Here is a 56,904-nt window from a genome sequence, read left to right as displayed (position 1 = left end):
AGGCCGCACGCCGCGAAACGTCATGCGATGCTGGACGCACGGGCCGAGCCTGACAATCGCGTCCATGTGGTCGCGTGTGCCGTAGCCCATGTGCCGGGAAAATCCGTAGCCCGGATAGCGTTTGGCGAGATGAATCATGAGCCGGTCCCGAAAGGTCTTGGCCAGGACCGAAGCCGCGGAAATGGCGGGCACCTTGCCGTCGCCACCGATCACGGACTCCTGGGCAATCTTCATGTTCAGGACATGGGAAGGGACGGTCTTGTTGCCGTCGATGCGCAGAAAGGAAGGGGAAACGCGAAGCGTGGCCACGGCACGCGACATGGCGCGAAACGTGGCCTGAAGAATGTTGATCTCGTCGATCTCCCGGGGCCAGGCAAGACCGAGGGACCAGGCGACCGCCTGTTCGCGGATCAGGGGGTACAGGAATTCCCGTTTGGCCGCAGTGAGCTGCTTGGAGTCGTTCAGGCCCGGCAGATCGTACTCCTCCGGCAGAATGCACGCCCCGGCCACCACGGGTCCGGCCAGACAGCCGCGCCCTGCCTCGTCCACGCCCGCGATCCTGTCCGGCGCGATGCGATCAGGGTCCACCAGAGTCAGTTGCGGCACGGCGCACTCCTCGGAAAGGGTCGGCAACAGGGGCGAGGAATCGATTCCCGCACTTCAGACACAAAAAAGCCCTCCGCAATTCCCTGTGGAATCAACGGAGCGGCCGGGAGGTCGCAAAACCCGGGGAACGTCCGAAGACGCTCCCCGGTCTTGGAAACCGTATTATTCCCAGATCTGCTTGGACTTGATGCGGGCAGCCTTGCCGCGCAGACCACGCAGGTAGTAGATGCGGCTCTGACGAACCTTGCCCTCGGAAACAACCTCGACACGGTCGATGAAGGGGCTGTTCATGGGGAAGATGCGCTCCACGCCGATGCCGTCGGAAATCTTCCGCACGGTGAAGCTGGAGTCGGTGGAGCCGTTGCGCACGCGCAGGACAGCGCCCTGGAAGACCTGAATGCGTTCCTTTTCGCCCTCGATGATGCGGTAATGCACCTTGACGGTGTCACCGGCCTTGAAGGCGGGCATGTCAATGCGAAGATGTTCGGCTTCGATTTTCTTGATGATGTCCATATCCATTCTCCTTTGAGGAAAATATTCTCTCAATACTCGTCCGCAAGAAGTCGATCCACGATGATCGCGACCGCACTGCGAACGGACAAGTGATTGTAGTCGTCCAGGTACCGCAAGGGGCGAAGCGCGCCTTCGGTCCTGCCAAGCACCTCTTCGGCCAGGCCGTGTCCGGTGCCGAAAACCAGCAGGACCGGCGAGGACTCAAGCCATTCCCGAACTTGCGGGAAGGTCAGCGCGGGCTTGGCCTTCCGATTTCTGTCAAGCCGCGCGGAAGTGGCTGCAAGCCGGGGACATTGCCCTGTTTGCGCCTCGATGTCAAGAAGAACCGCATCCAGATCGTGCTGAACACTGGTCAGGGAGAAAGCCTCCGCCCTGTCCGGGTTCGCCTTGCTGCCTCCCCCTGTCTTCCAGTAGTCCAGCAGGGTTCCGGCAAGCCGTTTCTGGTCTTCCAGCGGCGTCACGACATAGAACCCGCCCAATCCGAAGGTGCGGGAGATGCGTGACATATCGTGAACGTCAAGGTTTGTCAAAGAGACGGCAACCTTTTCACGAAATTTATTGAGCACCGGATAATGGATCAGCGCCACGTACAGATTGCGCCCCAGCCGGGTGCGCGAAACCGTGCGCAGAAAATCCACGTCCTCCACGGTCAGTTCGGCCTGCGGCAGGATGTCCGGCCTGTGCCGAAGCGTGGCCTCCAGTGCGCGTTCCCGCCGCCAATCCGCGACCTTGGCGTGATCTCCGCCGGTCAGCACATCGGGCACGGGCAGCCCCTCGAAACTCTCGGGGCGGGTGTAGTGCGGATATTCGAGCATTCCGGCGGAAAAGCTTTCCTCCTCCCCGGACTCCTCGTGCCCCATGAACTCGGGCAGCAGCCGCGACACGGACTCCACGATGCAGAGCGCGCCCGCCTCGCCACCGTTGAGCACGAAGTCGCCCACACTGACCAGCTCGATCGGATACAGGTCGAGCAACCGCTCGTCTATGCCCTCGTACCGTCCGCAGATCAGGGTCACGTCCTGTTCGCTGGCCAGTTCCCGGGCCAGAGACTGGTCCAGTTGCCTGCCACGCGGGGAAAGCATGAGGATGCGCCCGGGATTCCCGATGGAATCCAGAGCCGACTTGAGCGGGCCGCACATCATGACCATGCCCGGGCCGCCGCCATAGGGCCGATCGTCCACGCTGTTGTGGCGGTCCGTGGCAAATTTTCTCGGGTCCACGCAGTCGAACGACACGATGCCGTTGTCCACGCCCTTGCCCATCAGGGCCGAGGAAAGCGGCCCCTGAAAGAATTCCGGGAATATGCTGAGAAGATGAAAGCGCATGTGTCTACTTCCGGGGGGAACGTTTCGGGGCGGAAGGCTTTTTCGACCGCGACCTTTCCCGGGATGCAGCCCCGGATCGGGATTTCGGCCCGGCCTTGGTCACGGTGCGAGGCCGGGCTTGCGTCTCGTCCCGGGGGTCGGTCTGTTCCTCGGCATAGAGGTCCAGCAGACCTTCGGGCGGAGCGATCACGATGCGCCTTTCGTCCGGGTCGATGTCCAGCACGAACTCGGGCACGGCAGGCAGCAGGATTTCCCGGCCCTCGGTCGACCGGATGATCCAGACTTCCTGTCCACCGGCCTCGATGAAGCCCTGGAACTCGCCCACGGGCGATCCATCCTCGAGCAGGACCGCGCACCCGTCCAGTTCGTACAGGTACACACTCTCGTCGATTTCGGGCAGCACGGACTTGCGCACGAGCAATTCCATGCCGCGAAGCGCCTCGGCGCGGTCTCGATCGTCCACGCCGCGAAGCTTCAGCAGCACGCGGGAATTGTGTCTGCGCCAGGATTCCGTTTCGTATGCCCTTGGCCGGGCCTTGCCCGACCGCAAAAAGATGGTGTCAAGCCCGTCAAAAAAAGTCGGGGAGTCCGCATGGCAAAGGATGCAGAACTCCCCGCGAATTCCGTGCGGCTTGACCACCTCGCCGACGCAAATGAATGGGTCGGCGGCATGAGAGGCAGCCATTGCGTTCCTGTTCGCTACTCCAGAATTTCGAGCACGGCGCGTTTGCGCGCCTTGGTGGACGCGGCTCCGAGCAGGGTGCGCATGGCGCGGGCCGTACGGCCCTGTTTGCCGATCACCTTGCCCAGATCCTCTTTCGCCACCTTCAGTTCGATGACAGAAGTCTGTTCGCCCTCGACCTCGGAAACGTTCACTTCGTCCGGGTTGTCTACCAGGGACTTGGCAATGTACTCGATCATTTCTCTCAGCATCGCATGTACCTCCGCAGTTGGCGCTGTTATCGCGCCATGAACTTCAGCTGCCAAAATTTCCCGGACCGCAAGTGCAGCGTTGCCTACAGCCCGGCTTTCTTCAACAGGGAGCGAACGGTGTTGCTCGGCTGGGCGCCCTGTTTCAGCCACTTCTCGATCTTTTCGCTGTCGAGCTTGATTTCCGCAGGCTCCACCATAGGATTGTAGTGTCCAAGGTATTCGATGGGGCGTCCGTCACGGCGGGTGGCGCTGTCGAGAGCCACGACGCGGTAGAAGGGACGCTTCTTGGAACCCATCCGGGTGAGTCTGATTTTCATAGCCATGGTGTCTATACCCCCAATATTCGAGTTAATACGTTTTTGCCCATTGAAAGGCAAGTCTCTTCGGTTGTTTCAGGCATTATAATCTTTCGGGAACGACTCCCGTCGACCTGCTACTTCTTTTTCTTGCGGCGCTGCTTTTTGCCAAGCTTCTTTTTCTTGCGCTCCTTGAGCTGCTTCTTGGTCAATCCGCGCCGCGCCTGGGCGTCCTCACCGCCTTCCATTCCCGGCATCCCGGGCATTCCGGGCATCCCGGGCATTCCGCCCGCGCCGGGCATGGCATCCATGCCGGGCATGCCGCCGCCCAGACCGGGCAGCTTGGGAAGGCCGCCGAACAGCCCCTTCTTCTTTTTCTTGGCCTTGCCGCCGCCAAGCATCTGCTGCATGACGCCGCGCATCTGGCCGAAATTCTTGAGCAGTCCGTTCACGTCCTTGACCGTGACGCCCGAGCCGCGCGCAATGCGCTCCTTGCGGCTCTGGTTGATCACGTCCGGACGCCGCCGCTCGTGCATGGTCATGGAATTGATGATCGCCTCGGTGCGATTCATCTCGTCCTCGGGCAGGGACGCGTCCCCGAGCTGCTTCATGACCTGGCCCATGCCCGGGATCATCTTGAGCAACCCTTCCATGCTGCCCAGCTTCTTCAGCTTGCGCATCTGGGAGCGGAAGTCCTCGAGGTCGAATTCGGCCTTGGCCATCTTGTCGGCCATGTCCTTGGCCTCGTCCTCGTCGATGGCGGTCTGCGCCTTTTCGATGAGGGTGAGCATGTCGCCCATGCCGAGAATGCGGGAGGCAATGCGGTCCGGATGGAAGAGCTCCAGTTCGGACAACTTTTCGCCCATGCCCACGAACTTGACGGACTTGCCGGTCACGGACTTGATGGACAGGGCTGCGCCGCCTCGGGCGTCGCCGTCCATCTTGGTCAGAACCACGCCGGTCACGTCAAGCCGCTCGTTGAAGCTGTCGGCAACGGTCACGGCATCCTGACCGGTCATGGCATCGGCCACGAACAGAATTTCCTGAGGCGCGCACGCCTCCTTGATGTTGACCAGCTCATCCATGAGCGGCTGGTCGATGTGCAGACGACCCGCAGTGTCGAACAGAATCAGGTCGCACCCGCGTTCCTGCGCGTCCTGAAGCGCATTCCGGCAGATGTCCACGGGATTCATGTCCGGGGTGGACGGATACACGGGCACGTCGAGCTGACGGCCCAGGGTCTGCAACTGGTCGATGGCTGCGGGACGGTATACGTCCGCAGGGACCAGATACGGCTTCTTGCCGTTGTTCTTGCGCAGAAACAGGGCAAGCTTGCCCGACGTGGTGGTCTTGCCCGAGCCCTGCAAACCGACCATCATGATCTTCAGGGGATCAGCGGAAACGTCCACGCCGACCTGTTCGCCACCCAGAAGCTCGATCAGCTCCTCGTGAACGATCTTGACGACCTGCTGCCCGGGGTCCAGCCCCTTGAGCACGTCCTCGCCCAGGGCGCGATCCCTGATACCATCGGTAAACTGCTTGACAACCTTGAAATTGACGTCCGCCTCGAGCAGTGCGAGCCGCACTTCGCGCAAGCCTTCCTTGACGTTGTTTTCATCAAGGCGCTTCTGTCCCTTGAACTTGCTGAAGGCATTTGTCAGTCGATCCTGAAGGCTTTCGAACAACTCTGGTTACTCCCGGAATTTCCTCGTTTTCCACGCGCAATAAGCCCGTCCAACGCGGGCAAAGAAGGGGTCTGTTAAGCCAGATTCGCCTGATAGTCAAGGCTGTCGGTTTTGGCAAGCCCCTGTCCACGCCGCTTTCCCGGCCTTGATGCAAGGCCGATATCCGCGCCTGAATACACCGGTTCCACGCGCCCGGAAACCCCCTTTGTTCCGATTTTGCCCGGTCCGCTGCGTTGCCACGCGCCGGGATATGTGCCAATAAATCGGATTGATTGGGAGAACTCGCATGAAAACGCACCGCAATTCCTTCATCGACATCGCCTATACGCATTTTGTTCCCTGTTTTTTCACGGGACTTGTCACGCTCATGGTCTTCGTGGCCCCGCATTCCGGCTGGCTCGTTCACAAGCTCGGCGGCAGTCGTCTGCTTACCGAGGCGGTGCTCACCCCGTTCAACGGACTGGTCGTTGCCGGAATCGTCTGGCTGTTCCACCACCACCGCGACCGCAGACGACCCCTCGGACGCATCACGGCACCGGGACCGGATTCGATCTCGGCACGCCGCAAGGCCCTGCTGGTCGGTTTTCTGTGCGGCTCCCTGAACATCGTGCTGCTCATCAGCGACATCGGCATCCTGATCCTGACCGGCCTCGTGTCCATCGTGGTTCTCATCCACCTGCGCCAGTTCACCCGGGACGTGGCGCTCATGCTCCGGCCTCACCGCCGCGCCTCGTGGTCCGAGGTGGCCGAACTCCTGCGCATCCACATGATCATGCTCTGCGGCTTCACCCTGCTCAACGTGACCCTCGACATCCTGCATTCCACCCTCGGCCTGCCCGGCACGCCGTTCGGATTCGGCTCGCAGGGCGAAATGTTCATCAACGCAATCTATTACACCGTGGTCACCATGACCACGCTGGGCTATGGCGACCTCACGCCCCATACCCTCGACGCCAAGGTGCTCGCCAGCATCCAGTGCCTGCTCGGCTACGTGATGCTGGCCCTGACCGTGGGCGTGATCACCCGGGGCGTGGTGTCCGACACGCAACTGGACGACGCGGACGAATAATTCGGAGGCCCCATGGACCCCATCGTCATCACCCTTGCCTTCGGCCTCGGCTTTCTGGCCAGCCGTGTGGACCTGCCCCCGCTGGTCGGCTACCTCGTGGCCGGGCTGGCCCTGCATCTGCTGGGATTCGAACCCGGCCCCATGATCCAGACTCTTTCAGACATGGGCGTGACCCTGCTCCTGTTCACCATCGGCCTGAAACTCAAGGTTCGCAGTCTGCTCCGTCCCGAAGTCTGGGCCGGGGCCACCCTGCACATGGCCTTCACGGTCGCAATCTTCGGCGGCGCACTCTTCGCCCTCTCCACCACGGGCCTGACCCTGCTCTCCTCGCTCGACCTGCGCGCCGCCCTTGTCCTCGGTTTCGGACTCAGCTTTTCCAGCACGGTGTTCGCCGTGAAAATCCTCGAGGAAAGCAAACGCTCCGGCTCCCTGAACGGACGAACCGCCATCGGCGTGCTCATTGTTCAGGACATCGTGGCCGTGCTCTTTCTCACTGCGTCCACGGGCAAGCTCCCGTCCCTCTGGGCATTCGCCCTGCTCGCGGCCCTGCCCGTTGCCCGGCTGGTCTTCCTGCGACTGCTGGACCGCATGGGCCACGGTGAACTTCAGGTGCTGTTCGGCTTCTTCCTTGCGCTGGCAGCCGGAGCCGCCGCCTTTGACGCCGTGGGCCTCAAGCCCGATCTCGGCGCGCTGATCATGGGCATGCTCCTTGCTCCGCATCCCCGGGCCGGGGAAATGGCGGACTCGCTTCTGAACATCAAGGACCTGCTCCTTGTAGGCTTCTTTCTGGATATCGGCCTGTCCGGCCTGCCCGGCGCGTCCGGCTGGATCATGGCACTGGCTCTCGTCCTTGTCGTGCCGCTCAAGGCCGCGGGATTCCTCGCCCTGTTCACCCGCTTCCGGCTCAAGGCGCGCACCGCATTCATCACTTCGGCCAACCTCGCCAATTACAGCGAGTTCGGTCTGATCGTGTGCTCCCTGAGCGCCAGTGCGGGCTGGATCGACCGCGAATGGCTGGTCATCATGGCCATTGCCCTGTCTCTCTCCTTCATCACGGCCGCGCCCCTGAACCGCAATGCAGACCGTCTCTTTTCCGGTTGGCGCGACACGCTCAAACGGCTGGAAACCCGACAGCGCCATCCCGAAGAGGAAGCCTACGAGCGCGGCCCGTGGCAGATCGGCATCGTGGGCATGGGCCGCGTGGGCACCGGAGCCTACGACACCTTTCGCGAACGCTTCGGCGACATCATCCTCGGCATCGACTTCAGCGCAACCAAGGTGGATGCGCATCTGGAACAGGGCCGAAGCGTGATCGAGGCCGATGTTGCCGACCCGGATTTCTGGCGGCGGCTGCCCATGCCCGACGGCACGCTCAAGCTGCTCGTCCTGACCCTGCCCAGCCTCGAAGCCCAGCTCTTCATCGCACGACAGGCCCGGGAATTCGGCTATGCCGGAGAAATCGCAGCCGTGGCCTTTTTCGACGACGAGGTCGAAGCCCTGCGAGCCGCCGGGGTGGACACCGCCTTCAACATCTACGGCGAGGCCGGATCAGGGCTGGCCGCGCACGTCTGCGATACCGTGGAATTCTGCGTGGTTCCGGGAAGGCCTCCGGCGGCCTAAACCTTTTGAAAAAGGTTTAGGAATCCAAAACTTTTTGGTTCTACGCCGCCTGCAGGGAATGAGGGAGCTTGAAAGAATCATATGGCGGCGTAGTGACTCGCGGAACCGCAAGAAGCTGCCCTGTCGAAAAACGCATTTCAGGGGAAATGGACAAACAAGGAAACCGATTTCCTCTTTCGGACCACCCGTTTCAAGAATTTGGAGAGGCCGGATGCATGTCCCGACAGGGCATGTATCCGGCCTCTCCAAATTCTTGAAACAGAATGGGAATCCAAGGGGCCTTGCTCCTTGGCGGGTCTGGGCAGCGCCCAGCCCCCCGGGAGGGTCGCCGAAGGCATCCCTACTCGGCACAATGCACGCACAGCGCGGTTTCGGGCATGGCCATGAGCCGTGCCAACGGGATGGGCTCGCCGCAGTCTTCGCACAACCCGAAATCCGGATCATCCTCGGCCCGACGCACGGCCTCTTCAAGCCGCAGCAACCGCGTGCGCGCCTTGCCGAGCTGAACTTCGACCACGGACTGATTCACGATGGTGTCCATGCGCGACAGCCTGCCGATGGCATTGTCCGGTGCCACGGGCTTGAGCTGTTCCTTGAGTCTCGGGATTTCCTGCCGCAGATTTTCGATCTCGTTCAGGGCGCGGGCCTTGAACTCCTTGCGAGTATGCTTATCCACGATTCAACCTCCTCAGGTTGTCGCACGCCTGTTTCAGCACATCCATTTTCTTGGCAAAGCAGAACCGGGCCAGATGTTCGCCCTGACTTCCCTCGTAAAAGGCGTTTCCCGGCACGCAGGCCACGCCGGTGGTTTCCAGCAGATGCATGGCCCGGGCCTTGGCCGTGTCTCCGGGCAGGGAGGATATGTCGGCCAGCGTATAGTAGGCGCCCTGCGGCACATGCGGAGTCAACCCGATCTCGCACAGCACGGCGCAGAACAGATCACGCTTTTTCTGATGCTCGCGCGCCACGGACGCATAGTAGTCCGGCCCGAGTTCATTCAGTCCGGCAGCCGCGCCCATCTGGAGCGGAGCCGGGGCGCAGACGTAGACGAGATCGTTGAAATGGCCGATGGGCAACGCCCATTCCGGATCGCACACGGCATAGCCGAGCCGCCAGCCCGTAATGGCAAACACCTTGGAGAACCCGGAAATGGCAATGGTGCGCCGGGCCATGCCGGGCAGGGTTGCCGGGGCCACATGCTCGCGACCGTCATAAAGGAAATGCTCGTAGATTTCGTCCGTGAACACGAACAGATCGTGCGACTCGGCAAAATCCGCAATGAGTTCCAGTTCGGACCGGGTAAAGACCTTGCCGCAGGGATTGGCCGGTGTGTTCAGAATCAGGGCACGCGTGCGATCGGTCACGGCGTTTTCCAGATCGGACGCGGTAAAGGTCCAGTCCGGCTGGGCAAGGGGAACGAACACGGGCCGAATGCCGAGGGCGCGCATGGTCACGACGTGGTAGCCGTAATATGGCTCGAACACCACGACCTCGTCGCCGGGATCGAGCAGGGCAAGACATGCGCAGTAGAATGCGCCCGTAGCCCCTGCCGACACCACGATCTGGCCTTCCGGGTCGACGTCCATGCCGGAATCGCGGCGCACCTTGTCCGCAATGGCCCGGCGCAGGGGATGAAGTCCGTCGAATCGGGTATAGATGTTTCGGCCCTGATCCATGCCCTGTTTGGCCCCGTCCAGAACCGGACCGGGCACGGGCAGATCGCACACGCCCTGAGCCAGATTGATACCGCCGACGCGAGCACATTCAATGCTCATGGCCCGAATTTCCGACTGCGCCACCAAAGGTCGTCTGTCACTCACTCCAAGACTCATCGCGTTCCCTCTCCTTTCTCTCCATCTCCACAATCAACCGCAGAAAGCATGACAAAAAACCGGGACAATGCGCCTTGCATCGTCCCGGTCTCAAAATATTCTCTTGGAAGTGCGTTCGGCGTTCAGCTCGGAATCAGTCGTCCAGCTCCTGGGCGAGGGCCTCGATTTCCTCGCGAATGATCCGGGCAGCCTCGGCAGGCACGATCCGGGCGATCTCCTCGCGCAGCATGGATTCCAGCTCCGAAACCCGCGCCTCCAGGGACGCGACCTGCTCCCGCAGCTCCGCGACCTCGGCGGACGGTTCGCCAACCGATTCCCCGGGACACACATCGGCCAGCAGCCGATCCACATCCACATCGTCGGAAACGTCCACACCAACCTCCGGCGGCATGGACTCCTCATCAAGCAGCCCGGCAAGTTCGGCGTCCACCTCGTCCACCCCGGATTCCGGGACGGCCTCGGGCTCCTGTCCTTCCTCCATGAGATCGGACACATCGACTTCCACGTTGTCGAGCAGGCTGTCCATGTCATCCATGTCCTCGTCATCATCGAGCTTTTCCAGCCCGGCGAGTCCACCGATCTCGTCCTGCTCGACACCTTCGATGGCCGGACCAAGGTCGGGCCCGCCTTCATCGAACAGCCCGTCCGCATCCATGCCTTCGTCGACGTCCTGTTCCAGGAATGCATCCTCAAGCTCGATCTCGGCTTCGCCGATTTCCGCAGCTTCCGGTTCCGGCTCTTCCGCAGACTCGGGGGCCGTTTCGGGCTCGACAACCTCACCGGGTTCCACGGCCTGTTCCGCCATGAGCGTTTCCATGGCCAGATCATCCATTGCGTCCGCAACGTCTCCGGCCTCGGCAACAGCAGATTCCCCGGCAGCGGATTCGACCGATGCGGGCTCCTCGACAGGGGCTTCGGCCTCTTCCGGCACAACAGCGGAAACTTCCTCCACTTCCAGAGTCTCGAGTTCCTCGATGCTTTCAAGGTCCTCGAGGTCGCCGAGATCATCCATGGAAAGCACAGGTTCCTCGGGCTGGTCAACCTCGATTGACTCCCCGGGTTCCTCGGCGGAAATTTCGATTTCAGGCATGGTCTCGGGTTGTTCCGGCTCTTGGGAATCAACCTCGGCCACGGGTTCCGGTTCCGGCTCGGATGCTGGCTCGGGCTCGGAAACGATTTCCGTCTGTTCCAGCAGATCGTCCAGACCGGCGTCGAGCTCGTCCGCCTCCGCGTCTTCGGCAGGGGCGACCTCTTCGAGCAAGTCGTCCAGAACAAGGGCGTCCTCGTCGGACTCGAGTTCCAGAGGTTCCTCGGATTCCGGCTCGGCAAGGTCCTCGACCAGTGCTTCGACCTCATCAAGGTCCGGGGCCGCCTGTTCTCCCACCTGATCCAGAGCCTCGTCAAGAATCAGGAGATCGTCCTCATCCCCTTCCTCGGCAGGCTGGACAGGTTCATCAAGCACAAACGGTTCCTCCGCGTCCTCTTCGGCCAACTCGTCCAGAACCAGCAGGTCCTCGCCATCATCGGCTTCGGCAGGCTCTTCGCCCGCCTCCTCGACCAGTTCATCCAGAACCAGCAGTTCCTCATCCCCGGATTCGCCGGACGCATCCATGTCCGCGTCCCCGAGAATCAGGTCGCCGTCCTCCACGTTTCCGTCCTCCTCCACGGTGACGAATTCGTCGAGCACTATGGGGTCTTGATCGGGCGCCGCGGCTTCCTCTTCCAGGTCCTCGGAAAAAAGGTCTTCCAATTCCTGCTCGAAATCCGCGTCGACAGCCTCGGCATCCACGTTTTCACCGAAAACGCCGTTCACATCGACCTTGTCGTCAGGAGTCATGGCAAACCTCCGAACCGGGAAAGGGGTGAGAGAAAAACGGGGGAGCCGATCGGATCAGCCCCCCCCCTTGCATTCATCCGAAGCACTATTTGTTCTTGGGATGGCATTCCTTGCAGGACTTGGGTCCCTTCTTCATCTTCTTGTGGCAAGCCACGCAGGAAGCATCACTCTTCTTGCTGTGGTAGGCAGCGTAGAAGGTGTTGGCTTCCTTCTTGCCGGGCTGATCGTGGCAGCCGGCAACGGCGCAACCCTTGATGTCGGCTTCCGACTTGGCCTTGTGATGGCAGGTCATACAGTCGATCTTGTACTCGGCGGAGTGCTTTCCGTGGGAAAACTGCACCGGGGTTTTCTTGGCCTTCATGCCCTCGGGGGCCTTCAGCACCATGTCAGCGGGAACCTCTTTGCCGGCCATCACGTTGGGCAGCGCGAAAGCGCAGACCAGAGCGGCCACCATGAGGCTGATCAGAAAAGACTTTTTCATGCTCCTCGTTCCTCCTGTTGCAAAAAAAGAATATCACACTCTCTACCATAGCGGGATAAATGAGTCACCCCGCCCTGTCAAGCTGGCATGCCAGCATGGAGAATTGGTTTTTACTCGAAATCCGCGCCTTTGCCAAGGGTCTTCTGGTGCATTTCACCACTACCGCGACAAATCGTATTTGGCGTGATACCCGCGCGGGGTAAGGATTTTTCCGCCAACAGCGCGGGTGGCCGAGTTGCCCACCACGAGCACGGTCAGCATGTCCACGCGCCCTGGATCGAGCGTGCCCAGCGTGCAGGAAAAAACCTCCTGTCCCTCGCGATACGCGTTGCGCACCACACCAACCGGCGTGTCCGGCCCGCGATGCTCCCGGATCGCGTTCAGCGCGGTTTCCAGATGGTCGGCCCGCTTCCGCGAACGCGGATTGTAGATGGCGATCACGAAATCCGCCTCGGCAGCAAGCCGAACGCGCTTCTCGATCACCTCCCACGGAGTGAGCAGGTCGCTCAGGCTCACGCAGGCGAAATCATGCATCAGGGGCGCACCGAGCAAAGCCGCCGCCGCATTGAACGCGGGAATGCCGGGCACCACCTCGAACGGCACGGAATCAAGCAGGTCCTCGGCTTCCAGAATCTCCAGAAGCAGTCCGGCCATGGCGTAGATGCCCGCGTCCCCGCTGCACACCACGGCCACGCGTCTGCCCTGCCGCGCATGCTCCACGGCCTTTTGCGAACGTTCCACCTCGCCCATCATGCCCGTGGAAAAGACCTCCTTTCCCTCAAGCAGTTCGGACGGCACCAGTTCAATGTATTTCCCGTATCCCACAATCACGTCGGCGCGCTCCAGCACGGTGCGCGCCAGAGGGGCGAGCAGGTCCGGACTTCCCGGCCCAAGGCTCACGGCACTCAGCATGTCCTTCTCCTTGCCACGGCCAGGGTGACGGTTCGGGTCTTGGTCTTTTCCACCAGCAGCTCCCGGCTCCCGGCAAGCAGCAGGGCCGAGGCCTCGGACACGGACCCCACGCCCATGTTGCGCATGACCGCGCCGGACGGATTCGGAGCCTGAACCGAGTCCAGTGTTTCCTTGTCGAAAAATGTCGGGGCAACGCCCATTTCGCGGGCGGCTTCCAGCAGTCCGGGCTCGTCGCGCTTGGCCTCGATGGACCCCAGCCCGGCCACGGATTGTTCGGCCAGCCCGGCCGCGTCCAGCACGTTGCGGATGTGCGCCAGAATGTCGGCCGCGGGCACATCCCTGCGGCATCCCACTCCGAGCATGAGTACGGGCGGGTACAGACGCAGCGCATCCGGGTCCGGGCAGCCGGTTTCCCACGACACCCACACCCCGGGTTCGCCCGCAGTCCATTCGAATCGGCGCACGCGACGGAAGAACCGCGCGTCGTCCGCGTCCAGACACCGTGCCGGGTCGAACACCTGCACGACCTTGCCGTCCAGCAGGGCACCATTCACGGCCTTGACCCGCCCCGGATTGCCGATGACCAGCCCGGCCTGTTTGGCGAGCATGTCCAGCGACGGCAGCCCCGCACTGTCCGTGGCCGTGGTGATCACGGCCTGCCCGTTCGTTGCCCGGGCGCAGGTCCCGGCCAGTTCGTTGGCTCCGCCCAGATGCCCGGAAATCAGGCTCACCGCGAACCTGCCGACCTGATCCATGACCACCACGGCCGGATCAACGTCCTTGGATTTGAGCAGCGGGGCAATGGTCCGCACCACGATGCCCGCAGCCGCAATGAACACATGCCCGTCGAACCGGGTGAAGTTGTCGGCCACGGCCCGGGCCAACGTGTCGAATCCGCGCACGGATTCCGAGGCCATGCGGCTTGGAGCAAACACCTCGACCTCGGCATTCAGTTCCGGGACGAGTCGCGCGGCAATGTCCAGCCCCTGCCGCGTCAGGGCGTAAATGGCAATACGTTCCATGATGGGGGGAAGGTACGGCAAAGCACCGGGTCAGGGCAAGCCGGACCTATGCAATCTCCGCGCGGGGCCTCGCCGGGCAACGACAAAGCAGGCGGTCGTCGAAATCGAACACCGCGTAGCTCACGCGAATGCGGTTGTCGGCAAAGGATTCCGCTGCGCCAATCGCCATGAGGGCAAGGCTGTCCAGCAGATTCGGCAGGGCCGGGTCCTGCTCCAGCATGGCCAGCACCTGCCGGGCCGTGTTTGCGCCCCGGATTTCCGGCAGCCGTTCCGGGGCGACACCGGCCTGCGCGCTCCATTCGGCCAGCCGATCGAAGTCCACGGGATAGGTGCGGGCGTGGGTGTAGGGCAATCCCTGCGCCTGCTTGACCAGCTTGCCAAAGAACACGGACCACGCAACCTCGGTGAATCCGCGCTCCAAGGCGGCCTGCATGGAAAAGGAAAAGAAGTCTGCCGCCTGAATCATGGCAAGGCCCGGGGTTTCGGGAAAGGTCGCCTGATACAACCGTTCGGACCGACGGCCCGTGGTGAACACGGCATGGTCCAGTCCCTGCGCCCGAGCCACGTCCAGCGCCTCGGCAATGGACGCCTTCCACGAGTCGTGGGAATACGGCTTCACAATGCCCTGCGTGCCCAGAATGGAAATGCCGCCCACAATGCCCAGACGCGGATTCAGCGTTCTGCGCGCAATGGCTTCGCCGTTCGGCACCTCCACCAGCACGAGAATGTGCCCGGTTTCCAGTCCTATTTCCCGTGCGCCCTGCGCCACGGTCTCCCGAATCTGTTGCAGGGGAACCGGGTTGATGGCGGCATCGCCCACGGCCACGGGCAGCCCCGGCAGCGTGGCCCGGCCCACGCCCCGGCCGCCGTCCACACGGATTTCCAGCGGCGCGCTTCCCGGTTCCACGGTCACCACGGCCTGAATGTCCGCGCCGTGCGTCGCATCCGGATCGTCGCCCCCGTCCTTGACCACGGTGGCGCGAACGCCTGCGCCGTCCGGCTCGCACCGGACAATCGGAATGTCCAGATGATCGCCTTGCGGCAGAGGCACGCGCAGGCTTTCCGGACAGTTTCCGGTCTGCAATTGCAGCAACGCGGCAAGCGCGGCGGCAGAGGCACAGGTTCCGGTGGTGTATCCGGTGCGAAGATCGGTCCGGTATTCAGCAGACATGGTCAGAAACAGGGTTGCGCTCCGGGCCGGACAGCACGGCACATCCCGTGGCTCGGGCCGCGCCCAGAAGCATGTTGCGAAAAATGTGGGAGTGCAGCGGTCTGACCGCAAACCAGTACAGAATTCCGGCAGGTCCGTCCGGCACGAATCCCGAGGTCAGGCACATCCGGGTTGCACTGTTTTCCCGGGACAGGGTGAAATGCATCCATGCCTCGCCCGGAAGCCGGGCCTCGGCCCGAAGCAGCAGAAATTCCGCAGGCCGCACCGCAACCACGCGCCAGAAGTCGACAGGGTCGCCGGGTTCCAGCTCTTCGGGATCGCGCCGTCCCGGCCGCATGCCCGGGCCGCCGAACAGCCTGTCCAGAGCAGCCCGGAACCGCCAGAGCCGATCCGCGTAATGCCAGCCGGTTTCCCCGCCGATGCGCACCACGGGCAGCCACGCCTTTTCCGGCTCGCAATCCACGGTCAGACAAAAGGTTTCCCGAAAGGACTTCACGACTTCCCGATGCGTTCCGGCGGCGAGTAGATGTGCGTGCCCGCGGCCTCGGAAATGTTCTTGAGCATGTTGCGAAACAGCAGGCAGTGAAACGGATACATGGCCCACCAGTAGGCCAGCCCCCACAGTCCGTGGGGCAGAAACCGCGCGGTCATGCGCACTTCAACTGCGTTTTCCCAGTGCGAATCCAGTTCGAATTCCAGCAGCGCCTCGCCGGGCAGTCGCATTTCGGCCAGCAGCAGAAGCCGCTCGCCCGGGGTCACTGCCAGAATGCGCCAGAAATCCAGCGCGTCGCCCACGTGCACGGAATCCTCGTGCTGAGGTCTGCCGCGCCTGAGTCCCGGCCCGGCCAGCAACTTGTCGATGAAGCCGCGAAGCCGCCAGAGAATGTCGCCGTAATACCAGCCCTGCCTGCCGCCAATGGTTTCCACGACCTTCCAGACCTTTTCCGGGTCGCCCTGAAGCCGGGCCTTGTACCCGAATTCGTACACGGTTCCACCCGCATAGCCCGGGTCGCCGGCCCCGGCCCATTCCGGCAGACAGGCCCCGCCCACGTCGAAACAGGTGGTGTCCACGGCATGGCGTTCAATCTTCTGCAAAGCCCGCCGGATCGCGCCCCGACAGGAAACCAGTTCCTGCGGCACAAGGTCGCGGATCGCGTCTTCCTGACACACCACCTCGTTGCGCAGTCCTTCGATCAGGGACCGGGCCAGATGCACGGGGATGGGCGTGACCAATCCGACCCAGTGGGAAGAGAGGCGCGGCGAGACAAACGGCACTGGCAGCAGAATGCGCCGCCGCAGTCCGGCCTCCTCGCCGTACATGTGGAACAGTTCGCGATAGGTGACCACGTCCGGTCCGCCGATGTCGAACGACCGACCTGCGGTCTCGGGATTTTCCAGACACCCGACCAGATAGCCGAGCACGTTGCGGATGGCGATGGGCTGGGCACGGGTGTTCAGCCATTTCGGAGTGATCATGATTGGAAGCCGATCAGCAAGGTAGCGGATGAGTTCGAACGAGGCCGAACCGGACCCGAGAATCTGGGCCGCACGCAGCATGGTCACCTGTGCGCTGCCCAGCCCCAGAATGCGCCCGACCTCGGCCCGGGAGCGCAGATGCTTGCTCAGGGGCACATCGTCCCGATCCTCGCCAAGGCCGCCGAGATAGATGACCCGCTCCACCCCCGTGGCGTTGACCGCGGACACCATGTTGTAGGCCGCATCGCGCTCCATTTCCGCAAAGTCGCGGGCAGGACCGGCCATGGAATGCACCAGATAGAACGCAGCGAAACACCCGTCACAGGCCCGGACCAGACTGTCCGGATCATGCATGTCCACGGCCACGGGCTGCACGCCCGGATGTTTTCCCCACGGACGCGCCCTGACCTTGTCCACGGACCGGCTGGCCGCACGGACCGTGAAGCCCTTTTCCAGAAGCAGCGGCACCAGTCTGCCGCCCACATAGCCCGTGGACCCGAGAACCAGTATGGGACGATCCTGCATGGCCTCCCCCGAAAAAGACGACGTGTTCGAAATCGTGGCCCTAGTTGCGGCGCTTGAGCGGAATGGTGGCGTCTCGCTCGTACCATCCCTTGGAGATCATGCACTCCTTGTAGCGCTGAATCTGCCGGGTGCGGTCCAAAGGAAATTCCTCGCCGGACACGCGCTCGCACTCGGTACTGTCCCGGTCGAACGACCGCTCCATGGCGGGTTTGTCGCCCCGGTACCGTTCATTGTACCACGGCTTGGAGCACGCGGCGAGGGCCAGAAGAAGACAGCAGAAGACGGCCAGTACCAGAGGCTTGAGCATGGGAACTCCGATGCGTTGCGGTTACTCGTCCTTGAGGCTGCGACCCATGAGGTCCATGACGGCACGGGCCGGGTCCTTGTCCTTGTACAATATCCTATACGCCTGCTCGGTAATGGGCAATTCCACATCCAGCTTTTTCGCGAGTTCGTACAGGGACCGGGTGGTTTTCACGCCCTCGGCCACGGCTCCCATCTCGTCCACGGCCTGCGAAAGGGACATGCCGCGCCCGAGCTTCAGCCCCACCTGCCGGTTGCGGGACAGGTCGCCGGTGCAGGTCAGGACAAGGTCGCCCATGCCGGAAAGGCCCATGAACGTGGACTGCTGCGCGCCCATGGCCTGACCAAGACGGCTCATCTCGGACAAGCCGCGCGTGATGAGCGCAGCCCGGGCGTCGTGCCCGAAGTCCAGACCGTCGGCAATCCCTGCGGCAATGGCAATGACGTTCTTGACTGCCCCGCCCAGTTCCACGCCCCGAAAATCCGGAGTGAAATACACGCGGAAACGATCTGCGGACAACTCGGCCTGAAGCCGATGCCCAAGTGCGTGATCCTCGCAGCCAAGGGAAACCGACGTGGGCAAACCGCGCGCCACTTCGGCGGCAAAGGACGGACCGGACAGCATGGCATAACGCGGATGCAGGCCGTCCAGAGCCTCGGCCACCACACGGGACATGGGGGCAAGGGATTCCAGCTCGATACCCTTGCTGGCGCACACCAGCACGGGGTTCTGGGGCAGAAATTCGCGGAACGACTCCAACGCACGACGCATGTGCTGGGTCGGAATCGCGCACAGTATCACGTCGCTCCCACTCAGGGAGACCTCGGGATCGGACTCGGCCCGCAGATCCGGACAGAGCGAAACGCCCGGCAGCCGGGACGTGTTTTCATGGTAGCGATTCACGCTTTCCACGGTTCGGGCATCGCGGCCCCAGAGCACGGTTTCCGTGCCCTTGCGGGCCAGCATGTCGGCAAGGGCGGTGCCCCATGCCCCTGCGCCCAGCACGCTGATTTTCATCAAGAACTCCTTTTCTGCAATTGACCCCGAAGCATAGCCGGGAGCATGGCGGGTGGCAAGCCCGCACGCACAGCAGATAATCACCCCGAAATATCTCGAAAGGATGAAAGGCAAAACCCCCAAAAGGAATCAAAACCAACGCGTATGCCCGATACACGAGAATTTTCCGTTTCCGCAGCAACACAGCAGATCGCCGTCCCACCTCCCGGGCTGGTTCGGGAGGGTGAGATGCAAGGCGCAAGGAAACGGCAGGATCGACGCGCATATTCAATACGCAAGAGTCTGCCGTTTCCGCAGCAACGCAGCAGATCGCCGTCCTACCTCCCGGGCTGGTTCGGGATGGTGAGATGCAAGGCGCAAGGAAACGGCAGGATCGACGCGTATATTCAATACGCGAGAGTCTGCCGTTTCCGCAGCAACACAGCAGATCGCCGTCCCACCTCCCGGGCTGGTTCGGGATGGGGAGATGCAAGGCGCAAGAAAACGGCAGGATCGACGCGCATATTCAATACGCGAGAGTCTGCCGTTTCCGCAGCAACGCAGCAGATCGCCGTCCCGAACCAGCCCGGGCGGTTGCGTATGGGGACGGGAGGGGGTAAAGAGCTTTTCCATGGCTATGCAATTCACCGAGACCGAATCGAACATTCTGGCCCTGGCCGGGGGTGATCTTCCGGATTCCCCCCATCCGTTCCGCGACATTGCCGAGTTGTGCGGCGTGGACGAGCAGACCGTGATCGACCTGATCCGGGGACTCAAGGACACGGGCGTGATCCGCAGGTTCGGCGCGACGCTCCGGCACCAGAAGGCGGGCTACGGCCACAACGCCATGGTGGCGTGGCGCGTTCCGGACGAACGGGCGAACGAGGTCGGCGAAATCTGCGCGGCCCGGCCCGAGGTGAGCCACTGCTACATCCGGCGCACCTATCCGGAGTGGACCTACAATCTGTACACCATGATCCACGGCGAGCATGAAACCCATGTCCGGGAAGTGGTGGCCGAACTGGAACGGGAAACCGGCATTTCGGATCACTGCACGTTGCGCTCCCTCAAGGAACTCAAGAAAACCTCAATGGTCTATTTCAAATACAAAGAGGATTAGCATGGATTCCAAGACCCTGTATGCCAAGGCACAGACCCTGATGCCCGGCGGCGTGAACAGCCCGCTCCGGGCCTGCCGCTACGTGAACAGCGACCCCGTCTTCATCGAACGCGCCCAGGGCGCGTACATCTGGGACGTGGAAGGCCGCAAATACATCGACTACGTCCTGAGCTGGGGGCCCCAGCTTCTGGGCCACTGCGAACCGAGCGTGAACGAGGCCGCGCACAAGGCCGTGGACCTCGGCTCCAGCTACGGCGCACCCTGCGCGGGCGAGGTCGAGCTGGCCGAACTCATTGCCGAGATCGTCCCGTCCATCGAGATGATGCGCATGGTCTCCTCGGGCACCGAGGCCACCATGTCGGCCCTGCGTCTGGCGCGCGGCTACACGGGCCGGGACAAGGTCGTCAAGTTCATCGGCAACTACCACGGCCACAATGACGCATTTCTGGCTGCCGCCGGTTCCGCTGCCCAGGCCGTGCCCGGCACCCCGGGCGTGCCCGAGGACATCGTGCGGCACACCCTACTGGCCCATTACAATGATTTGGACAAGGTGCGCGAGCACTTCGAAACCGTGGGCGACCAGATCGCCTGCGTGATCGTGGAGCCGGTGGCCGGCAACATGGGACTGGTTCTGCCCCAGCCCGGATTTCTGCAGGGATTGCGCGACCTGTGCACCCAGTACGGCGCCCTGCTGATCTTCGACGAGGTCATCACCGGCTTCCGCATGTCCCTTGGCGGCGCACAGGCACGGTTCGGCATCACCCCGGACCTGACCACCATGGGCAAGATCATCGGCGGCGGTTTCCCGGTGGGCTGCTACGGCGGCAAGCGGGAGATCATGGAACACATGGCCCCGTGCGGCGGCGTGTTCCAGGCCGGAACCCTGTCCGGCAATCCGGTGGCCATGGCTGCGGGCGTGGCCACGCTCAAGCGGCTCAAGGAATGCGACTACGACGCGCTGGAAGCCCGCACCACGAAGTTCACGGCCGAACTCTGCGACATCCTGCGGGGCAAGGGCCAGCCCATCACGCTCCAGCACATGGCCTCGGCCTTCACCATGTATTTCACGGACAGGCCGATCCGCAACATGAACGACACCAGCACCACGGATTGCGACGCCTACGCGAAATTCTGGAACCAGATGCGCGATCAGGGCATCAATCTGGCCCCGGCCGGATTCGAATGCACGTTCACGTCCTTTGCCCACTCGGACGAAGATCTGGAACGCACGCTGGATGCCGCGCGCAAGGTCACGTTCTAGCAGCGTGACGCATCACGGAATCAACAAGGGCCGCCGAGAAATCGACGGCCCTTTTTTTCGGAGGAACCATGATCGAATACGAGGAATACGGAGCCGAGGCACTGGATCGCATCCAGCCGTTATGGGAAATGCTGAATCGGCATCACGCCGAGAGGTCCACACGCTTTCGCGAACGCTTCGAACAATTGGCGTTTGCCACGCGCAGGCAACACCTCCTGAAGCAGGCGGGAAACGGGAAATTGCGTCTGTGGATGGCCCGCAACACGACAACCGGCCGGGATGAGGGCTATTGCGTGGTCGTACTCGGAAACGACGGCTCGGGCGAGGTGGCATCCCTGTTCGTGCATCCCGAAGCCCGAAAGCGCGGTCTGGGGCACGAACTCATGACCCGCGCCCTGAACTGGCTGGAGAAAGCCGGAGCCACGACGAAAAGCATCACCGTGGTTGCAGGCAACGAGGAAACGTTCGACTTCTATGCCCGGTACGGATTCTTCCCCAGCTGCACCTGTCTGCAACAGCAGAAGCCGCGCTAGAAATCCTCGCCGCATTCGATGCGGTAAAAGGTGCGACGCGCGTACCAGAAGGCCACGAAAGCCGAAGCCCAGACCACGATGGCAATGGACCACCACACGGCCAGCAGGCCGAATCCCAGCACCTTGGTAAAGAAGTAGAAAAGCAGGCCCGGCGCAATGATCTGGCGGGACACGCCCATCCAGATGGCGAACATGGGCCGCTTCATGCCCTGCAACGCGGATGTGGACACGAAAATGATCACGTAGGCATAGAGCACGAACGCGGCGATGCGCAGGTATTGCGCGCCGATGGCCGTGACCCGGGCACTGTCCGTGAACGTGGCCATGAGCGGTTCGGCCAGCAGGAACACGGGCAGGGCACAGGGCAGTAGCAGCCACGCCCCGTACTTGAGATTGGTGAAAAACAGCTCGCGCACGCGTTCCATGTGGCAGGCCCCGAAATTCTGGGCCGTGATGGTCAGGGCGGCCACGTTCAGGCCGATGGTGGGCAGGAGCACGATCTGCTCGATGCGCGTTGCCACGCCGTAGGCGGCCGAAGCCTCGGCCCCGAAATCGCTGATGAAGCGGAGAATCACGATCACGCCCAGCGCCATGGTGATGAAATTCAGGCTGGCCGGAAAGCCCTGTCGCGCAATCTCGGCATAGAGCCGGGGATGGGGAATCAGGTTGCGGCCCCTGTTCGTGCACAGCAGCCCGGTGCGACGCGCCTTGATCCCGAGATACACGCAGCCCACGGCCTGAATGAGCACCGTGGACCATGCCACGCCCGCAATGCCCATGGCCGGGAGTCCGAACCCGCCGTGAATGAACCACGGGTCCAGCGCCACGTTGAGCAATGCGCCGAGAATCAGCATGTTGCGAAAGCTCCTGGTGTCGCCACGGGACTGAAGCACGGCATTGAACAGATAGATGAACAGGATGGTGGCGCAGCAGGCGAACAAGGGATTCATGTAGGCCAGACAGGTTTCCAGATACTGGCCTTCGGCTCCGAGAAACCGGAAGATGTCCGGGGAAAAGGTCAGGCCGAGCCATGCCAGCAGAACGCTGGTCACCAGCCCGAAACTCATGGTCTGCACGGCCACGAGCGAAGCCTGCTCCCTGTCCTTCGCGCCGAGAGCCGTGCCCATGAGCGCGGTGGAGCCGGTGGCAATGCCGCTGCCCACGGACGTGATCATGAAGATCACGGGCAGGGCCAATGCCAGCGCGGCCACGGCTTCGGTGTGAATCCGCCCGGCCCACCAGGTATCCACCACATTGTACATGGTGTGAAAAAAATATCCCACGCTGGCCGGAAGTGCCACCTGCCGGACCAGTTCGGGAATGGGACGCGCGGTCAGATCGGTTCTGTCTTCCGCGGAAACTGCTTGCATATTTTTCGACATGAGGGAAGCAACATATCCTTATCCGCACACTTGCTCAACCGGAGATGCGGACCTGAAATCCTCCCTTGCGCTTTCAAGTCAAACCCTGGAATGGTTTGACACGCCTTGGCTGCGGGACTAGTACGGACGTGCAGAAACAGGGCGGATACCTGTTCATGACACCATCAAACCGCTCCGGAGAGCTGGAATGACCATAAAAAACAAGGATCAGATCGCGCTCATGCGCGAAGCCGGCAAGCTGCTGTGGGAAACCCATCAGGTTGCGCGGGAAATGGTCGAGCCGGGCGTGAGCACCGCGCAGATCAATCAGGCAGTGGAAGATTTCATCGAAGGACACAACGCGGAGCCGCTCTTCAAGGGCGTGCCAGGAGACATCACCCCGTTTCCGGCCGCGGTGTGCGCATCCGTGAACGAACAGATCGTGCACGGCATTCCCAATGACAGACCGCTGGAAAAGGGCGACCTCGTTTCCCTGGACATCGGGCTGCGGCTCAACGGCTGGTGCGCGGACTGCGCCTGCTCCCACGCCGTGGACGAAGTGGACGAGGAAAAGGCAAAGCTGCTCAAGGTGACCGAGGAATGCCTGCGCATCGCCATCCGGGAAATGAAGCCCGGTGTGATGTGGAGCACCATTGCCCGGAACATGGCTTCCCATGCCCGTCACAACGGATTCTCCGTGGTCGAGGAACTCGTGGGGCACGGCATCGGTACGGAAATGTGGGAAGAACCCGCCGTGCCCAACTACCATACCCGCGGCCTGCCCGACTTCCGCCTGCACGAAGGCATGGTTCTGGCCGTGGAACCCATGGTCAACGCGGGCAAGCGCAACATTGTGCGCCTGTCCGACCACTGGACCATCTGCACGCGCGACGGCAAGCCCTCCGCGCATTTCGAGCACGACATCGCCATCACGGCCAAAGGCTGCCGCGTGCTGTCCTGCGGTCCGCACGGCGAAGGCTGGGCCCTGTAGCCGCCTTTTGCCCAATGACGAAAAAACGGCCCTGCGCACCACTGCACAGGGCCGTTTTCCTTTTTCCTGCGGGGAAAGCTAGTCCGAAGGCGGCATGAGCGGAAGGGTCACTGTCACGGACGTTTCCCCCGGCACCGAGGTGTCCACGCCGATATCACCGCCGTGCGTTCTGGCGATGAGCCGGGCCGAATACGTGCCCAGCCCGATCCCGTGGGACCAGGGCGCACGGGAATACTTGTCGAAAAAGGTTTCGCGCAGGTCGGCAGGCACCTCGCCCTGATTGCGGATGGTGATGGCAATGTCGTCCCCCTGCGCCAGCTCCACGCTCAGGGTGCCGCCCTCGGGCGACGCAGTGAGCGCGTTGAGCATCAGGTTGGCAAGCATGGACCGAAACAGCCGCTCCTCGGCGATCACGGGAAAGGAATCGCCGCCCGTGACCACATCCATGCCCACGTTCACGCCCTTGGCGCGAATCACGGCCCGGTTCTCGTTCACGATGCGGTCCAGCACCCTGAGCGCATCCACTGGCGCGGGACGCAGCCCGTACGTGCCCCGTTCCATCTTGTAGAGATCGAGCGACCCGGTGATGAGCTGCATCATGTCCTGCCCGGCGCCCTCGATGGTGGCAAGCATGGCGTCCTGAGCCGCGCTCAGCGGACCTGCCTGCCGGATTTCCCCGGGCAGACCGAGCACTGCGCCGAGCGGGGCCTTGAGATCGTGCCGGGTGATGCGCTCCACGTCCTCACGCAGTTCCTCGGCCAGCTTGCGGTCGGTGATGTCCCGACTCACTCCCTGAACCCCCACGAGATCGCCGGACTCGTTGCGCAGGGCCACAACCCGGGTCTCCACCCAGACCGTGGCTCCGTCGCGACAGAGCATCTCCATGTCCAGAGTCCGCGCCGGAACGCGCCCGGACGGATGTGCAGCGGAAATATCCTCGAGCACGGCCCTGAACGCCCGGGCCGATACCGGGGCCATGAAGTCGAACACGGGCCTGCCCAGCACTTCGGAACGGACGAAGCCTCGCAGCTGCTCGTCGGACGGGCTGATGTAGGTGACGTTGAATTCCGGGTCCAGCCCCCAGATCACGTCCGTGATGTTCTCGGCAAGCATGCGGTACTGGCGGGCGCTGCTGCGCAGGGCCTCCTCCATGATCCGCCGGTCCGTGATGTCCGTACCCACGGAAAGCAGCTCCACCATGTTGCCGTCCGCATCGTTCACGGCCCGGTTGGCCCAGGCCACCCAGACAAGCTCCCCGTTCTTCCGGGTGCACAGGGTCTCGTTGAACGGATGGGCCGAAGGATTGCGAAGAAGCCGGTTGATGTACCGCTTCATGCTCTCCCCGTCCGGGGTCTTTTCCGGGATCAGGGTGCCGATGATGTGCCTGCCGATCAGCGAGCCATGCCTATGGCCGAAGAACTCCGAGGCGTATTCGTTGCAGAAGGTTATCCCCCCCTCCAGATCGATGCGCAGGATCACGCTCTTGGCGTTCTCCACCAGATACCGATACTCCTCGCGGACCTTGAGCCGTCCGCGCACAAAGAATATCGCGGCCCAGACAAGCCCGGTCATCAGCAGGGACACGAACAGCCCGACAATCAGGAAGACAGGCCGTTTCGCGGATGGACTCCAGCCGGTCCGGGGCACTGCGGCAAGCTGCCAAGAGCCGCCCGGTATGCGGATATTGGTCACCACCGGACTCATGCGGAACACGTCCTCGCCGGTCAGCAGCACGGTGTCGTCCGCGTCGTTGCCCGGCCCGCGCAACCCCAGAAGCAGCCCGGGAGAGGTGTCCATCAGCCCGGCCTGCCGAAACAGCGCCTTGTCATCGATGAGCACGGCGGCAAATCCCCAATGAGTCCGCAGTCCCGAGGCATCCCTTCCCGACAGCATGACCGGAGCCAGGGCAATGATGGCCGAACCGCCTTCGATCAGTCTGTACGGCGCGGTAATCCGCACCTGTCCTGCGTCCAGCGCCTTCCGAGCCGTGGCACGAAAAGGCTGGGGCAGGTCCTCGAACAGCCGAAGTCCGAGCACCATGTCGCGGTCGGTGTCCGGATACACATGCGAAATGCTGTTGTTTCTGGCCAGTTCCAGATATCGGACTCCGCTCGTGTCCGCGAGCAGGGCACGGCTCAGGGTCGCGAACTCGTCCTGCGTCAGTTCCGGATTGTTCGCTACATAGGCCTGAACGGCCTTGAGCAGCAGCACCTTGGAACTGATGGCGTTTTCCAGCCCGCTCTGCAGGGAGGACAGCGCATGATACACGGCGAGCCTTTGGCTCTGCCTGTCGCTCTGCTTCAGGATGTCGTCCGCACTGAACACCGCAAAGGCCAATGCCGCGGCAACAAGTACGGGGATGATGTAAACGTACCGTTTCACTCTGCAAAAAGTGTTGAGGTTGCGTACAGGCTGATCATGCTACAGCCTAGCAGAAAGAAACGGGAAAAAGAAAGGCTTTCGTGAATCAGGCGGGAATGGTCCGGATTTTCCCGGGATTGTCGGCTCTCGCCACGGGAAGCGTGGTCAGGCTCGACGGCGCAACAAACAGGTCGCCGCCATGCGCCCGGCTTCCGGCCATGCGCAGGACGCGCACACGCCGCAGGTTGCGACTGCCGATGGGATCAAAGGAAACGGCCGGGGAATTCTCGGGCGAGGAAAGCATGTCGAACACCACGTTGCGGGACAGGGCAAGCATGGCGTTCAGGGGCCGGGAGTCCGCGGACCACGGCAGAATGCGATCCGCCAGATCCAGAGAGGAGCCCCATGTCTTGCGGCTGAACAGCTTGAGGCTGCCCTTGACGATCTGCTTCTTGACCAGAAACGGCAGCTTGCGTCTGTCCATGGCCGTGAGCAGGGACCCGTCCGCAACCTTGTTGGATTTGCGGAACAGGGCCAGAGCGCGCTCGTGTTCGGTCTCGAACCGGCGGTCGGCCTGTGCCTCCACGTAGACATGGGAAATCCTGCCGCCGGAGGGCATGTGCCACAGGGCGTTGGGCACATAGTAGTTGTGGGCCACGACATCGGCGGCCAGATGGCTGAGGTAGCCATAGGCATAGGCTCGCACCAGCGGTGTGGACGCAGTGCGCAGGAGCTTGAACCCGGTGCACCAGTTGTGGCTGTGCCCGGGATGCACGCTGCACCCCTTGCCGATGAAGATGTCCGCGCTCAGGCAGCCGTACAGAAACGCGCTTCTGTTCCTGAGCAGCAGGCTCGCCACCAGCGGCGGCAGCGCCCCGGCTCCGGCGAGCACGGAATTGCCCAGCGCAAGATGCACGCCCGGCCCCCAGGCCAGGGCAAGGTCGGGCGCAAGCGCGAAAACAAGGGTGACGGCAAGGATGAATACAGCTTTCATGAACATCGGCTCCGAGGGAAACAAATAAGGACCGTGACGGGTTTGTCAACAAAAATCGAACCGGATTCCGTAGAACGCTTGACCCGGTGCCGGGTCCCGTGTGAAGTGGTAAATGCAGAAAATCCAGCAAGGAGAAATGGATGCCATTATCCAGAGAGACCCTGACCCGCCGCATCAGGTTGGCCAGAGGAATCGAACCGGCCGACCTGCTCATCACCGGAGCCAGAGTGGTCAATGTCATTTCCGGGGAAATCCACGCGACCGATGTGGCCGTGGCGGACGGCGTGTTTCTCGGATTCGGAAACTACGAGGCCAGACGCACCCTGAACGCCGAGGGCAGATACCTCTGCCCGGGGCTGATCGACGGGCACATCCACATTGAATCGTCCCTGCTCTCCCCGCCCCGGTTTGCCCGGGCCGTGGCCGCACGCGGCACGTCCGCCGTGGTTGCGGACCCGCATGAAATCGCCAACGTACTCGGCGCGGACGGCGTGCGCTACATGGCGGATTCCTCTGCCGGACTCCCGGTGGCCGTGTATTTCATGATGCCCTCCTGCGTCCCGGCCACGCATCTGGAACACAGCGGCGCAACCATCGGTCCGGACGACATCCGCGCCCTACTCGCCGAATATCCGGACCGCATTCTGGGACTGGCCGAAATGATGAATTTCCCAGGCGTGCTGAACTGCGACCCGGACGTGCTGGACAAGCTCCTTGCCTCGCAGGGCAGGCCCATCGACGGCCATGCGCCCCTGGTCACTGGCCGCGATCTGGCCGCCTATGTCATGGCCGGCCCGCACAGCGATCACGAATCCACCACGCCCGAAGAGGCGCTGGAAAAGCTGCGGCTGGGCATGCATGTCATGATCCGCGAAGGCACCACCGAACACAATCTGGAAGACCTTGCCCCGATCGTGACCAGCGAGAACAGCCGGGAAATGTCTCTGGTCTCCGACGACCAGCTTGCCCCGGACCTGCTCGACCACGGGCACATGGACCACAAGGTGCGTCTGGCCGTGGGCCGGGGCATTCCTCCGGTCCGGGCCATTCAGATGGCCTCCCTGAACACGGCGCGCCATTTCGGGCTGGATCGCGGCCCGGTGCGGCACGGCGCCATTGCCCCGGGCTTTCGCGCGGACTTCTTTCTGGTGGACGATCTGGCGGAATTCCGGGTCGCAGACGTGCATCTCGGCGGCCACCCCCTGTCCCCGGATCAGGATTTCATCTCCGGGACCACGGACCCGGGCAATACCATGAACATGGAACCTGTCGAGGACACCGCGTTCCGCATCCCGGCCCAAGGCGAAACCATGCGCGTGATCGGCGTGGAACCGGGCCAGCTCGTGACGAGCCATCTGACCATGCCCGCGACCATCCGCAACGGACTGGCCGAGGCGGATCCGGACCGCGACATTGCCAAGCTCGCGGTGCTGGAACGTCATAACGACACCGGCAACATCGGGCTGGGCTTCGTGCAGGGCCTCGGCCTGAAGCGAGGGGCCATTGCCTCCACCGTGGCCCACGACTCCCACAACCTGATCATCGCGGGCGCCAGCGACGCGGACATGCTCGAAGCCGCGAACCGGGCCATGGCAACAGGCGGCGGATTCTGCGCGGTGCTGGACCGCAAGGTCATCTCCTGCCTGCCCCTGCCCATCGCCGGGCTCATGTCCAACAGGCCCATGGAGGAAGTGGCCCGGGATCTGGATTCCCTGCTCAGGAAAATCCATGCCGAACTCGGAGACTTCCCGTTCCCCAACCCGTTCGCCATGCTCTCGTTTCTGGCCCTGCCCGTCATACCGGAACTCAAGCTCACCGATCTGGGACTGGTGGACGGACGCACCTTCGAGATAACCAGCCTGTGGACGGACGCCAAATAGACGCGATCCCCTTTTCCATTGCCGCGCTTTGCGGTATCTGGCCTGCATGACGCAACACGCACACCATGCCGACCGCGCCGGAAACCGGGCTTCCATTGTCTGGTTTCTGGCTGCGGCATTCATCCCCACCTTTGCGGCGGAAGCCTGGCTTGCGGCCTCGGGCCTGCGTTTGGACGGACAGATCATCGGCACGGTGCCCATGCTCTGGATTCTCGGCATCATGTGGATTCCCGGGCTGGCCGCCCTCGGCGTGCACGTGTTCGTGGAAAAAAGAGACTGGCGCGAATTGGGACTGCGTTTCGGACCGTGGCGCGCCTACGCGGACATGCTCCTGCTGATTCCGGCACTGTGTGCAGCCATGTACGGACTGACATGGCTGATCGGGCTGGCCGAACCGGACACGGCCATGTCCGGGCTGACAACGGCCACGGGAGCTGCAGCTCCGTCCCTGCGGGACATCTTCCTGATCATGCTGCCCATGAGCATCGTGGTGGGCACGCCCGTGAACGCCGTATTCGCGCTGGGAGAGGAACTGGGCTGGCGCGGCTTCCTGCTGCCCCGTCTCCTGCATCTGGGCAGATTCCGGGCCTATACTCTGCTCGGCGTGATCTGGGGACTATGGCACGCCCCGCTCATCATGATGGGCTTCAACTACCCGGGCCATCCCGTGGCCGGTATCGGCATGATGTGTCTGCTCTGCACCGCATTCGGCGCCCTGCTCGGAGAATGCCGACTGCGCTGGAATTCCGTGCTTGTCGCGGCATGGATGCACGGTGCAGCCAATGCTCAGGGCTACGGCATCTGGCCGTGGCTCTTTCCTGATGCCAATCCCCTGCTCGGCGGATTTTCCGGGCTCACGGGCGTGGCGGTCTGGTCTCTGGCCGCATTGATCGCGTTCCGCATGTTCCGCCGCTGACACTTTCGTCTCAACCGTCTCAACTGTCTCACACCTCTGTCTCATCGAGACAGTCCTTCTCGAATCACCTGTCATTCAACAGTTCGTTTTCATTGCAGAAAAAGTTTGGCACGCCTGTTGATATACCTGTATCAACGCGCCGAAAACGACGCGAATCAACCAGAACAGACAGGAACAAGGAGGGCATATGCTTGATGGACGCAGCCTCGTGGCATTCATGGTCGTGGCCATTGGCGTGACCGTTACCTTTTTCTACCAGCTGAACGCCTACATGAGCTAGGCATCGGCACAATCCCGAGAAACCGCTTTTTCACAACTGATTGATGCAGTGCAGCGTGCCGGGGGCCGACATCGGGTCGGTCCCCACCTCTCTCGGCGCCCGTGCGGGTGCAGGAGAATTCCGCCGCCCGTCCGAACACTGATCAGGGCGGCCCATGTAAAAAGCCCCGTTCCCTTTCAGGAGCGGGGCTTTTCCATTGACATGCGGAACTGTCTACTTGAAGGACCGGGCAAACAGGTCGGCAATGGCCTGACGGCCGTTGTCCTCCAGAAAACGGGTTCCGGTACCCGTGAAATGATGACGGGTGATCCGGGGGGCACCGTCCGGGGTCCATTCGCCGGAAGCCCACTTGAACCAGCCGTTCCTGGCCTGATCGAACACGTACAGGGGCTTGTTGCAGATCTTGGCGAATTCCGCTCCCCAGCCCGTGCCGCCCTTGACCGTGCCGTCGGGCTGCAGGGAACCGATCACGAAGACCTCGTGTCCGGCCTCGACCTGATACATGATGGTCTGAAGGACCTTGCGCATCTTTTCGGCATTGGTGAACCTGCGGTCCAGCAGTTTGGACACGTAGGTCAGGCTCACGTCCTTGCGCACCAGCTCCTCGTCGGTAAGCACGCGCAGGCCGCGGCTGCGCTGAATCTTGTGGCCATCGAAGGTGAAATTCACTTCCGCAATGGAATGCTGTTCGGCAAGGCGCCCGAATTCGGCTTCGGCACCCTGGGCACCGCCGCTGAACAGGGTGCAGGGATCGGTAAGAGTCATGGCTTCTCCTTGATTATTGGCGATACGGAATCACGGCAACAATCCTGCCGTTACCGTCAAGTATGCACGCGGATTGCGGTTCGGGCAATGATAGATGGCCCGAAACCGGAAAAATGACAGCAAAGAGAGCAGGCAATATGCCTGTTTCGATGCAGGGTCAAGTCCGGTCTTGAGGATTTTTCGCGCCTGCCGGGCGCACGGTCGGCTATTCCCCGATGATCTTGACAAGCACGCGCTTGCGCCGCCTGCCGTCGAACTCGCCGTAGAAAATCTGCTCCCACGTACCGAAGTCCAGCCTGCCTTCGGTTACGGCCACCACCACTTCCCGGCCCATGACCTGACGCTTCATGTGCGCGTCGGCGTTGTCCTCGTACCCGTTGTGGCGGTACTGGCTCACGGGCTCATGCGGGGCGAGCCTTTCCAGCCAGACCTCGTAGTCGTGATGCAGGCCGGACTCGTCATCATTGATGAAGACCGAGGCCGTGATATGCATGGCGTTGACCAGACACAGCCCCTCCCGGATGCCGGATTCGCGCAGGCAGGCCTCCACGTCCGGGGTGATGTTCACGAATCCCCGGCGCGAGGGGATCTCGAACCAAAGTTCCTTGCGATACGACTTCATGCCTGTGCTCCGGCTGAAGAAATGTAGGTCAGTTCGCGATCGAAATCCTCGATGCCCGCATCCAGACCGTGCAGGGCGTGGCCGAGACGGACCATCTGTCCGGCCGGAAAATCCTTGCCCCAGCGCTCCAGATAACCCGCAAACCCGTGGGCGCGCAGCAGTCCCGCGCCCTGCTCCAGAGCCTGTGCCGCGAAATCTTCCCAGCCCAGCGAAAATTGCAGATTCCAGACCGGAAACACCTTGCCGCCCTCGGTGCGCTGGCCGGAAAAGGCCACCCGGGCACGGACCATGTCGTTTTCCAGCGGAGTCAGGGTCCATTCGTACATCCAGCCTTCGCCCACCCACTCGAATTCCAGATGACGATATTCGTCGTCCCGCGCCTGACGCAGGTCCAGAAGGCCCTGAAACAGGTCGCGGAGCGGTTCGGACAGGGCGCTGGAAACGCTCAGGTCATACGCGGTATCGTTCAGGTTCAGGCACACTTCAAGCCAGCCCGCCGACACGTCGACAAGCCGGAATTGAACCCGGTCAATGGATGGCATGCATACCTCTTGAGGCTGAATGGGTTGTCGAAGGGCCGAATCATACACGGTTCGCCTGCGATTTTCAAAACCGGAATACAGAGGGAATCGGGCCGGATCACAGGCCCACTTCCACGGTAAAGGCAATCTCCGTGCCTTGCCCGGGTTCGGTGCTGATGCAGACCGTGCCGTTCATGGCCTGCACGAACCGCCTGACCAGAGACAGCCCGATGCCGGTCCCGCCGTGGCGACGCGTACGCGATCCGTCGCCCTGCCGGAACAGCTCGAAGATCACGCCCAGCTTGTCCGGGGAAATGCCGATGCCCGAATCCCGCACAAGAAACAGCAGCTTGCCTCTGCGACCACGCACCGTGGCGGGCAGCAGACAGGCGCTCACCGAAACGTCCCCGGCATCCGTGAATTTCATGGCATTGCCCACCAGATGAAACAGCACCTGCCGCAGCCGCCGCGCATCCGCGCACACCTCCTGCGGCAGGGACGCATCCGCAAGCCAGCTCAGGGCCACCCCCTTGGACGAGGCCTCCAGACTGTAGGGCCCGATCACCACGTCCACGATCCCGGCAAGATTCACGGGTTTTTCGTCAAGTTCCACGGCCCGGGCCTCGACAACGGAAAAGTCGAGAATATCGTTGAGCAGAATCAGCAGACTGCGCGCGGAATCAAAGGCGTAATCCGCCATTTCCGCAAGGTCCCCGGGCAGCTCGGAATCCTTGAAAAGCTGAAGCATGCCAAGCAGCCCGTTGAGCGGAGTGCGGATTTCATGGCTGATATTGGCCAGAAAATCGCTCTTGGCCTGACTCGCGTCCTCGGCCGCCTTCTTGGCCCGCAACAGGTCGGTCACGTCCATGATGGCCTGAATCTCGTATTCCGGGCTGGGTCTGTGCCGGGTGCGCACGGCCAGCAGCCTGCCACGCGGGGACAGCACCTCGCAGGACTCCTCGGGCACCGGAGCGGACACCGGGCCTGTTTCCAGCCGGGTCACGTAATCGGACAGGGGACGGCCAAGGGCCTGCCTGCCGAACATTTCCAGCCCGGCCGGGTTCAGGGAACGGATGATCCTGCCGTGCGGGGTCAGCTCCAGCTTGACGATGGTGATGGGAGAACTGTCGATGAGCAGCTTGAGGTCGCGCTCGGTACGCTTGCGCCGGGTCACGTCCTCGCGAATGAGAATGCCGCCCGTGACCGCATCGCCCTCCATGACCGGAGCGCAGCGGAAATTCTGGCAGACCTCCTCCCTGTCGCCGAAGGCCGGAATGATCACGTCCTCCAGAGACACGGTTCGTCCACGCAGCACGCCCCTGAGCCGCTCGCCCAGTCCGGCGCGGATCACGCCCGGGATGTCCCACAGTTTCTTGCCTATGTAGAATTCCGGAGAAAGCCGATCCCTGTCGATGCGGTGCAGGTGCCAGTCATTGACCAGCGTGATGGTGCCCTGCGCGTCAAAGGCCATGATGGAAATGGGCGATGCCGTGAGCAGAGCCTTGTACTGCTGCTGGGTTTCGCGCAGCACGCGCTCGGCGAGTTCGCGCTTGGACACGTCCAGCACGATGAGCAGACTGCCCAGACTCTGGCCCTCGCCCTTCCTGAGCTGATGCAGGGAATACAGGCCCGGAAAAATCTCGCCGCTCCTGCGCCGGAACCTTGCCCGGTTGGCGGACATGCCGCTTCCGCAATCCCCGTGTTTTCCCGGCCCGCCTTCCGCACACAGGACGTTCACGGAACAGCCCAGAATCTCGTCGCGGGCATAGCCGAAAATATGCTGCGCCCCGGCGCTGAATTCGATGATCCCGCCGGTATCGTCGTCGCGATGGATGACAAAGGCCACGTCCTCGGCTGCCTCCAGAATGCCCTCCAGACGCAGGCCGGTTTCGGTCAGCTTTTCGCTGGTGCGGCCCATGTCGTCCACAAGGCTGGTCAGGGTGCTGCGCAGCCCCTCCTCCCGGGATTCCACGGCAACGCGGTAGTCATCCAGATTCGCCTTGAGCGCGCGCAGTTCGTCGAGCGAGGGAGACGAGCGATCCCCTTGCAGGGCCGCGAATCCGGCCTCCACTGCCGCGCGTATGGATTTCATGTCTTTTCCCGTGGTCATTGTTCGTGTGCCTTTCAGTCACTGACCACAGTGAAATACCGCCATTTACCGGGCAGGAAAAGGGAATGATTGCAAAAAATAACCATTGGCGCAGTTATACGGCTTCGGCGTGTTCCCGCACAAGCCCGGCCATGGCCTCTTCGTACATCCGCCCCCACTCGCACAACTGATGGACGACCGGGAGCACGCTTTCCCCGGTCGGCGTCAGGGAATACTCCACACGAGGCGGCACCTGGGCATAGACTTCGCGATGCACGATGTTGTCCGCCTCCAGTTCCCGGAGCTGCTGCGTCAGCATCTTCTGGGTGATGTTGGGAATGGTCCGCTTCAGTTCGCAAAAACGGAGCGTACCGTCCCGCCCCAGATGATAGATGATGATGGGTTTCCACTTGCCACCGATGATCTGAAGCGTCAGCTCCACGGTGCAGTGATATTTCTTGTTCCCGCAGGTCTTGAGAGTGCTGCCGGACATGGGCTCTCCCGTAAGCTTTCATGAAAATGCGGTTCTTGCGCAAAGACATTCCGCACATGGTTTCCAAAAGGTGCCTACAGCACAAATTGGTGCGTACTTGATATTTCTGCTATAATGTCAGAAAAGATTGTCAGCGTAAAGTCAGACAACATTCACTCACTACGAAGGAGAAATGACATGGACGTTTTCGAAGCCATGGGCACCCGCAGAAGCATCCGGAAATATCAGGACAAGCCTGTTTCCCCGGAGATTGTGCGCGATCTTCTGGGCGCGGCCATGATGGCCCCGAGCGCGGGCAACGCGCAGGCGTGGCAATTCGTCGTGGTGGACGATCGCGAAAAACTGGCAAACATCAAGAACCTGAATTCCAATGCCGCCATGGCTGGGCACGCGCCCATGGGCATTCTGGTCTGCGGCGATCGGAATCTGGAAAAATATCCGGGATACTGGATGCAGGACTGCTCCGCAGCCATGCAGAACCTGCTGCTGGCTGCGCACGCCAAGGGACTGGGCGCAGTCTGGACCGGCATTCTTCCCAGCGAGGACAGCTTTGACGGATTCCGCCGCATGTTCGACCTGCCCGAGCATGTCATGCCCCTGGGTTTCGCGGTCATCGGCTGGCCCGCGCAGGAGCGCAAGTCCGAAGATCGATACGACGAAAGCAAGGTGCATCACAACACGTGGGGCAACAAGTAATTATCGCGGACCACGTGCTGTTCTCGGTGCGGCCGGGCATGGCGGACACAGCCCGGCCCCTGTTCGCGGAACTGGTGGCAAACAGCCGCAAGGACGCAGGTTGCGTGCGCCACGAAATGCACGCGGCCCGGACGATCCGAGCCGCTTCATGCTCCCTGAGCTGTGGCGTTCCGAATCAGACCTGAACGCACACTGCGATCAGCCGTGATTTCCGGTCTTGGGCGAAAGGCTGGACAAAGTGCTGGCCGGGGAACCCGTGATCTCGATCTGGACCCAGCTGGACATGTAGCTCTCGAAAAGCAAAGGAGCCGACATGAAAGTCGTTGCATTCAACGGAAGCGCCCGCAAGGGCGGCAATACCGCGGACATGATCCGCATGGTGTTCGCGGAGCTGGAGGCCGAAGGCATTGAAACCGAACTGGTGGAACTGTCCGGCAAACGCATGGACGGCTGCATCGCGTGCAGCAAATGTTTTGAAAACCGGGATCGCCGATGCGCTGTGACCAGGGATTTCATGAACGACTGCATCACACGCATGGACGAGGCTGACGGCATCATTCTGGGCTCACCCACGTATTTCGGCAACGTGAGCACGGAAATGAAGGCGCTCATCGACCGTGCGGGCATGGTGGCCCTTGCCAACGACAGCATGTTCGCCCGCAAGGTGGGCGCGGCCGTGGTTGCCTGCCGTCGCGGCGGGGCCATGCAGACCTTCAATGCCCTGAACACCTTCTTCTTCATCGAACAGATGATCGTGCCCGGCTCCCGCTACTGGAACATGGGCATCGGCATGAACAAGGGCGAGGTGCAGCAGGATGCCGAAGGTCTGGAAACCATGAAGACCCTCGGCCAAAACATGGCCTGGCTGCTCAAGAAACTCCACGCCTGATTTTCCGAACTTTCTCTCCTCCATTGAAAAAGGGACGGCAGGACTTTTGTCCTGCCGTCCCTTTTTTCACATTGCTTCGTCAAACATCCGACCAGACTTTGACAAGAGCCGCTACAAGCCCCCTACCCGCCGAACGACCTTACCAGTTCGAAATAGGCCTCGCGGCTGGCGTTCTCGGTTTCCAGCAGGGTGCGGAACGCGTCGTTGAAATCGGTCCGGGCTGTGGCGAACACGCCGTGGCCGAGCACGATGGCCGCGTCGTGTCTTTCCAGTGCGGGCGGCAGGGTGTGGCACAGTCCCGTGGGGCCGGTGCCGACCTCGCCGGGCACGACGGGCGCATCGCCCACAAACCGCTTTTCCGTGCAATGGATGTGGCAGGCGTCCCGATTCACGCAGTCGTCGCGGTCGCAGTACATGGACATGATCACGGAAAAACGCGGGTGGCCGTGCAGGATGCAGCGGGCCGGGGTGCGGCGGTACACGTCCTCGTGCGCCGTGAGTTCCGAGGACGCGGTCAGCCCGGCGCAGGACGAGCCGTCCATGGGGCACGGGTCGATGCACCCTTCCAGCTCGTCAAGGGAACTCCCGGTCTGGCTGATGTGGATCACGTCGTCCACGCGGCAGGACACATTGCCGAAAAAGGAATCCACCAGACCATACTCCACCACGGCGCGCCCGGCCTGAGTCATGGCGGCCACGGCCTGATCCTCGGACTCGAACGGACCGTGCAGCAGGTCCGGCAGATCAATGCGCGGCTCGGGCAGATGCGCGCAGGCCCGCCAGAACGCAGCCCGGTATTCCGGGTCCAGCGCACTGATGCGCATCCGGGTCAGATATTCCGAAAAGAAGAGCACGGAAACCGCAAAGCAGGTGGAAGAATAAAACACGAACGCCTGTTCCGGCATGACCGAACCGCAGGCCGCAATGCCGTGGCCCGGAATGAGCACGGCCTTGCGTCGGGACAGTCCCCTGGCAAGGGCCTCGGCAGAAAACTCACGCACAATGGGGATGTCATGCAGAAAGGTCCGGGTCTCGGTATCACGCGGCTTCACGGATTTCCGGCTGCGGGCACACAGGAATTCCATGATGGTGCAAAACGGCTCGGCAGGCCGGGCAAAGACCAGCGAGCCTGCCCCGATCTCCGCCATTGCCGTTTCCAGCTCCGCAGTGCGCGGGTCCTCGCGGTTCCACACCAGTTCCGCATCGGTTCCGGCCACGAGCACGTCGTCTTCCAAAACCAGTCCCCGGGTCACGAGCTTGCGCGCGTACGTGTCGCACATGGTCTTCATTCGTTCCACTCCAATCCAAGTCGTTCGGCAGTCTCGCGCACGGGCACGCCCTGTTCGTCCAGCCCGCGCACCGCATAATACGTTTTCCGAGCCCGCAGAAATGCGTCCCGGTCAATGGGCCGCACTTCGATTCCGGCCCCGGACGTGCCGGGTTCCGAGAGAAAAACGTTCGGGCAGATCGTCGTCGCAGGCCGCGAATCCGTTCATCGCGTTCATGATCCGTTCATTGTACACGATGCGCTCCCCGGCCCGGAGCAGGTCCACGCCCGAGACGGCCATGCCGGTCACGGCGGAAAACGCCCGGGCGTACTCCTCCATGCCCGAGGAGAGGAACATGTGGTTGCAGGCGATCAGGGATTCGGCAGCCGCGTACAGGTCTTCGGCTCCCTTGATCATGGGCGCCTTGCCAATGAAGGAAAAGCGGTCCGTGGCAACCGGCTTGCGCAACACCTCGTGACTCACGGGAAAAGCCCGGGAATGGCAGCCGCCGCGCGTGGACACGGCATAGGCCAAAGCCAGCCCATGCGCGCCACGCGGGTCAAACGCAGGCAGTTCCAGCCCCTTGACTGCCATGGCAAATTCCGGCCTGCCGCAGGTCTCGGCAAAATGCAGAGCCCCCTGCCCCAGATCGCCGCCCTCGGCCATTTCCCGAATGCGGGCAATCAGGGTTTCGCGGTCGAAATCCGCGCCGTCCATTTCCCGAAGGCAGGCCAGAGTCCCGGCCACGGAAACCGGGTCCAGGCCCAGCTTGCGGCACAGGGAGACAGCATCCACAGCCAGCTCAAGGTCATCATTGCAGATCAGGGCCGTGAAGTGGGACAGCGCGTCGAACTCGGGCAGTACGCGGCCATCCGCGGACTCGCGCTTGCAGTTCACATGACAGCCCGGACAGCCGAACGCGCGGGAATCGTACCGGGCGTGCATGGCCGGAGCATTGCACGAGGCAGCCGCCGGGAAAAAGGTGCGGGAAAAGTTGTCCGTGGGCATCATGCGCCGGGAGGCAGTCAGGTCGCACAGGGCAGCCGTGCCCCAGTTGGAAAAGCCGTGCCTGCCCATGAGCACGGGCGAGGCAGCGGAAAGCCGCAGGATGTCCTCGCGCGCACTGGCCAGAGCCATGGGATTGCGCACGGCCACGCGTCCGGTACCGCACACCGCGAGATAAAGCATGTTTTTTGCGGCAAGGCTCAATCCCAGTCCGCCGCGTCCGGAAAAATGACGACGATCGACCGTGATCCCGGCCAGCGGGGAACCGTTGATCGCTGCCGGTCCAATGCAGGACACGGACGCATCCGCAGGCGCACGGGCTTCCAGTTCCCGGAACAAATCCGGCACCTCGCGCCCCCACAGGTGCGCAGCCTCGACAAGACGCACCTTGCGGTCCTCGACAATCACGCCGCACGGCGCGTCAGCCTGTCCGGTCAGGATCAGGCCGTCCCAGCCCGCATGTTTGATTTCCGTGCCCAGCCTGCCGCCCACGGTGGCATCGGCCACGGTTCCGGTCAACGGAGAACGTGACATGATGCAGCACCGGCTGGACGCAGGCGCATCCGTTCCGGTCAACGACCCGGCAAACACGAGCACGGGCATGGCGGGATCGTTCCAATCCCGGTCGCAGTGCGGCCGCAGAAAGTGCCCGGCCATGCCCCGTCCGCCGAGAAACTCGCGGTACAGGTCCATGTCCGGCTGTTCCACCCGGATTTCCCGGGTCGTCAGGTCAATGTGCAGGACCTTGCCGGTCCAGCCGAAAATTTCGTGATTCATGCGGGTTTCCTTTCATGAACCCAAGGGAATTGCAACCGCCCGAAGCATTCCCGGAATCGTCACACGAGCAGGCTGCCCCCTTTCGCAGCAACGCAGCAGATTGCCTCACAATTCTCAGGCGGTTCCGAAAGGGTGAAATGCAAGGCGCAAGAAAGGGACAAGGCCGACGCGTATACAAAATACGCGAGGGTTTGTCCCTTTCGCAGCAACGCAGCAGATTGCCTCACGATTATCAGGCTGTTCCGAAAGGGTAAGATGCAAGGCGCAAGAAAGGGACAAGGCCGACGCGTATACAAAATACGCGAGGATTTGTCCCTTTCGCAGCAACGCAGCAGATTGCCCTTTCGGGACAGCCTGATGTTGACCCGGGGGAAATAATCCGTATCCTGTGCGCGCGTTCTCATGAGAGGAGGAGACCCATGGCCGACAAGATCAACAAGGCGCGCCGCAATTTCCTGTTTGGCGCGGTTCGCCGATTCAGGAAGGAAGACCCGGACCAGCCCATTGCGGCCACGGCAGACACCGTGGACGTGATCAGGGAGGCCAATGCGGCCTATGTGGACGGCAGGTGGGAAGAAGCCCGGGACGGGTACAAGGAATACATCCAGTCCGACAAGAACGATGCGGACGTGCGCTACCGTCTGGGCGTGAGCCTGTACCGGCTGGGCATGTACCGTCAGGCCAAGCTGGAATTCGAACGCTGTCTGCGACTGGACCGGGAATACAGGGACGCGTTCCTGTATCTGGGGCTGACCATGGTGCGGCTGGAACGCCCGGAAAAGGCCGTGCCGCTCTGGAAACGGTATTTCAACACCAATGCCATCCCGGTGCAACGCGAGCTGAACCTTCAGGTGGGCCTCATGGAATCCGGGGTCGCAGACCCGCCGGAAGAGGTTGCCGAATCCGTGGAACAGGCCATTGCCCAATGCGGCACGGCCATTGGCTGACCCGCCCGACGAGGATGTCATGACCGAATTCCGAAAAATGATTCAGGGGCTCGCGTACAACGCGGATGACGAGGAACTGAATGCCCTGCGCCTCAAGGCGCGGCAGTTGTTCAAGGCATTCAACGACTCGGCTCCGGACCGGAAGGAGGAACGCACTGCCCTGCTGCGCCGACTCTTCGGCGCCATGGGGGCCGGCGTACTCATCGAACCGCCTTTTTTCTGCGACTACGGGTGCAACATCCTACTCGGCGACAACGTGTTCTTCAATTTCGGGTGCACGATTCTGGACCCGGGGATGGTCCGCATCGGCAGCAACGTCAAGTTCGGCCCGTCCGTGTCCGTGTACACGGCCACCCATCCGGTGGAGGCGTCGAAACGGCTTTCGGGGCTGGAATACGGGCATGCCGTGACCGTGGGCGACAATGTCTGGATCGGCGGCGGGGCCATCCTGTGCCCGGGCGTGACCGTGGGAGAAAACGCCATGGTCGCAGCCGGAGCCGTGGTCACGAAGGACGTGCCGCCGTGCACCATGGTGGGCGGCAATCCGGCCCGCATCATCCGCCGCATCGAGCCTTAGCCTTCCGGAAAGGGAAACCTCCGAAGGCAATCCCCCCCTTGCCGTAATTCCCCGGCCTTTGTATAGCTGGAAGCAGTTCCCTCACTTCCAGCAACACGGAGGCCCGCATGCCTTTCCGCGCCCGTTTCCGGTCCGCCCTGCTTCTGGCGACGCTCATCATGCTCGCCCTGATTTCCGGCTGCACGGACAAGGAAAAACCGCAGGCGCCGCCTCCGGTTCCCGTGTCCGTGGTCAAGGCCGAGGCCCGGAACGCCCTGCGCACCATCAAGGGGGTGGGCACGGTCAAGGCCTCCAATTCCGTGACGCTCAAGCCACAGGTGAGCGGCCAGATTCTGCGCATCCATTTTCTGGACGGCGACCATGTGCGCGCCGGACAGCTCATGTACACCATCGACCCGGAAAGCTACGTGTTCACGCAAAAGGGCGCACAGGCCGACGTGGCCCGCGACCGGGCGCAGGCGGAAATGGCGCAGAAGGACTATCTGCGCTTCAAGAGCCTGTATGATCAGGGCGTGGTCTCGCGCGACGAATTCGAGCAGAAACAGACCGCGTACGAATCCGCGCACAAGGCCATGGAAGCGGACCTTGCGCAGGCAGGAATCGCCGGGCGCAACGTCACGTTCACCCGGGTCACCTCGCCCATCGACGGCATTGCGGGCAGCACCCTGCTGGACGAGGGCAATCTGGTATCACAGGACAGCACGGAACTGGTGAGCGTGAAAACCGTGTCCCCGGCGGACGTGGTCTTTTCCATTCCGGGCCGCTACCTGAAACTGGTGCGCGGGCATGTTGTGGACGAGGACCTGACCGTGACAGCCGAGGTTTCCGGCATGGAGAATGATCCGGCCACAGGACAGCTCACCTTCGTGGACAACTGGGTCAATCCGGCCACGGCCATGATCAACCTCAAGGCACGATTTCCCAACAAGGACCAGCGGCTCTGGCCCGGCCAGTTCGTGGCCGTGACCCTGATTCTGAGCACCATTCCGAATGCGGTGCACCTGCCATCCCAGTCCGTGCAGAAAGGCCCGGACGGGCACTACGTATTCGTGGTGGAGCAGGACAAGGCCACGATGCGGCCCGTGCAGGTGCTCCAGCGGGACGATGACGAAGTGGTGCTGAAGCAGGGCGTGAAACCCGGGGAAACCGTGGTCACGGACGGCATGTTCCGACTCCATCCGGACGCGGCCGTGAGCATTGTGCCGGCCACGAAACAGGACGGAACGCAGGAAAAGGAAACGGAAACAGCCAGGGGACACGACACCGGCGATTCCGATGACGCATCCGGTCCCGAAACGCAGGACGGTTCGGACAAGGGAGGCTCGTGATGCGCGGCACGGACCTGTTCATCCAGCGTCCGGTCATGACCACGCTGGCCATGCTCGGCCTGCTGTTCTTCGGCCTTGTCTCGTATGCGAACATGCCGGTCAGCTATCTTCCGGCCGTGGAATTTCCCACGATTCAGGTGGACGCAACCCTGTCCGGGGCCAGCCCGTCCACCATGGCCTCCAGCGTGGCCTCGCCCCTTGAACGGGAATTCGCCACCATAGCCGGGCTGGATTCCATGAGTTCGGTCAACTCGCTGGGCAGTACCACAGTCACCCTGCAATTCGATCTGGACCGGGACATCGACAGCGCGGCCATGGACGTGCAGGCCGCGATTTCCCGGGCCGAGGGCGAACTGCCGGACGACATGACCGACGAACCGGCCTTCGAAAAGGTGAACCCGGCGGACAGCCCGATCCTGTACATTTCGCTCCAGTCCGACACCCTGCCCCTGTACACGGTGAACGACTATGCCAAGACCTTTCTGACCCAGACCGTTTCCATGATTCCGGGCGTGGCCCAGGTCGAGATATACGGGGAACAGCAGTACGCGGTGCGCGTGCGTCTGGACCCGAGGGAACTGGCCTCGCGCGGGCTGGGCATCGACGAGGTCATGCAGTCCGTGACCGATGCCAACGTGAACCTGCCGCTGGGCAATCTGGAAGGCAGGGAGGAATCCCTGACTCTGGATGCGGACGGCCAGTTGTACAGGGCGGACCAGTACCGGGGGCAGATCGTGGCGTGGAAGGACGGCCAACCCGTGCGGCTGGACGAGCTCGGCGCAGTAGAGGACGGGGTCAAGTACGAGCGGTTCAGCTCGTGGCGGAACGGCAAGCGCAGCCTGACCATCGCGATCAAGCGCCAGCCCGGCACCAACACCATCGAAATCGTGGACGACATCCGGGAAAAGCTGCCGTGGATCCGCTCCCAGATGCCTGCGGGCCTCGACATGACCATCGTGCACGACAAGAGCGAATTCATCCGCGATTCCGTGCAGGACGTGCAGTTCACCCTCGGCCTTGCCGTGGCTCTGGTGATCATGGTGGTGTTCGTGTTCCTGCGCAATCCGGCGAGCACGTTCATCTCGTCCGTGGCCATCCCGTTTTCCATCGTGGCGACCTTTGCGGTCATGCATCTGCTCGGGTTCACGCTGGACACGTTTTCGCTCATGGCCCTGACCCTGTCCGTGGGATTCGTGGTGGACGACGCCATCGTGATGATCGAAAACGTGGTGCGTCATCTGGAGATGGGCAAGCCCCCGATGCAGGCCGCGCGCGACGGAGCCGGGGAAATCGGGTTCACCATCGTGTCCATGACCCTGTCGCTGGCCATCGTGTTCGTGCCCATCGTGTTCATGGCCGGAATCATCGGCCGGGTGCTGCACGAATTTGCCCTGACCATTGCCACGGCCGTACTGGTCTCGGGCGTGGTCTCCCTGTCCCTCACGCCCATGCTTGCCAGCCGGATGCTGCGTGAAAAGAGCCGCCTTGCCGAGTCCGATCCCCTGTTCGACAGGCTGCTGCGCGGATATCGCGCCAGCCTGCGCTTCTGCATCCGCCACAGGCTGGGCACCCTGCTCGCCTCCGTGGTCATGCTCGGGGTCACGGCATGGGCATTCGTGGTCATTCCCAAGGGCTTCCTGCCCAGCGACGACCAGGGCGTGATCATGGGCTTCACGCAGGCGCGGCAGGGCATTTCCTACGAATCCATGGAGCGGCACCAATCAAGGCTGTTCCCGATCTTCGCCAACACTCCGAGCGTGGAAAGCGACATCCAGATCATCGGCGTTCCCCTGACGAATCAGGGCATGGCCATCGCCCTGCTCAAACCGCAGGGTGAACGGCCCGACATCGATGCAATCATCCAATCCATGTGGGGACCGACCAATGCCATCCCCGGACTGGCCACCTTTCTGGTCAACCCGCCCATGATTCCCATCGGCGGCAAGCAGGCCAAGGGCGACTACCTGTTCACCCTGCTCTCCCCGGACCCGGACCGACTCTATCCCGACGCAGCGAAATTCGAGGCCAGCCTGCGCAGGCATCCCCTGCTCACGGGCGTGAACAGCGACCTCCAGATGACCAGCCCGCATGTGGAGCTGGACATCGATCGGAATCTGGCCGCCAGCCTCGGCGTCTCAGCCCGGCAGATCGAAAGCGCGCTGTTCACGGCCTACGGCGAACGCCAGATTTCCACGATCTACGCCACCACGGACGAATACAAGGTCATCATGCAGCTCAAGCCGGAATTCCAGCGCAACCACGACGCCCTGTCCATGCTCTACGTGCGCGCGGATTCCGGGGACCTGATCCGGCTGGATGCACTGTGCACGATCCGGGAGAGCCTCGGCCCGGTCACGGTCAACCACACGGGCCAGCTCCAGTCCGTGACCTATGCGTTCAGCGGCAGGCCCGGCACCTCGCTGGGCCAGATCACAAAGGCCGTCGAGGAACTGGCGGACAAGGAACTGCCCCCGACCATCAGCACCATGTTCGAAGGCACGGCAGGTGCATTTGCCGAGTCCATGAACAGCCTGTACTTCCTGCTGTTCATCGCCATCGTGGCCATCTACATCCTGCTCGGCTCGCTCTACGAATCCTTCATCCATCCCCTGACCATTCTTTCGGGCCTGCCATCCGCCGCACTGGGCGGACTCATCACCCTGTTCGCGTTCGGCTACGATCTGGACCTGTACGGCATGGTCGGCCTGATCATGCTCATCGGCATCGTGAAGAAGAACTCCATCATGGTGGTGGATTTCGCCATCGAGGAAGAGAAAAAGGGACTGGATGCGGGCGAGGCCGCGTTCAACGGCGCAGTGATCCGGTTCCGTCCCATCATGATGACCACGCTGGCCGCGATCATGGGCGCACTGCCCATTGCGCTGGGCATCGGAGCCGGGGCCGAGGTCCGGCGCCCCCTCGGCCTTGCCGTGGTCGGCGGGCTGGCCCTGTCGCAGGTGGTCACCCTGTACCTGACCCCGGTGTTCTACACCTACATGGATGATTTCCAGAAGCGGCTGACCCGCTCGCCAAAAGCGACCAAGGCCGAATCCGCCTCCTGACTCAGGCAGAAACAACAGGAAGCCCGTTGCAATCGCTTGCAACGGGCTTCCTGTTGACAAAATTTCGTGACAGCTAGGCGTTGCCCTTGGGTCCCCCGGCCTGCCCCGCGATCTGGGCCAGCCGGGCGCGCAGAAAATTCGCGGCAGCGTCGCCGAGATCGTCGGAACCGGTCATCCTGCGACCGTATTCGTTCAGGTCTTCCTGAACCTGCTTTTCCATGCGCGCGGATTCCAGAAACATGACATAGGTGAGCAGCAGGGCCGCGGAATTCTCCTCGGTGCCGTCGCAAAGCAGTTCCAGCGCCTTGCGGTCCGCGGTCTCCATGAGACGATCCACGAACATGGTCACCCATTTCGTGTAGAGTTCCTTCATGATCGGGGGGATCATGCCGGCGACCTGCTCCGGGCTGTTGCCCCCGGTCATGGTCACGGCCATGTATTCGGCAAGGGCTTCCTGCCGCTTGGCATCGTCCTGTTTCTCGATCCTGTCCATCACGGTGGCGAAGACGTGTTCGCGCATCTGCAATTCGGTCATGTTCGGGCCTCCCGGGAGTTTCCGTTGCACAGGCCGCGCAGAGTAGCGGAATGCGCGTTCCCGGGCAAGTCCCGACGCGGGGAGCATCTGCGAAATGACGCATTTTGGCGTTTCCTTTCGGCCGGGAAAAGAGTAGCCCAAAAATTCCGCAACCAACTTTTCCGTCCGGAGGATTTCGTGGACCTGCTGCTCAAGTTCGCCCCGTTTCTCAAGGTCGTGGCCGCTTTCACGGTCATGCTGATCGGCATCCGCTTCAAGGTCAGCCTCGGTCTGTCCATTCTGGCGGGCGGGCTGGTCATGGCCCTGCTGTTCGGGCTGGGCGTCATGGACTGGGCCACCACGAGCGCGCTCGCCCTGACTCAGGAGAAATTCCTTTTTCTCGCGGCCATCGTGGGCCTGATCCTGATGCTGTCCGACGCGCTGGAACGGTCCGGCCAGTCCCGGCGGCTCATGGATGCGCTCTCCGGATATCTGCGCAGCCCGCGCGTGCGGCTGGTGTTCTTTCCGGCCCTGATCGGCCTGCTGCCCATGCCGGGCGGAGCCGTGTTCTCCGCGCCCATGATCAGGACAGCCGCCGAGGGCATGCCCATTTCCAGCCGCAATCTCGCCCTGATCAACCACTGGTTCCGCCACGTATGGGAGCTGGCATGGCCCCTGTACCCGGGCATCATTCTGACCGTGGCCCTTGCCGACATCCCCATTGCCTCACTCATCTCGCGCACATGGCCCGGAGTCTTCGCCATGTTCGGACTGGGCTGGCTCTTCTATCTGCGGCCCGGGGTGCTGGGCGACGTGACCATGAGCGCGGACCTGCCCAGGGCAGGCGGCAGAATCCGGGACATCCTGCGCCACGGCCTGCCTCTGCTCGTGGCCATTGTTGGCGCCATCGGTCTGGAAACCGCGCTGTCCGTGTTTACCCGGGGCATCCCGTTCGAATGGGGCGTGATCGCTGCACTGGCCTCGGCCGTATGCTCCGTCATGATCCAGAACCGGCTGGGCCTGCCCTTTCTGCGCGCGGTGCTGGGCAAGAGGAGCCTCTGGGCCATGCTTTCGGTGATCGCGTCCATCTTCGTGTTCAAGGACGTGATGCACGCGGCCGGAGTCGTGGATGAAATGGCCCGGACAGCGGGCGGCGACGCAGCCCTGTTTGCGGCGTCCGTGTTCCTGCCGTTTCTGGTGGGCGCAGTGGCCGGGGTGAACGTGGCGTTCGTGGGCGCGACCTTCCCCCTGCTCCTCGGCCTGCTCGGCAATCTGGGGCTCATGGACCAGAAGATCCCCTATCTGGTGCTGGCCACGTTTTCCGGCTTCACCGGGGTCATGATCTCGCCCATCCATGTCTGCTTCATCCTGACCTGCCAGTATTTCAAGACCGATCTTGGCGCGACATGGAAACGGCTGGTTCCCCCGTGCCTGTGTCTGCTGGCCGTGGGATACGGGCTGTTCCGAATCCTGCTCTGATTCGTTGTTTTCCCGGCCCCGGCGTGATAATGGGCGGGAATGTCCATGAATTTCCATTCGAACCGAAACACGTCGAATCGCCTTGAACGATTTTCCCTTCCGGCAACCGCCGCAGTGTACGGGCTCCCCCTGCTTGCGGCGGGCGGTTGTTACCCTCTGTTCGGCCCGGCCGGACCGCTCGCCGTGCTTGGACTGACCGCATGGAGCGAATGTCTGCTCCGCATCGCGACCCCGCTGTTTCAGGGGAATCGGAAAAAGGACAAGGTCATGGTCCCGGCAGTGGTAAAGACCTTCACGGCCCACCAACCCGACCCGATTCTCGGCTGGGCTCTCAGACCGGACCACACGGCCCGGGAATCCTTTTCCATCCCGCGCAAGAATCTGCGCCTCGACTATTCCGTGACCACGGATTCGCGCGGATGCCGCATCACCCCGGAAGGCAATGCTGATGCGCCCCTTGTGTCGATCCACGGCTGCTCCAACACCTTCGGCTGGGGACTGGACGATCAGAAAACCTATCCGTGGCTTCTGGCGCAATCACTGCCTGACGCACGGGTTCGCAACTACGGAGTCGCCGGGTATTCCCTGTACCAGATGCTTCTGCGCATGGAACAAACCATACCGCAGGACAAACCGAAAATCGTGGTCCTCGGCTTTTCCCCGGGGCTGGAAACCCGATCGATCAACGACTTCCATTACCTGCGCATGCTTTCGGAATACGGCGGCACCCCGCCGGCCTGCATTTCCCGCATGGGCCGAAACCGCAAGCGCAAGCTGCTCCGGGGCAGGCTCGAAGCCTACAAGCGACTGCCCGGTGCAGACAGGCTGCTGCTGGCCGGACTTGCGGAACGCGGCCTGAACCGGCTCCGATTCCTGCGCCGTGCAGACCAGTCACTCAAACGCGCCACCACCGAACACCTGCTTGTGGCCATGCGCGAACTCTGCCACAGGCACAAGGCAACCTTTGTGGTCCAGTATCTGACCCACGATCCGCGCTATCAGCAGTTCCTGTCGCGCACAGGCATCCTCTGGCGGCCCGGCCCGGTCGACATGGACGAATGCACGCCCGACGGCAGATACCTGTTCCGACTGTACCCGTTCGACGGCCATCCCAATGCCGAGGCCAACCAGCGCTATGCCGACAGCCTGGGCCAAACGCTCCGCGAAATTCTGGACACGGGCTCCCTGTCACGGACCAGCGTCCCCATGCCTTCGGGCCGACGCGACCGGACCACGGAATCCGCGATCTATCCCCTGTTCTGACCATCCCGACCATTGTCCGCGGCAGACCATCGTGATATGCGATAGCAACAGTCGCCGATATCGCATTTCACGATCGGCATTTTCCGAAAAAGAGACACTCAACGCGGACAAACCCCATGGAACTTCGACAACTCAAGACATTCCGGGTCGTGGCCCGCACCCTGAGCTTCACCCGGGCCGCACGGGAGTTGCGGCTGGTGCAGTCCTCGGTTTCCGCCCAGATTCAGGCTCTGGAAACCTCGCTGGACATCAAGCTGTTCGAACGCATGGGCCGGACCATTCGGCTGACTTCGGCCGGAGAGCGGCTTCTGGATTATGCCACCAGAGCCGAAGACCTTTCCGAGGAGATCAGAAGCGAACTCACCGGGGCTGCCGAGGCGCGCGGCGGACTGGTCATGCGCGTCCCTGAGTCGGCCTGCGCATGGGGTTTTCCCAAGGTAGTGCGCCAGTTTTCCGCCAAGTATCCCCGCGTGCGACTGGACATCCGCCCCTGTCTGGGCCGCAATCTGGCCGAGGACCTGCGCAAGGGCGTGACCGACCTCGCCTTTCTGTACGCGGATTCGGTCCGGGGCAGTGACATGGAGGTCACCCTGCTGCGCACCGAGCCCCTGATTCTCGTGGCCGGACCATCCCACCCCCTTGCCGAGCGCAGGAACATCGGCCCGGCAGACATGGACGGGCAGACGCTTCTGTATTCCTCGGCAGACTGCAGCTACCGGAAAATTCTCGAAGACCTGCTGGACGACGAAGGGGTTTCCCCCGCAGCCGTGCACGAATTTTCCTGCTCCGAGGCAATCCGGCAGACCGTGGCCGAAGGCACGGGCATTTCCATCTTTCCCAGACACGCGGTTCGCGAAATGCTTTCCGGCGGCTGGCTGTCGCCTCTTGCCTGGAACGGCCCGGAGCTGGAAACCGGCCTGCTCATGGTTCGCAGCAAGGGGAAATGGCTTTCTCCGCTCCTGAAACGATTCATGAATATTGCCAAAGACGTTCTCGGAAGTTGACGAGCACCGCACCTCTATCGTATGATATCTATATAGACAATACGATATCTTGGTTCGTCAACAATGCTACCCAACCAGCAGGTCTGCCGAAAAGGGCCTGCCCGAGGACCCCATGCCCGCCCCGAAAACAGGGAACAACCGCACAGCCAGACGCTGGCTGGCAGCCATACTCGCAGTGACAGGTCTGGTCGCGGTTGTCACGACAATCTACATGGACCTGAAGGGAGAAGCAGACTCCGCGCTCATCCCGAGCTATACCCGACATGGGCAAACCGTGGTGCTCATCGACAGAACCACCCCCCTGACTCCATACCAGCGCAGCAGACTGCGCAAGGCAGCGCAGGAAGTCCGGCAGACCGTGGCCAGTGCCTGTCTGCTCTCGGTCTACCCCATCGAACCGGAAAGCGATCTGCGCTGCGTTCCGTTCTTTCAGGCAACCGTACCCGGCCCATGGTTCCGCTCGAACCCGGAATCCTCCATGCGGGAACGCAAGGCCAAAAGATTCTTTGCACAACGGTATTCCAAGGCATTGGAACATGCATTCGCCTCCGGCATCAACACGAAACTTCCCTCGCCCATCATCGAGACCATCAACGCCGTGGCATTCCGCACCGGGCTGGCGCACGGCAAGGGCCAGCGCCGGGTGGTCATCTTTTCGGACATGATTCAGGATTCCCCGGCCAATTCCCACAATGGATGCGCCGAGGATTTCCAGAGCGACCCCATCTCCCAGAGCCTGACCAGACTGGACGGCGTGCTCGTGGACATCTACTACGTGCCCTGCCACAAGCATCATGCGGTCCAGACCCGCCAGCACATGGAATTCTGGCGCGCCGAGTTCGCCCGGGCCGGTGCCCTGCCCCGCATCATCCCCGTGGAGTGACCTGCTTGCGCGGACGTACTTCCGTGGTTATTCTGTGCCATGGAGGCACCATGTCCACGTGGATCATCATCGTCCTGACCACGGCCACCCTGCTCACCCTGTATCTGGGGTGGCGGCTGGTGGAACCGCTGAACATCCCCAGACAGGCCAAGCTTCTCGGCTGGGGCATGCTCTTCGTGCTGCTCTTCGGCCAGCGCCTGTCATGGTTTCTGCGCCGGGGGCAGGACAGCCCGACATGGCTCAATTCCGTGGACTGGATCGGCTACGTGTTTCTCGGACTGGTCTCCTTTCTCATGGTCTTCATGCTCCTGCGCGACCTGCCCCTTGCCGCCCTGCGCACGGCAGGCCTGTTTTCACGGCCCTTTCGCAAAAAGCGGACCTCCCCGGACCCGACCCGTCGCCGGTTCCTGCTCAATGCGTCCAACGCGGCCATGCTTGCCACTGCCGCACCACTCAGCGCCCTTTCCGTGTATCAGGCCCGCAAGGAACCGGAAGTCTCCCGCGTGAATCTGGAAATTCCCGGGCTGCCCGCCGGGCTGGACGGATTCGCCATCGCCCAGATTTCCGATACGCACATCGGCCCGACCATTCGGGCGGACTGGGCGCGCATGGTCGTTGACCGCGTGAATGCGCTTTCCCCGGACATGGTCGTGCACACCGGAGACATGGTTGACGGCACCGTGGCCGAACTGCGCAACTCGGTCGCCCCGTTCGCGGACCTGAAGGCAAGGCACGGAGTCTGGTTCTGCACGGGCAACCACGAATACTATTCCGGCGTGCGCCAATGGCTGCCCCATGTCCGCAGGCTGGGCATGACCCCGCTGGTCAATGAGCACGCACTGGTGGACACGGGCAACGGACGCATCCTGCTGGCCGGAGTTTCGGACTACAGCAGTCGCCGCATCGACCCCGCGCACGTCTCCTCTCCGGCCCGGGCCATGCAGGCCGCGCCGGACCACGATGTTTCCATCCTGCTCGCCCATCAACCCCGTTCCGTGTTCGAGGCCGAGGAAGCCGGATTCGACGTGCAGCTGTCCGGCCACACGCACGGTGGCCAGTTCTTTCCATGGACCTATGCCGTGCACTGGTTTCAGCCGTACGTGCGCGGCCTGCACCGCGTGGGAGGCACCCTGCTCTACGTCAACGTGGGCACGGGCTACTGGGGTCCGCCCATGCGGCTGGGCACGTCGCCGGAAATCACCCTGCACGTCCTGCGTTGCATCCGGGAGAAGGCATAGTTGTGTTGACACCTGTAATGGAGCATGTATATATTCATCCGCTCCAACCGTGAGGGCCAGTAGCTCAGTTGGCAGAGCCACCGGCTCATAACCGGTCGGTCCCAGGTTCGAATCCTGGCTGGCCCACCATATGCCCCCAACGGGAGACACTTATTGAGATTGACGGATTCGGTAGTTCCGCCCAATTCATATTCCCTGAAAAATCCTGCAGGCAGGATGACAGAAGAGGATTTCGATGCTCCCCGAGGTGGTACCCGAGGGGAGCATCTTCTTCTCGGTATGGAGGTGTAACCGCATGAAAATTAAAGATATTTTATCTTCCGTCAAAAAGCTGGCCCCTGAGGAGTTCCAGTGTTCGTGGGACAATTCCGGGCTCCAGATCGCGGGAACCGCTTCCGAGGCCCGCAAGGTGGCCGTGGCTCTGGACCCGAAACCGGAGACGGTCGCCCAATGTCTGGACTGGGGCGCGGAAGTGATGGTGGCCCACCATCCCCTGTACCGCAAGCCCGTGGCCCCGAATGCCGAAGGCCCGTATCTGGACGTGCTGCGCCGCTTTCTGGCTGCAGGCGCATGGCTCTATTCCGCACACACTTCCCTCGACTCCCGGCCCGATGGTCCCGCCTTCTGGCTGGCCGAGCATCTGGCGCTGGAAAACACGCGATTTCTCGACGTGGAGCACCGCTTCCCGGCTCTGGAAGTCTCGTTTCTGCCGTCCCGGCCCCTGCGCCGGGAACTGGCCGAGCAATGGGCTGAAAATCCGGGCGTGCATGCGGTTTCCCAGACCCGGGCCGGCGAGGTGCGCATCATCTGCGACCGAGCGGCATGGCCGGAAATCCGCGGCAGCGTGGAATTCGCGCTTCAGGAATCCCAGGAATACTACGTGCGGGAATTGCAGAGCCCGGCGCTGGAGACCGGCATCGGCATGGTCGGCGACCTGCCCGAGGCAATGCCGTGGCAGGCATTCACGGAAAAAGTGACCTCGGCGCTGAACTGCCGGGGCTGGACCGAGTGTGGTCCGATTGCGGACACGATCTCCCGCGTGGCGTTCTGCGGCGGTTCCGGCGGCAGCCTGATCAGCAGTGCGGCCCGTCTCGGAGCGGATGTGCTCGTCACCGGGGACGTGAAGTATCACCCGGCGCTGGAAGCGGACATCCGGGTCATGGATGTGGGCCATTTCTCCCTTGAGGAAGAAATGATGCGCCGCTTTGCCAATGAACTGGCAGAGAGCCTGGACTCCGTGGAAGTCAGATTTTTCGAAGCCGAAGACCCGTTTTCGTTTCACGAAAAGTAACCCGAAGAAACCGCGTGCAATCGCGTTTCAAAGATACAGTGAGGTGGACACATGTACCAGAAACAGATCGAGCAGTTGGTGATTCTCCAGCAGGTGGATGACGAAATCCTCATCCTGCGCAAGGAGATCGAGGAAGCTCCCCGCACCCTGACCGCTCTTGAGGAGCAGCTCGCCGCTCTGGACTCCCGCAAGGAGCAGGTGACGGACAAGCTGGAAATCCTCAAGTCCAAGAAGACCAGCCTGACCGGCGAGATCGAGGAGGACGTCAGCAAGATCAAGAAGAGCAAGAACAAGCTGATGATGGTTGGCAACACCAAGGAATACCACGCCATGATGCGCGAAATGGATTCCCTGGAAAAACTCAACCGCCTGCGGGACGACGAACAGGACGCGCTGAACGAGGAACTCGAAAGGCAGGAAGAACTGCTCAAGGGCATTGCCGAGGAAGTCGCTGGCGTCAAGGAACATTTCGACGCCCAGAAGGCTACTCTGGACCAGCGCATCGCCGAGGCTCAGAAGTCTCTGGACAGCCTGGACAGAAAGCGGAAAAAGGCCTGCAAGGTTGTTCCGCCGCCGATCCTCGGTCGCTACGAGTTCATCCGCGAGCGCATGGAGAATCCGGTCATCGTGCCTGTTGCCGACGGCGTGTGCCAGGGCTGCCACATCAAGATTCCGCCGCAGAACTACAACGACCTGCAGAAGGGCCAGCAGATCCTGAGCTGCCCCAACTGCCAGCGGCTCATCTACTGGGAAGAGCATATCTCCCAGGCCGGCTAGGACAATTCGCCGCGCGCTTTGCCGCGGCTGAAACGATATTTGGAGTCGGACGGGCTGTCGCCGCGGCCCGCAAGGGCCGGAGAGGAAAGTCCGGGCTCCGCAGGGCAGGACGCTGGGCAACTCCCAGGGGGGAGCGATCCCCGGAAAGGGCAACAGAAAGCAGACCGCCTTCCGGCCTCGGCCGAGAGGTAAGGGTGAAACGGTGGGGCAAGAGCCCACCGGCGGGCGGAGCGATCCGTCCGGCCAGGCAACCCCCGTCCGGAGCAAGACCAAATAGGGAAGCGCATGGGCCGGCCCGGCCCCGCTTCCGGGTAGGTTGCTTGAGGCGGCCGGTAACGGTCGTCCTAGAGTAATGACAGCCACCCCGAAAGGGGGACAAAACCCGGCTTACAGTCCGGCTCCAACAACGCAACTGTGCCGGGCTCCCAATGGGGGCCCGGCGCTCATGCATACGAGGCGCACAATGACCCGCCAGCTCAAACACGTCTGGGGCATCATCCTGGCCGCCGGGGCAGGCTCCCCGCCTTGCCAAGGTCTCGGGCGGCGTCCGCAAGCAGTATCTCGAATACCTGGGCGCCCCGCTCTTCTGGCATTCCGCACGCACTTTTTCCCGCATCGCCGCAGTCGAGGGCATTGTCATCGTCTTCCCGCCCGAGGACGAAGAGGCCATGACCAGACAGGTGTCCAAGCTGTTCCGGTCCGAAGACCTCGGCATCCGCTGGGCCACGGTTCAGGGCGGGGACCGCCGTCAGGACTCGGTACGCAACGGGCTCGCCGCCCTGCCCCGGGACTGCGACGCCGTGCTGGTGCACGATTCGGCCCGTCCCTTTGCCTCGGCCACGCTGGTCAGCTCCCTGATCCACGCTCTGGAAAACGGAGCGCAGGCAGCCATTCCCGCCATCCCGGTCACGGACACCGTGAAACGCGTTTCCAACGACGAGGTGGCCGAGACCCTGAACCGGGACGAACTCCGCGCCGTGCAGACCCCGCAGGCGTTCGAGACCGGACTTCTGGCCCGCGCACACGAACAGGCCGAAGCCGAGGGCTGGGAAGTCACGGACGATGCGAGCATGACCGAACGGCTCGCTCCTGTGGCCGTGGTCGCAGGCGAAGCCGCCAACATCAAGATCACCAATCCGGACGATCTCGCGCTGCTGCGCCGCCCCACGGAAACCATTCCCTGCACGGGCTGGGGCTACGACGTGCACCGCTACGGCGGAAATCGCGATTTCGTGCTCGGCGGGGTGCCCATCCGGCGGGCGCGCCCGGCATCCGAGCCCATTCCGACGGCGACGCGCTTCTGCACGCTCTGGCCGACGCCATCCTCGGCACCTTTGGCGGCGGGGACATCGGTCGCCATTTTCCGGACACGGACAACAGGTTCGAAAACATGGACAGCGGCGTGCTTCTGCGCGAAGTCCTGTTCATGGCGGAAAACGCCGGGGTGCGCATCGTGCACGCGGACCTGACGGCCATTGCACAGGTGCCGCGCCTTGCGCCCCATGCCGACCAGATCGCCAAGAACGTGGGCCGTCTTCTGGGACTGGATGCGCGACAGGTGAATTTCAAGGCCACCACCGAGGAAAAACTCGGTTTCACCGGGGAAAAACTCGGCATCAAGGCCGTGGCCTGCGTGACCGGCCTCCGGGAGATCTGAGCATGTCCCGCTTCGCCAAGTTCCTTGTCTCCTTTCTCATCTTCATTGCAGCGGGCTATCTCGGTCTGAAATGGTTCGTGAACTCCGAGGTAGCGCGGGAGCTGGACGCCACTGTGGCGGCAACCCCGGGCCTGTCCCTGAACTACGGCGAACTGAACGTGGATATCCTGTCCAGAAGCATCAGACTGGACCGGGTCCACGCCATCCTGCCGGACGGCAATCGCCTTTCCGCGGACACGGTGCGTATCTACGCCTTTGACCAGCAGCATCAGGTTCCGCTTTTTCTCAAGGCCGAGGCTGCGGGCCTCACCTTCACGCCCGAGCCGGAAACCGCCCTGCTGTGTGATTCCCTGTGCCGATTTCTGGATGTGGGCGCCCTCAGGGCGGACTGTGCACTTGACTATTCTTTCGACAAGGATAACGGTACATTAACAATAAACAACCTGACCATCAACGCGGACAATGTGGCGCAACTCCGACTCTCCTGCACATTCCGGGGGCTGGACAGCAACCTTGATCGCGTGGAAAGGTTGCTCGGCCTGACCGTACAGAAGGCAGAGCTGCGGTTCACGAACCGCTCGGTGGTGAACCGGTTTCTCACCCTTGCCGGTGAGACGCGGGAGCTTTCCCCGGATCAGGCCCGGGACATGATGGTTGCGGACCTTTTCCGCTTGAGCGAAAATGCCGCGGCAGACGACAACGATGTGGCTGAACAGGCTTTTCAGGCTCTCGGAGCGTTTCTGCGCAATCCCGAGGCCCTGACCCTGAAGGCGGCCCCCGGGGAACCGGTTCCCCTGCTCTGGGGCTTCATGGGCCGCGACCTCGCGGACAACCTTCGCCTGTTCAACGTAACGGTGACTCCGGAAGAGAGCGACATTTAACCAAAGCCGATTAATTTCAGCATAATAAAAACGGAGCTTTCCAATGAGACTCTACAACACCCTGGCACGGAAGAAACAGGACTTCGCCCCTTTAAACGGCAACAAGGTCAACATGTACGTATGCGGCATCACCGCCTACGACCTGTGTCACATCGGCCATGCCCGCTCCAGCGTGGTGTTCGACGTGCTGTACCGCTATCTCAAGCACACGGGCTACGACGTCACCTTCATCCGTAATTTCACGGACATCGACGACAAGATCATCAACCGCGCCAACGAGGTGGGCAAGACCGCCGAGGAAATCGCGGAAAAGTTCATCAACGAATTCTATGTGGACATGGATCGCCTCGGCGTGAATCGCGCCACGGTCGAGCCCAAGTGCACCGAGCACATTCCCGAGATGCTCAAGCTGACCGAAACCCTGATCGAAAAGGGCCACGCCTATGCCACGCCCTCGGGCGACGTGTACTTCCGCGTGCGTACCTTCAAGGATTACGGCAAGCTCTCTGGCCGCAACATCGACGAGCTGGAGTCCGGCGCGCGCATCGACCCGGGCGAGGAAAAGGAAGATCCTCTGG

Annotated in this window: 54 protein-coding genes, 1 tRNA gene, 1 other RNA gene and 1 pseudogene (2 of these 57 running past the window's edge); 27 read left to right on the top strand and 30 right to left on the bottom strand. The window is 62.4% G+C overall.

Annotation, left to right across the window (positions count from 1 at the left end):
- The 7 genes from MPN23_RS15185 to ffh form a co-directional block, all read right to left on the bottom strand.
- A protein-coding gene (locus MPN23_RS15185) for a ribonuclease HII (RefSeq protein WP_424450076.1) crosses the window boundary here: on the bottom strand, positions 1-597 show its 5' portion. Its footprint begins 36 nt before the window's first position; the window shows 597 of its 633 coding nt (coding positions 1-597); it begins with the start codon at positions 595-597; its stop codon lies off the left edge, out of view.
- 171 nt (positions 598-768) lie between these two features.
- On the bottom strand, positions 769-1,119 hold the full coding sequence (gene rplS / locus MPN23_RS15180; protein ID WP_243545045.1) for a 50S ribosomal protein L19: 351 nt from the start codon (positions 1,117-1,119) through the stop codon (positions 769-771).
- A gap of 29 nt (positions 1,120-1,148) precedes the next feature.
- On the bottom strand, positions 1,149-2,444 hold the full coding sequence (trmD, locus tag MPN23_RS15175) for a tRNA (guanosine(37)-N1)-methyltransferase TrmD (protein WP_243545044.1): 1,296 nt from the start codon (positions 2,442-2,444) through the stop codon (positions 1,149-1,151).
- Between the two features lie 4 nt (positions 2,445-2,448).
- Complete coding sequence (gene rimM / locus MPN23_RS15170; protein WP_243545043.1) at positions 2,449-3,129, bottom strand: ribosome maturation factor RimM; 681 nt, start codon at positions 3,127-3,129, stop codon at positions 2,449-2,451.
- Between the two features lie 14 nt (positions 3,130-3,143).
- Positions 3,144-3,377 carry a KH domain-containing protein gene (locus tag MPN23_RS15165; RefSeq protein WP_243545042.1) on the bottom strand — a complete coding sequence of 78 codons (234 nt, stop codon included), beginning with the start codon at positions 3,375-3,377 and terminating at the stop codon, positions 3,144-3,146.
- Between the two features lie 83 nt (positions 3,378-3,460).
- A complete protein-coding gene (gene rpsP / locus MPN23_RS15160; RefSeq protein WP_243545041.1) occupies positions 3,461-3,700 on the bottom strand; it encodes a 30S ribosomal protein S16 in 240 nt (79 codons plus the stop codon).
- Between the two features lie 110 nt (positions 3,701-3,810).
- Positions 3,811-5,358, bottom strand: coding sequence for a signal recognition particle protein (gene ffh / locus MPN23_RS15155; RefSeq protein ID WP_243545040.1), 1,548 nt, complete (start codon positions 5,356-5,358; stop codon positions 3,811-3,813).
- A 286-nt stretch (positions 5,359-5,644) separates the two neighbouring features.
- Between ffh and MPN23_RS15150 the strand changes: the two genes are divergently transcribed.
- The gene (locus tag MPN23_RS15150) at positions 5,645-6,427 is read left to right on the top strand and encodes a potassium channel family protein (protein WP_243545039.1); all 783 of its coding nucleotides are present in this window, start codon (positions 5,645-5,647) and stop codon (positions 6,425-6,427) included.
- Positions 6,428-6,439: 12 nt separating this feature from the next.
- Positions 6,440-8,047, top strand: a complete 1,608-nt coding sequence (locus MPN23_RS15145; protein WP_243545038.1) for a cation:proton antiporter family protein — start codon at positions 6,440-6,442, stop codon at positions 8,045-8,047.
- A gap of 340 nt (positions 8,048-8,387) precedes the next feature.
- Here the strand turns inward: MPN23_RS15145 and MPN23_RS15140 are convergent, their stop codons facing one another.
- The 11 genes from MPN23_RS15140 to MPN23_RS15090 all read right to left on the bottom strand — a co-directional run bounded on the left by MPN23_RS15140 (position 8,388) and on the right by MPN23_RS15090 (position 18,624).
- Positions 8,388-8,723 carry a TraR/DksA family transcriptional regulator gene (locus MPN23_RS15140; protein WP_243545037.1) on the bottom strand — a complete coding sequence of 112 codons (336 nt, stop codon included), beginning with the start codon at positions 8,721-8,723 and terminating at the stop codon, positions 8,388-8,390.
- On the bottom strand, positions 8,716-9,822 hold the full coding sequence (locus tag MPN23_RS15135) for a pyridoxal phosphate-dependent aminotransferase (protein WP_243545036.1): 1,107 nt from the start codon (positions 9,820-9,822) through the stop codon (positions 8,716-8,718). The genes MPN23_RS15140 and MPN23_RS15135 overlap by 8 nt, the downstream gene beginning before the upstream one ends.
- A gap of 190 nt (positions 9,823-10,012) precedes the next feature.
- The gene (locus MPN23_RS15130; RefSeq protein WP_243545035.1) at positions 10,013-11,716 is read right to left on the bottom strand and encodes a hypothetical protein; all 1,704 of its coding nucleotides are present in this window, start codon (positions 11,714-11,716) and stop codon (positions 10,013-10,015) included.
- A gap of 85 nt (positions 11,717-11,801) precedes the next feature.
- Positions 11,802-12,197 (bottom strand): cytochrome c3 family protein, encoded by a 396-nt coding sequence (locus MPN23_RS15125; RefSeq protein ID WP_243545034.1) that lies wholly within the window; start codon positions 12,195-12,197, stop codon positions 11,802-11,804.
- Between the two features lie 159 nt (positions 12,198-12,356).
- A complete protein-coding gene (gene cobJ / locus MPN23_RS15120) occupies positions 12,357-13,109 on the bottom strand; it encodes a precorrin-3B C(17)-methyltransferase (protein ID WP_243545033.1) in 753 nt (250 codons plus the stop codon).
- Positions 13,103-14,131: a cobalt-precorrin 5A hydrolase gene (locus MPN23_RS15115; RefSeq protein ID WP_243545032.1), complete on the bottom strand. Its 1,029-nt coding sequence runs from the start codon at positions 14,129-14,131 to the stop codon at positions 13,103-13,105. Before MPN23_RS15115 ends, cobJ begins: the two co-directional genes overlap by 7 nt.
- Before the next feature lie 46 nt (positions 14,132-14,177).
- Positions 14,178-15,302, bottom strand: coding sequence for a cobalt-precorrin-5B (C(1))-methyltransferase CbiD (gene cbiD, locus MPN23_RS15110; protein ID WP_243545031.1), 1,125 nt, complete (start codon positions 15,300-15,302; stop codon positions 14,178-14,180).
- Positions 15,292-15,798 (bottom strand): DUF2867 domain-containing protein, encoded by a 507-nt coding sequence (locus MPN23_RS15105; protein ID WP_243545030.1) that lies wholly within the window; start codon positions 15,796-15,798, stop codon positions 15,292-15,294. Before MPN23_RS15105 ends, cbiD begins: the two co-directional genes overlap by 11 nt.
- The gene (locus MPN23_RS15100; RefSeq protein ID WP_243545029.1) at positions 15,795-17,303 is read right to left on the bottom strand and encodes an SDR family oxidoreductase; all 1,509 of its coding nucleotides are present in this window, start codon (positions 17,301-17,303) and stop codon (positions 15,795-15,797) included. Before MPN23_RS15100 ends, MPN23_RS15105 begins: the two co-directional genes overlap by 4 nt.
- Positions 17,304-17,343: 40 nt before the next feature.
- Complete coding sequence (locus MPN23_RS15095; protein WP_243545028.1) at positions 17,344-17,610, bottom strand: hypothetical protein; 267 nt, start codon at positions 17,608-17,610, stop codon at positions 17,344-17,346.
- Positions 17,611-17,631: 21 nt separating this feature from the next.
- Positions 17,632-18,624: an NAD(P)H-dependent glycerol-3-phosphate dehydrogenase gene (locus MPN23_RS15090; protein ID WP_243545027.1), complete on the bottom strand. Its 993-nt coding sequence runs from the start codon at positions 18,622-18,624 to the stop codon at positions 17,632-17,634.
- A gap of 610 nt (positions 18,625-19,234) precedes the next feature.
- Here MPN23_RS15090 and ahbB point away from each other — a divergent pair.
- The 3 genes from ahbB (at position 19,235) to MPN23_RS15075 (ending at position 21,517) form a co-directional block, all read left to right on the top strand.
- Positions 19,235-19,723, top strand: coding sequence for a siroheme decarboxylase subunit beta (gene ahbB / locus MPN23_RS15085; RefSeq protein ID WP_243545026.1), 489 nt, complete (start codon positions 19,235-19,237; stop codon positions 19,721-19,723).
- A gap of 1 nt (position 19,724) precedes the next feature.
- A complete protein-coding gene (gene hemL, locus MPN23_RS15080) occupies positions 19,725-20,984 on the top strand; it encodes a glutamate-1-semialdehyde 2,1-aminomutase (RefSeq protein WP_243545025.1) in 1,260 nt (419 codons plus the stop codon).
- Positions 20,985-21,052: 68 nt separating this feature from the next.
- Positions 21,053-21,517 carry a GNAT family N-acetyltransferase gene (locus tag MPN23_RS15075; protein ID WP_243545024.1) on the top strand — a complete coding sequence of 155 codons (465 nt, stop codon included), beginning with the start codon at positions 21,053-21,055 and terminating at the stop codon, positions 21,515-21,517.
- On the opposite strand, the gene MPN23_RS15070 is transcribed toward MPN23_RS15075, so the two are convergent.
- Positions 21,514-22,887, bottom strand: a complete 1,374-nt coding sequence (locus MPN23_RS15070; protein ID WP_243545023.1) for an MATE family efflux transporter — start codon at positions 22,885-22,887, stop codon at positions 21,514-21,516. The genes MPN23_RS15075 and MPN23_RS15070 overlap by 4 nt on opposite strands.
- Before the next feature lie 199 nt (positions 22,888-23,086).
- Between MPN23_RS15070 and map the strand changes: the two genes are divergently transcribed.
- Positions 23,087-23,869 (top strand): type I methionyl aminopeptidase, encoded by a 783-nt coding sequence (gene map, locus MPN23_RS15065; RefSeq protein ID WP_243545022.1) that lies wholly within the window; start codon positions 23,087-23,089, stop codon positions 23,867-23,869.
- A gap of 78 nt (positions 23,870-23,947) precedes the next feature.
- Here the strand turns inward: map and MPN23_RS15060 are convergent, their stop codons facing one another.
- Together MPN23_RS15060 and MPN23_RS15055 are read right to left on the bottom strand one after the other, a co-directional pair.
- The gene (locus MPN23_RS15060) at positions 23,948-26,251 is read right to left on the bottom strand and encodes a PAS domain S-box protein (RefSeq protein ID WP_243545021.1); all 2,304 of its coding nucleotides are present in this window, start codon (positions 26,249-26,251) and stop codon (positions 23,948-23,950) included.
- 85 nt (positions 26,252-26,336) lie between these two features.
- Complete coding sequence (locus tag MPN23_RS15055) at positions 26,337-27,224, bottom strand: zinc dependent phospholipase C family protein (protein WP_243545020.1); 888 nt, start codon at positions 27,222-27,224, stop codon at positions 26,337-26,339.
- A 140-nt stretch (positions 27,225-27,364) separates the two neighbouring features.
- Between MPN23_RS15055 and ade the strand changes: the two genes are divergently transcribed.
- Positions 27,365-29,104, top strand: a complete 1,740-nt coding sequence (gene ade, locus MPN23_RS15050) for an adenine deaminase (protein WP_243545019.1) — start codon at positions 27,365-27,367, stop codon at positions 29,102-29,104.
- A 46-nt stretch (positions 29,105-29,150) separates the two neighbouring features.
- Positions 29,151-30,020 (top strand): CPBP family intramembrane glutamic endopeptidase, encoded by an 870-nt coding sequence (locus MPN23_RS15045; protein WP_243545018.1) that lies wholly within the window; start codon positions 29,151-29,153, stop codon positions 30,018-30,020.
- 493 nt (positions 30,021-30,513) lie between these two features.
- Here the strand turns inward: MPN23_RS15045 and MPN23_RS15040 are convergent, their stop codons facing one another.
- The 5 genes from MPN23_RS15040 to MPN23_RS15020 all read right to left on the bottom strand — a co-directional run bounded on the left by MPN23_RS15040 (position 30,514) and on the right by MPN23_RS15020 (position 34,790).
- Positions 30,514-31,065 carry a hypothetical protein gene (locus tag MPN23_RS15040; RefSeq protein ID WP_243545017.1) on the bottom strand — a complete coding sequence of 184 codons (552 nt, stop codon included), beginning with the start codon at positions 31,063-31,065 and terminating at the stop codon, positions 30,514-30,516.
- Between the two features lie 205 nt (positions 31,066-31,270).
- A complete protein-coding gene (locus tag MPN23_RS15035) occupies positions 31,271-31,687 on the bottom strand; it encodes a secondary thiamine-phosphate synthase enzyme YjbQ (protein WP_243545016.1) in 417 nt (138 codons plus the stop codon).
- Positions 31,684-32,229 (bottom strand): hypothetical protein, encoded by a 546-nt coding sequence (locus MPN23_RS15030; protein WP_243545015.1) that lies wholly within the window; start codon positions 32,227-32,229, stop codon positions 31,684-31,686. The genes MPN23_RS15035 and MPN23_RS15030 overlap by 4 nt, the downstream gene beginning before the upstream one ends.
- A gap of 97 nt (positions 32,230-32,326) precedes the next feature.
- Complete coding sequence (locus MPN23_RS15025; protein ID WP_243545014.1) at positions 32,327-34,300, bottom strand: ATP-binding protein; 1,974 nt, start codon at positions 34,298-34,300, stop codon at positions 32,327-32,329.
- A 112-nt stretch (positions 34,301-34,412) separates the two neighbouring features.
- Positions 34,413-34,790 carry a winged helix-turn-helix transcriptional regulator gene (locus MPN23_RS15020; RefSeq protein WP_243545013.1) on the bottom strand — a complete coding sequence of 126 codons (378 nt, stop codon included), beginning with the start codon at positions 34,788-34,790 and terminating at the stop codon, positions 34,413-34,415.
- A 177-nt stretch (positions 34,791-34,967) separates the two neighbouring features.
- On the opposite strand from MPN23_RS15020, the gene MPN23_RS15015 reads away from it, so the two are divergent.
- The 3 genes from MPN23_RS15015 to MPN23_RS15005 all read left to right on the top strand — a co-directional run bounded on the left by MPN23_RS15015 (position 34,968) and on the right by MPN23_RS15005 (position 36,375).
- Complete coding sequence (locus MPN23_RS15015; protein WP_243545012.1) at positions 34,968-35,486, top strand: nitroreductase family protein; 519 nt, start codon at positions 34,968-34,970, stop codon at positions 35,484-35,486.
- Complete coding sequence (locus tag MPN23_RS15010) at positions 35,471-35,671, top strand: putative quinol monooxygenase (RefSeq protein WP_243545011.1); 201 nt, start codon at positions 35,471-35,473, stop codon at positions 35,669-35,671. Before MPN23_RS15015 ends, MPN23_RS15010 begins: the two co-directional genes overlap by 16 nt.
- Positions 35,672-35,799: 128 nt before the next feature.
- On the top strand, positions 35,800-36,375 hold the full coding sequence (locus MPN23_RS15005) for a flavodoxin family protein (protein ID WP_243545010.1): 576 nt from the start codon (positions 35,800-35,802) through the stop codon (positions 36,373-36,375).
- A 122-nt stretch (positions 36,376-36,497) separates the two neighbouring features.
- On the opposite strand, the gene MPN23_RS15000 is transcribed toward MPN23_RS15005, so the two are convergent.
- The 3 genes from MPN23_RS15000 to MPN23_RS14995 are packed head-to-tail and all read right to left on the bottom strand — an operon-like array spanning position 36,498 to position 39,425.
- Positions 36,498-37,664 carry a class II aldolase/adducin family protein gene (locus MPN23_RS15000; protein ID WP_243545009.1) on the bottom strand — a complete coding sequence of 389 codons (1,167 nt, stop codon included), beginning with the start codon at positions 37,662-37,664 and terminating at the stop codon, positions 36,498-36,500.
- A complete protein-coding gene (locus MPN23_RS17045; protein ID WP_279388677.1) occupies positions 37,661-37,789 on the bottom strand; it encodes an aldehyde ferredoxin oxidoreductase C-terminal domain-containing protein in 129 nt (42 codons plus the stop codon). Before MPN23_RS17045 ends, MPN23_RS15000 begins: the two co-directional genes overlap by 4 nt.
- Positions 37,776-39,425, bottom strand: a complete 1,650-nt coding sequence (locus tag MPN23_RS14995; protein WP_279388676.1) for an aldehyde ferredoxin oxidoreductase family protein — start codon at positions 39,423-39,425, stop codon at positions 37,776-37,778. Before MPN23_RS14995 ends, MPN23_RS17045 begins: the two co-directional genes overlap by 14 nt.
- 419 nt (positions 39,426-39,844) lie before the next feature.
- Between MPN23_RS14995 and MPN23_RS14990 the strand changes: the two genes are divergently transcribed.
- From MPN23_RS14990 to MPN23_RS14975, 4 genes are all read left to right on the top strand, one after another.
- The gene (locus MPN23_RS14990; protein WP_243545008.1) at positions 39,845-40,372 is read left to right on the top strand and encodes a tetratricopeptide repeat protein; all 528 of its coding nucleotides are present in this window, start codon (positions 39,845-39,847) and stop codon (positions 40,370-40,372) included.
- A 19-nt stretch (positions 40,373-40,391) separates the two neighbouring features.
- On the top strand, positions 40,392-40,949 hold the full coding sequence (locus tag MPN23_RS14985) for a sugar O-acetyltransferase (protein ID WP_243545007.1): 558 nt from the start codon (positions 40,392-40,394) through the stop codon (positions 40,947-40,949).
- A gap of 107 nt (positions 40,950-41,056) precedes the next feature.
- Positions 41,057-42,277 (top strand): efflux RND transporter periplasmic adaptor subunit, encoded by a 1,221-nt coding sequence (locus MPN23_RS14980; RefSeq protein ID WP_243545006.1) that lies wholly within the window; start codon positions 41,057-41,059, stop codon positions 42,275-42,277.
- On the top strand, positions 42,277-45,339 hold the full coding sequence (locus tag MPN23_RS14975; protein ID WP_243545005.1) for an efflux RND transporter permease subunit: 3,063 nt from the start codon (positions 42,277-42,279) through the stop codon (positions 45,337-45,339). The genes MPN23_RS14980 and MPN23_RS14975 overlap by 1 nt, the downstream gene beginning before the upstream one ends.
- Positions 45,340-45,412: 73 nt before the next feature.
- Here MPN23_RS14975 and MPN23_RS14970 read toward each other — a convergent pair whose 3' ends face one another.
- Positions 45,413-45,874, bottom strand: coding sequence for a hypothetical protein (locus MPN23_RS14970; RefSeq protein ID WP_243545004.1), 462 nt, complete (start codon positions 45,872-45,874; stop codon positions 45,413-45,415).
- Positions 45,875-46,051: 177 nt separating this feature from the next.
- Between MPN23_RS14970 and MPN23_RS14965 the strand changes: the two genes are divergently transcribed.
- The 12 genes and pseudogenes from MPN23_RS14965 to cysS form a co-directional block, all read left to right on the top strand.
- Positions 46,052-47,332, top strand: a complete 1,281-nt coding sequence (locus MPN23_RS14965) for a DUF401 family protein (RefSeq protein ID WP_243545003.1) — start codon at positions 46,052-46,054, stop codon at positions 47,330-47,332.
- Positions 47,333-47,377: 45 nt separating this feature from the next.
- Complete coding sequence (locus MPN23_RS14960; RefSeq protein WP_243545002.1) at positions 47,378-48,595, top strand: SGNH/GDSL hydrolase family protein; 1,218 nt, start codon at positions 47,378-47,380, stop codon at positions 48,593-48,595.
- A 116-nt stretch (positions 48,596-48,711) separates the two neighbouring features.
- Positions 48,712-49,599, top strand: coding sequence for a LysR family transcriptional regulator (locus MPN23_RS14955; protein WP_243545001.1), 888 nt, complete (start codon positions 48,712-48,714; stop codon positions 49,597-49,599).
- A gap of 112 nt (positions 49,600-49,711) precedes the next feature.
- A complete protein-coding gene (locus tag MPN23_RS14950; protein WP_243545000.1) occupies positions 49,712-50,482 on the top strand; it encodes a hypothetical protein in 771 nt (256 codons plus the stop codon).
- A gap of 50 nt (positions 50,483-50,532) precedes the next feature.
- The gene (locus tag MPN23_RS14945; protein ID WP_243544999.1) at positions 50,533-51,720 is read left to right on the top strand and encodes a metallophosphoesterase; all 1,188 of its coding nucleotides are present in this window, start codon (positions 50,533-50,535) and stop codon (positions 51,718-51,720) included.
- Positions 51,721-51,773: 53 nt separating this feature from the next.
- Positions 51,774-51,849 (top strand) — tRNA-Ile (locus tag MPN23_RS14940).
- Positions 51,850-52,015: 166 nt separating this feature from the next.
- Complete coding sequence (locus MPN23_RS14935; protein ID WP_243544998.1) at positions 52,016-53,011, top strand: Nif3-like dinuclear metal center hexameric protein; 996 nt, start codon at positions 52,016-52,018, stop codon at positions 53,009-53,011.
- Positions 53,012-53,062: 51 nt separating this feature from the next.
- Positions 53,063-53,788 carry a zinc ribbon domain-containing protein gene (locus tag MPN23_RS14930; RefSeq protein WP_243544997.1) on the top strand — a complete coding sequence of 242 codons (726 nt, stop codon included), beginning with the start codon at positions 53,063-53,065 and terminating at the stop codon, positions 53,786-53,788.
- Positions 53,789-53,829: 41 nt separating this feature from the next.
- An RNA gene (rnpB, locus tag MPN23_RS14925) (RNase P RNA component class A) lies at positions 53,830-54,194 on the top strand.
- A 57-nt stretch (positions 54,195-54,251) separates the two neighbouring features.
- Positions 54,252-55,445 (top strand): annotated as a pseudogene (gene ispD / locus MPN23_RS14920) (2-C-methyl-D-erythritol 4-phosphate cytidylyltransferase).
- A 2-nt stretch (positions 55,446-55,447) separates the two neighbouring features.
- Positions 55,448-56,326, top strand: coding sequence for a hypothetical protein (locus tag MPN23_RS14915; RefSeq protein WP_243544996.1), 879 nt, complete (start codon positions 55,448-55,450; stop codon positions 56,324-56,326).
- Positions 56,327-56,369: 43 nt separating this feature from the next.
- On the top strand, positions 56,370-56,904 hold the beginning of the coding sequence (gene cysS / locus MPN23_RS14910) for a cysteine--tRNA ligase (RefSeq protein WP_243544995.1). The gene runs 923 nt beyond the window's last position; only the first 535 of its 1,458 coding nucleotides appear in the window; it begins with the start codon at positions 56,370-56,372; its stop codon lies off the right edge, out of view.

The sequence above is a fragment of the Pseudodesulfovibrio tunisiensis genome, assembly GCF_022809775.1.
Lineage (GTDB): Bacteria > Desulfobacterota > Desulfovibrionia > Desulfovibrionales > Desulfovibrionaceae > Pseudodesulfovibrio > Pseudodesulfovibrio tunisiensis.
The sequence above is the reverse complement of the archived record's forward strand: the minus strand, read 5'-3'. Positions and strand labels throughout refer to the sequence as shown.

Bases quoted from the DNA above. Each gene is read 5' to 3' on its own strand.
- rplS (WP_243545045.1), bottom strand. From the start codon at position 1,119: ATGGACATCATCAAGAAAATCGAAGCCGAACATCTTCGCATTGACATG.
- trmD (WP_243545044.1), bottom strand. From the start codon at position 2,444: ATGCGCTTTCATCTTCTCAGCATATTCCCGGAATTCTTTCAGGGGCCG.
- rimM (WP_243545043.1), bottom strand. From the start codon at position 3,129: ATGGCTGCCTCTCATGCCGCCGACCCATTCATTTGCGTCGGCGAGGTG.
- MPN23_RS15165 (WP_243545042.1), bottom strand. From the start codon at position 3,377: ATGCTGAGAGAAATGATCGAGTACATTGCCAAGTCCCTGGTAGACAAC.
- rpsP (WP_243545041.1), bottom strand. From the start codon at position 3,700: ATGGCTATGAAAATCAGACTCACCCGGATGGGTTCCAAGAAGCGTCCC.
- MPN23_RS15150 (WP_243545039.1), top strand. From the start codon at position 5,645: ATGAAAACGCACCGCAATTCCTTCATCGACATCGCCTATACGCATTTT.
- MPN23_RS15145 (WP_243545038.1), top strand. From the start codon at position 6,440: ATGGACCCCATCGTCATCACCCTTGCCTTCGGCCTCGGCTTTCTGGCC.
- MPN23_RS15135 (WP_243545036.1), bottom strand. From the start codon at position 9,822: ATGAGCATTGAATGTGCTCGCGTCGGCGGTATCAATCTGGCTCAGGGC.
- MPN23_RS15130 (WP_243545035.1), bottom strand. From the start codon at position 11,716: ATGACTCCTGACGACAAGGTCGATGTGAACGGCGTTTTCGGTGAAAAC.
- MPN23_RS15125 (WP_243545034.1), bottom strand. From the start codon at position 12,197: ATGAAAAAGTCTTTTCTGATCAGCCTCATGGTGGCCGCTCTGGTCTGC.
- cobJ (WP_243545033.1), bottom strand. From the start codon at position 13,109: ATGCTGAGTGCCGTGAGCCTTGGGCCGGGAAGTCCGGACCTGCTCGCC.
- MPN23_RS15115 (WP_243545032.1), bottom strand. From the start codon at position 14,131: ATGGAACGTATTGCCATTTACGCCCTGACGCGGCAGGGGCTGGACATT.
- cbiD (WP_243545031.1), bottom strand. From the start codon at position 15,302: ATGTCTGCTGAATACCGGACCGATCTTCGCACCGGATACACCACCGGA.
- MPN23_RS15100 (WP_243545029.1), bottom strand. From the start codon at position 17,303: ATGCAGGATCGTCCCATACTGGTTCTCGGGTCCACGGGCTATGTGGGC.
- MPN23_RS15095 (WP_243545028.1), bottom strand. From the start codon at position 17,610: ATGCTCAAGCCTCTGGTACTGGCCGTCTTCTGCTGTCTTCTTCTGGCC.
- MPN23_RS15090 (WP_243545027.1), bottom strand. From the start codon at position 18,624: ATGAAAATCAGCGTGCTGGGCGCAGGGGCATGGGGCACCGCCCTTGCC.
- ahbB (WP_243545026.1), top strand. From the start codon at position 19,235: ATGGCTATGCAATTCACCGAGACCGAATCGAACATTCTGGCCCTGGCC.
- hemL (WP_243545025.1), top strand. From the start codon at position 19,725: ATGGATTCCAAGACCCTGTATGCCAAGGCACAGACCCTGATGCCCGGC.
- MPN23_RS15075 (WP_243545024.1), top strand. From the start codon at position 21,053: ATGATCGAATACGAGGAATACGGAGCCGAGGCACTGGATCGCATCCAG.
- MPN23_RS15070 (WP_243545023.1), bottom strand. From the start codon at position 22,887: ATGCAAGCAGTTTCCGCGGAAGACAGAACCGATCTGACCGCGCGTCCC.
- map (WP_243545022.1), top strand. From the start codon at position 23,087: ATGACCATAAAAAACAAGGATCAGATCGCGCTCATGCGCGAAGCCGGC.
- MPN23_RS15055 (WP_243545020.1), bottom strand. From the start codon at position 27,224: ATGAAAGCTGTATTCATCCTTGCCGTCACCCTTGTTTTCGCGCTTGCG.
- ade (WP_243545019.1), top strand. From the start codon at position 27,365: ATGCCATTATCCAGAGAGACCCTGACCCGCCGCATCAGGTTGGCCAGA.
- MPN23_RS15045 (WP_243545018.1), top strand. From the start codon at position 29,151: ATGACGCAACACGCACACCATGCCGACCGCGCCGGAAACCGGGCTTCC.
- MPN23_RS15040 (WP_243545017.1), bottom strand. From the start codon at position 31,065: ATGACTCTTACCGATCCCTGCACCCTGTTCAGCGGCGGTGCCCAGGGT.
- MPN23_RS15035 (WP_243545016.1), bottom strand. From the start codon at position 31,687: ATGAAGTCGTATCGCAAGGAACTTTGGTTCGAGATCCCCTCGCGCCGG.
- MPN23_RS15030 (WP_243545015.1), bottom strand. From the start codon at position 32,229: ATGCCATCCATTGACCGGGTTCAATTCCGGCTTGTCGACGTGTCGGCG.
- MPN23_RS15025 (WP_243545014.1), bottom strand. From the start codon at position 34,300: ATGAAATCCATACGCGCGGCAGTGGAGGCCGGATTCGCGGCCCTGCAA.
- MPN23_RS15020 (WP_243545013.1), bottom strand. From the start codon at position 34,790: ATGTCCGGCAGCACTCTCAAGACCTGCGGGAACAAGAAATATCACTGC.
- MPN23_RS15015 (WP_243545012.1), top strand. From the start codon at position 34,968: ATGGACGTTTTCGAAGCCATGGGCACCCGCAGAAGCATCCGGAAATAT.
- MPN23_RS15005 (WP_243545010.1), top strand. From the start codon at position 35,800: ATGAAAGTCGTTGCATTCAACGGAAGCGCCCGCAAGGGCGGCAATACC.
- MPN23_RS15000 (WP_243545009.1), bottom strand. From the start codon at position 37,664: ATGAAGACCATGTGCGACACGTACGCGCGCAAGCTCGTGACCCGGGGA.
- MPN23_RS14995 (WP_279388676.1), bottom strand. From the start codon at position 39,425: ATGAATCACGAAATTTTCGGCTGGACCGGCAAGGTCCTGCACATTGAC.
- MPN23_RS14990 (WP_243545008.1), top strand. From the start codon at position 39,845: ATGGCCGACAAGATCAACAAGGCGCGCCGCAATTTCCTGTTTGGCGCG.
- MPN23_RS14985 (WP_243545007.1), top strand. From the start codon at position 40,392: ATGACCGAATTCCGAAAAATGATTCAGGGGCTCGCGTACAACGCGGAT.
- MPN23_RS14980 (WP_243545006.1), top strand. From the start codon at position 41,057: ATGCCTTTCCGCGCCCGTTTCCGGTCCGCCCTGCTTCTGGCGACGCTC.
- MPN23_RS14975 (WP_243545005.1), top strand. From the start codon at position 42,277: ATGCGCGGCACGGACCTGTTCATCCAGCGTCCGGTCATGACCACGCTG.
- MPN23_RS14970 (WP_243545004.1), bottom strand. From the start codon at position 45,874: ATGACCGAATTGCAGATGCGCGAACACGTCTTCGCCACCGTGATGGAC.
- MPN23_RS14960 (WP_243545002.1), top strand. From the start codon at position 47,378: ATGAATTTCCATTCGAACCGAAACACGTCGAATCGCCTTGAACGATTT.
- MPN23_RS14955 (WP_243545001.1), top strand. From the start codon at position 48,712: ATGGAACTTCGACAACTCAAGACATTCCGGGTCGTGGCCCGCACCCTG.
- MPN23_RS14950 (WP_243545000.1), top strand. From the start codon at position 49,712: ATGCCCGCCCCGAAAACAGGGAACAACCGCACAGCCAGACGCTGGCTG.
- MPN23_RS14945 (WP_243544999.1), top strand. From the start codon at position 50,533: ATGTCCACGTGGATCATCATCGTCCTGACCACGGCCACCCTGCTCACC.
- MPN23_RS14935 (WP_243544998.1), top strand. From the start codon at position 52,016: ATGAAAATTAAAGATATTTTATCTTCCGTCAAAAAGCTGGCCCCTGAG.
- MPN23_RS14930 (WP_243544997.1), top strand. From the start codon at position 53,063: ATGTACCAGAAACAGATCGAGCAGTTGGTGATTCTCCAGCAGGTGGAT.
- MPN23_RS14915 (WP_243544996.1), top strand. From the start codon at position 55,448: ATGTCCCGCTTCGCCAAGTTCCTTGTCTCCTTTCTCATCTTCATTGCA.